At 67.4% G+C, this 55,850-nt stretch carries 54 protein-coding genes, 1 tRNA gene and 1 pseudogene; 24 read left to right on the top strand and 32 right to left on the bottom strand.

The window, feature by feature from the left end:
• Positions 1-75: 75 nt before the first annotated feature.
• A complete protein-coding gene (locus Aple_RS40645; RefSeq protein WP_155350102.1) occupies positions 76-2,634 on the bottom strand; it encodes a glycosyl hydrolase family 18 protein in 2,559 nt (852 codons plus the stop codon).
• 159 nt (positions 2,635-2,793) lie between these two features.
• Positions 2,794-3,324 carry a DinB family protein gene (locus Aple_RS40640; RefSeq protein WP_155350101.1) on the bottom strand — a complete coding sequence of 177 codons (531 nt, stop codon included), beginning with the start codon at positions 3,322-3,324 and terminating at the stop codon, positions 2,794-2,796.
• Between the two features lie 92 nt (positions 3,325-3,416).
• Between Aple_RS40640 and Aple_RS40635 the strand changes: the two genes are divergently transcribed.
• Positions 3,417-4,370, top strand: a complete 954-nt coding sequence (locus tag Aple_RS40635) for a helix-turn-helix transcriptional regulator (protein WP_155350100.1) — start codon at positions 3,417-3,419, stop codon at positions 4,368-4,370.
• A gap of 46 nt (positions 4,371-4,416) precedes the next feature.
• Here Aple_RS40635 and Aple_RS40630 read toward each other — a convergent pair whose 3' ends face one another.
• Positions 4,417-5,922 (bottom strand): helicase HerA-like domain-containing protein, encoded by a 1,506-nt coding sequence (locus tag Aple_RS40630; RefSeq protein ID WP_155350099.1) that lies wholly within the window; start codon positions 5,920-5,922, stop codon positions 4,417-4,419.
• Between the two features lie 197 nt (positions 5,923-6,119).
• On the opposite strand from Aple_RS40630, the gene Aple_RS56675 reads away from it, so the two are divergent.
• Positions 6,120-8,333: an FAD-dependent oxidoreductase gene (locus Aple_RS56675; RefSeq protein WP_155350098.1), complete on the top strand. Its 2,214-nt coding sequence runs from the start codon at positions 6,120-6,122 to the stop codon at positions 8,331-8,333.
• A 65-nt stretch (positions 8,334-8,398) separates the two neighbouring features.
• Here Aple_RS56675 and Aple_RS40620 read toward each other — a convergent pair whose 3' ends face one another.
• Positions 8,399-11,740: a 3-keto-alpha-glucoside-1,2-lyase-like domain-containing protein gene (locus Aple_RS40620; RefSeq protein WP_218038749.1), complete on the bottom strand. Its 3,342-nt coding sequence runs from the start codon at positions 11,738-11,740 to the stop codon at positions 8,399-8,401.
• 48 nt (positions 11,741-11,788) lie between these two features.
• Positions 11,789-11,944: a hypothetical protein gene (locus tag Aple_RS40615; protein ID WP_155350096.1), complete on the bottom strand. Its 156-nt coding sequence runs from the start codon at positions 11,942-11,944 to the stop codon at positions 11,789-11,791.
• A 9-nt stretch (positions 11,945-11,953) separates the two neighbouring features.
• Here Aple_RS40615 and Aple_RS40610 point away from each other — a divergent pair, with 9 nt between their 5' ends.
• The gene (locus tag Aple_RS40610) at positions 11,954-12,130 is read left to right on the top strand and encodes a hypothetical protein (RefSeq protein ID WP_155350095.1); all 177 of its coding nucleotides are present in this window, start codon (positions 11,954-11,956) and stop codon (positions 12,128-12,130) included.
• A gap of 66 nt (positions 12,131-12,196) precedes the next feature.
• On the opposite strand, the gene Aple_RS40605 is transcribed toward Aple_RS40610, so the two are convergent.
• The 10 genes and pseudogenes from Aple_RS40605 to Aple_RS56490 all read right to left on the bottom strand — a co-directional run.
• Positions 12,197-13,657 carry an NAD-dependent succinate-semialdehyde dehydrogenase gene (locus tag Aple_RS40605; RefSeq protein WP_155350094.1) on the bottom strand — a complete coding sequence of 487 codons (1,461 nt, stop codon included), beginning with the start codon at positions 13,655-13,657 and terminating at the stop codon, positions 12,197-12,199.
• Positions 13,658-13,666: 9 nt separating this feature from the next.
• Entirely contained in the window at positions 13,667-14,707 is a 1,041-nt protein-coding gene (locus Aple_RS40600; RefSeq protein WP_218038748.1) for a M24 family metallopeptidase, read from the bottom strand.
• A gap of 261 nt (positions 14,708-14,968) precedes the next feature.
• Positions 14,969-16,063, bottom strand: coding sequence for a zinc-dependent alcohol dehydrogenase (locus tag Aple_RS40595; RefSeq protein ID WP_155350092.1), 1,095 nt, complete (start codon positions 16,061-16,063; stop codon positions 14,969-14,971).
• Positions 16,064-16,127: 64 nt separating this feature from the next.
• Positions 16,128-16,646, bottom strand: a complete 519-nt coding sequence (locus Aple_RS40590) for a nuclear transport factor 2 family protein (protein ID WP_155350091.1) — start codon at positions 16,644-16,646, stop codon at positions 16,128-16,130.
• Positions 16,643-17,725 (bottom strand): ABC transporter ATP-binding protein, encoded by a 1,083-nt coding sequence (locus Aple_RS40585; protein ID WP_170321917.1) that lies wholly within the window; start codon positions 17,723-17,725, stop codon positions 16,643-16,645. Before Aple_RS40585 ends, Aple_RS40590 begins: the two co-directional genes overlap by 4 nt.
• A 35-nt stretch (positions 17,726-17,760) precedes the next feature.
• Positions 17,761-18,567, bottom strand: coding sequence for an ABC transporter permease (locus tag Aple_RS40580; protein WP_155350089.1), 807 nt, complete (start codon positions 18,565-18,567; stop codon positions 17,761-17,763).
• A 1-nt stretch (position 18,568) separates the two neighbouring features.
• Positions 18,569-19,438 (bottom strand): ABC transporter permease, encoded by an 870-nt coding sequence (locus Aple_RS40575; RefSeq protein ID WP_155350088.1) that lies wholly within the window; start codon positions 19,436-19,438, stop codon positions 18,569-18,571.
• The gene (locus Aple_RS40570; protein ID WP_155350087.1) at positions 19,438-20,547 is read right to left on the bottom strand and encodes an extracellular solute-binding protein; all 1,110 of its coding nucleotides are present in this window, start codon (positions 20,545-20,547) and stop codon (positions 19,438-19,440) included. The genes Aple_RS40575 and Aple_RS40570 overlap by 1 nt, the downstream gene beginning before the upstream one ends.
• Positions 20,548-20,670: 123 nt before the next feature.
• A complete protein-coding gene (locus Aple_RS40565) occupies positions 20,671-22,107 on the bottom strand; it encodes an amidohydrolase family protein (RefSeq protein ID WP_174889940.1) in 1,437 nt (478 codons plus the stop codon).
• A 148-nt stretch (positions 22,108-22,255) separates the two neighbouring features.
• Positions 22,256-22,387: pseudogene (locus Aple_RS56490) on the bottom strand (hypothetical protein); the annotation flags it as partial.
• Positions 22,388-22,652: 265 nt separating this feature from the next.
• On the opposite strand from Aple_RS56490, the gene Aple_RS40560 reads away from it, so the two are divergent.
• A complete protein-coding gene (locus Aple_RS40560) occupies positions 22,653-23,687 on the top strand; it encodes a LacI family DNA-binding transcriptional regulator (protein ID WP_170321916.1) in 1,035 nt (344 codons plus the stop codon).
• Positions 23,688-24,147: 460 nt separating this feature from the next.
• On the top strand, positions 24,148-24,726 hold the full coding sequence (locus Aple_RS40555; protein WP_155350085.1) for a dihydrofolate reductase family protein: 579 nt from the start codon (positions 24,148-24,150) through the stop codon (positions 24,724-24,726).
• Here Aple_RS40555 and Aple_RS40550 read toward each other — a convergent pair.
• The 3 genes from Aple_RS40550 to Aple_RS40540 form a co-directional block, all read right to left on the bottom strand.
• Positions 24,708-25,811, bottom strand: coding sequence for a sigma-70 family RNA polymerase sigma factor (locus tag Aple_RS40550; protein ID WP_281361671.1), 1,104 nt, complete (start codon positions 25,809-25,811; stop codon positions 24,708-24,710). The genes Aple_RS40555 and Aple_RS40550 overlap by 19 nt on opposite strands.
• Positions 25,812-26,388: 577 nt before the next feature.
• Positions 26,389-27,783, bottom strand: a complete 1,395-nt coding sequence (locus tag Aple_RS40545; protein ID WP_155350083.1) for an amidohydrolase family protein — start codon at positions 27,781-27,783, stop codon at positions 26,389-26,391.
• A gap of 53 nt (positions 27,784-27,836) precedes the next feature.
• Positions 27,837-28,088, bottom strand: coding sequence for an Atu4866 domain-containing protein (locus Aple_RS40540; RefSeq protein ID WP_155350082.1), 252 nt, complete (start codon positions 28,086-28,088; stop codon positions 27,837-27,839).
• Positions 28,089-28,228: 140 nt separating this feature from the next.
• On the opposite strand from Aple_RS40540, the gene Aple_RS40535 reads away from it, so the two are divergent.
• From Aple_RS40535 to Aple_RS40525, 3 genes are all read left to right on the top strand, one after another.
• On the top strand, positions 28,229-29,074 hold the full coding sequence (locus Aple_RS40535; RefSeq protein ID WP_155350081.1) for a helix-turn-helix transcriptional regulator: 846 nt from the start codon (positions 28,229-28,231) through the stop codon (positions 29,072-29,074).
• A gap of 559 nt (positions 29,075-29,633) precedes the next feature.
• The gene (locus Aple_RS40530; protein ID WP_155350080.1) at positions 29,634-30,695 is read left to right on the top strand and encodes a hypothetical protein; all 1,062 of its coding nucleotides are present in this window, start codon (positions 29,634-29,636) and stop codon (positions 30,693-30,695) included.
• 289 nt (positions 30,696-30,984) lie between these two features.
• A complete protein-coding gene (locus tag Aple_RS40525) occupies positions 30,985-31,737 on the top strand; it encodes an SDR family NAD(P)-dependent oxidoreductase (RefSeq protein WP_155350079.1) in 753 nt (250 codons plus the stop codon).
• Here the strand turns inward: Aple_RS40525 and Aple_RS40520 are convergent.
• Entirely contained in the window at positions 31,734-32,606 is an 873-nt protein-coding gene (locus tag Aple_RS40520; protein WP_155350078.1) for a LysR family transcriptional regulator, read from the bottom strand. The two genes, Aple_RS40525 and Aple_RS40520, sit on opposite strands and share 4 nt — an antisense overlap.
• 657 nt (positions 32,607-33,263) lie before the next feature.
• Here Aple_RS40520 and Aple_RS40515 point away from each other — a divergent pair.
• Together Aple_RS40515 and Aple_RS40510 are read left to right on the top strand one after the other, a co-directional pair.
• A complete protein-coding gene (locus tag Aple_RS40515) occupies positions 33,264-33,464 on the top strand; it encodes an Arc family DNA-binding protein (protein WP_155350077.1) in 201 nt (66 codons plus the stop codon).
• Positions 33,461-33,862: a type II toxin-antitoxin system death-on-curing family toxin gene (locus tag Aple_RS40510; protein WP_155350076.1), complete on the top strand. Its 402-nt coding sequence runs from the start codon at positions 33,461-33,463 to the stop codon at positions 33,860-33,862. Before Aple_RS40515 ends, Aple_RS40510 begins: the two co-directional genes overlap by 4 nt.
• A 243-nt stretch (positions 33,863-34,105) precedes the next feature.
• Here Aple_RS40510 and Aple_RS40505 read toward each other — a convergent pair whose 3' ends face one another.
• The gene (locus tag Aple_RS40505) at positions 34,106-34,834 is read right to left on the bottom strand and encodes a MerR family transcriptional regulator (RefSeq protein WP_155350075.1); all 729 of its coding nucleotides are present in this window, start codon (positions 34,832-34,834) and stop codon (positions 34,106-34,108) included.
• Between the two features lie 63 nt (positions 34,835-34,897).
• Here Aple_RS40505 and Aple_RS40500 point away from each other — a divergent pair, with 63 nt between their 5' ends.
• The gene (locus Aple_RS40500) at positions 34,898-35,560 is read left to right on the top strand and encodes a hypothetical protein (RefSeq protein ID WP_155350074.1); all 663 of its coding nucleotides are present in this window, start codon (positions 34,898-34,900) and stop codon (positions 35,558-35,560) included.
• Positions 35,557-35,685, top strand: a complete 129-nt coding sequence (locus Aple_RS55835; protein ID WP_281361669.1) for a hypothetical protein — start codon at positions 35,557-35,559, stop codon at positions 35,683-35,685. The genes Aple_RS40500 and Aple_RS55835 overlap by 4 nt, the downstream gene beginning before the upstream one ends.
• 52 nt (positions 35,686-35,737) lie before the next feature.
• Here the strand turns inward: Aple_RS55835 and Aple_RS40495 are convergent, their stop codons facing one another.
• Positions 35,738-36,604: an NmrA family NAD(P)-binding protein gene (locus tag Aple_RS40495; protein ID WP_155350073.1), complete on the bottom strand. Its 867-nt coding sequence runs from the start codon at positions 36,602-36,604 to the stop codon at positions 35,738-35,740.
• Between the two features lie 85 nt (positions 36,605-36,689).
• Between Aple_RS40495 and Aple_RS40490 the strand changes: the two genes are divergently transcribed.
• From Aple_RS40490 to Aple_RS40480, 3 genes are all read left to right on the top strand, one after another.
• A complete protein-coding gene (locus Aple_RS40490) occupies positions 36,690-37,385 on the top strand; it encodes a TetR/AcrR family transcriptional regulator (protein ID WP_155350072.1) in 696 nt (231 codons plus the stop codon).
• The gene (locus tag Aple_RS40485) at positions 37,382-37,912 is read left to right on the top strand and encodes an alpha/beta fold hydrolase (protein WP_155350071.1); all 531 of its coding nucleotides are present in this window, start codon (positions 37,382-37,384) and stop codon (positions 37,910-37,912) included. The genes Aple_RS40490 and Aple_RS40485 overlap by 4 nt, the downstream gene beginning before the upstream one ends.
• A gap of 206 nt (positions 37,913-38,118) precedes the next feature.
• The gene (locus tag Aple_RS40480) at positions 38,119-38,838 is read left to right on the top strand and encodes a hypothetical protein (RefSeq protein ID WP_155350070.1); all 720 of its coding nucleotides are present in this window, start codon (positions 38,119-38,121) and stop codon (positions 38,836-38,838) included.
• Between the two features lie 1,223 nt (positions 38,839-40,061).
• On the opposite strand, the gene Aple_RS40475 is transcribed toward Aple_RS40480, so the two are convergent.
• Positions 40,062-40,655, bottom strand: coding sequence for a helix-turn-helix domain-containing protein (locus Aple_RS40475; protein WP_155350069.1), 594 nt, complete (start codon positions 40,653-40,655; stop codon positions 40,062-40,064).
• Positions 40,656-40,928: 273 nt separating this feature from the next.
• Positions 40,929-41,576 (bottom strand): LysE family translocator, encoded by a 648-nt coding sequence (locus tag Aple_RS40470; protein ID WP_155350068.1) that lies wholly within the window; start codon positions 41,574-41,576, stop codon positions 40,929-40,931.
• 219 nt (positions 41,577-41,795) lie between these two features.
• Between Aple_RS40470 and Aple_RS40465 the strand changes: the two genes are divergently transcribed.
• Positions 41,796-42,035 (top strand): hypothetical protein, encoded by a 240-nt coding sequence (locus Aple_RS40465; protein WP_155350067.1) that lies wholly within the window; start codon positions 41,796-41,798, stop codon positions 42,033-42,035.
• A gap of 30 nt (positions 42,036-42,065) precedes the next feature.
• Here the strand turns inward: Aple_RS40465 and Aple_RS40460 are convergent.
• From Aple_RS40460 to galU, 7 genes are all read right to left on the bottom strand, one after another.
• A tRNA-Ala gene (locus Aple_RS40460) sits at positions 42,066-42,139 on the bottom strand.
• A 50-nt stretch (positions 42,140-42,189) separates the two neighbouring features.
• The gene (gene sepX, locus Aple_RS40455) at positions 42,190-42,888 is read right to left on the bottom strand and encodes a divisome protein SepX/GlpR (RefSeq protein WP_155350066.1); all 699 of its coding nucleotides are present in this window, start codon (positions 42,886-42,888) and stop codon (positions 42,190-42,192) included.
• A 179-nt stretch (positions 42,889-43,067) separates the two neighbouring features.
• Positions 43,068-43,706: a GNAT family N-acetyltransferase gene (locus Aple_RS40450; RefSeq protein WP_155350065.1), complete on the bottom strand. Its 639-nt coding sequence runs from the start codon at positions 43,704-43,706 to the stop codon at positions 43,068-43,070.
• A gap of 126 nt (positions 43,707-43,832) precedes the next feature.
• Complete coding sequence (locus Aple_RS40445; RefSeq protein ID WP_155350064.1) at positions 43,833-44,315, bottom strand: MogA/MoaB family molybdenum cofactor biosynthesis protein; 483 nt, start codon at positions 44,313-44,315, stop codon at positions 43,833-43,835.
• Positions 44,312-44,779, bottom strand: a complete 468-nt coding sequence (gene moaC / locus Aple_RS40440; protein ID WP_155350063.1) for a cyclic pyranopterin monophosphate synthase MoaC — start codon at positions 44,777-44,779, stop codon at positions 44,312-44,314. Before moaC ends, Aple_RS40445 begins: the two co-directional genes overlap by 4 nt.
• Positions 44,776-45,960: a molybdotransferase-like divisome protein Glp gene (gene glp / locus Aple_RS40435; RefSeq protein WP_155350112.1), complete on the bottom strand. Its 1,185-nt coding sequence runs from the start codon at positions 45,958-45,960 to the stop codon at positions 44,776-44,778. Before glp ends, moaC begins: the two co-directional genes overlap by 4 nt.
• A 4-nt stretch (positions 45,961-45,964) precedes the next feature.
• The gene (gene galU, locus Aple_RS40430; protein WP_155350062.1) at positions 45,965-46,873 is read right to left on the bottom strand and encodes a UTP--glucose-1-phosphate uridylyltransferase GalU; all 909 of its coding nucleotides are present in this window, start codon (positions 46,871-46,873) and stop codon (positions 45,965-45,967) included.
• A gap of 19 nt (positions 46,874-46,892) precedes the next feature.
• Between galU and Aple_RS40425 the strand changes: the two genes are divergently transcribed.
• From Aple_RS40425 to mscL, 6 genes are all read left to right on the top strand, one after another.
• On the top strand, positions 46,893-47,483 hold the full coding sequence (locus Aple_RS40425) for a 5-formyltetrahydrofolate cyclo-ligase (protein ID WP_308805542.1): 591 nt from the start codon (positions 46,893-46,895) through the stop codon (positions 47,481-47,483).
• Positions 47,484-47,501: 18 nt separating this feature from the next.
• A complete protein-coding gene (locus Aple_RS40420) occupies positions 47,502-49,007 on the top strand; it encodes a potassium/proton antiporter (RefSeq protein ID WP_308805541.1) in 1,506 nt (501 codons plus the stop codon).
• 86 nt (positions 49,008-49,093) lie between these two features.
• A complete protein-coding gene (locus tag Aple_RS40415; protein ID WP_155350060.1) occupies positions 49,094-49,396 on the top strand; it encodes an FmdB family zinc ribbon protein in 303 nt (100 codons plus the stop codon).
• Positions 49,397-49,489: 93 nt separating this feature from the next.
• Complete coding sequence (locus tag Aple_RS40410) at positions 49,490-50,296, top strand: S-methyl-5'-thioadenosine phosphorylase (protein ID WP_155350059.1); 807 nt, start codon at positions 49,490-49,492, stop codon at positions 50,294-50,296.
• A gap of 652 nt (positions 50,297-50,948) precedes the next feature.
• A complete protein-coding gene (locus Aple_RS55100) occupies positions 50,949-51,755 on the top strand; it encodes an SAF domain-containing protein (protein WP_155350110.1) in 807 nt (268 codons plus the stop codon).
• A gap of 35 nt (positions 51,756-51,790) precedes the next feature.
• A complete protein-coding gene (gene mscL / locus Aple_RS40400; RefSeq protein ID WP_170321915.1) occupies positions 51,791-52,189 on the top strand; it encodes a large conductance mechanosensitive channel protein MscL in 399 nt (132 codons plus the stop codon).
• 46 nt (positions 52,190-52,235) lie between these two features.
• Here mscL and Aple_RS40395 read toward each other — a convergent pair whose 3' ends face one another.
• A complete protein-coding gene (locus Aple_RS40395; protein WP_155350058.1) occupies positions 52,236-53,513 on the bottom strand; it encodes an RNA-guided endonuclease InsQ/TnpB family protein in 1,278 nt (425 codons plus the stop codon).
• A gap of 32 nt (positions 53,514-53,545) precedes the next feature.
• On the opposite strand from Aple_RS40395, the gene tnpA reads away from it, so the two are divergent.
• Entirely contained in the window at positions 53,546-53,980 is a 435-nt protein-coding gene (tnpA, locus tag Aple_RS40390) for an IS200/IS605 family transposase (RefSeq protein ID WP_155350057.1), read from the top strand.
• Positions 53,981-54,217: 237 nt separating this feature from the next.
• Here the strand turns inward: tnpA and Aple_RS40385 are convergent, their stop codons facing one another.
• A complete protein-coding gene (locus tag Aple_RS40385) occupies positions 54,218-55,321 on the bottom strand; it encodes a D-alanyl-D-alanine carboxypeptidase family protein (RefSeq protein ID WP_246265091.1) in 1,104 nt (367 codons plus the stop codon).
• Between the two features lie 159 nt (positions 55,322-55,480).
• Between Aple_RS40385 and Aple_RS40380 the strand changes: the two genes are divergently transcribed.
• A complete protein-coding gene (locus Aple_RS40380) occupies positions 55,481-55,633 on the top strand; it encodes a hypothetical protein (RefSeq protein ID WP_155350056.1) in 153 nt (50 codons plus the stop codon).
• The last annotated feature ends 217 nt before the right edge of the window (positions 55,634-55,850 follow it).

The following is a 55,850-nucleotide window of genomic DNA, read 5'->3' as shown; positions in this document are numbered from 1 at the left end:
GGGCCTTCTTCGCTAGCTCAACGCTCGGTGGCGAACGGTCCGCACGGGTTCGTCGCCGTACCAGAACGAGAAGGTCTACCGTAGGCCCGTGTCCACGGCGGTCAGCAATGTGCCGGTGTCGCCGGACATCTCCCAGATCATGGCGCCGAGCAGGTTCCTGCTTCGCAGCCAGGCGGTTTTCTTCCCGATGGACCAGGCGTCGTCGAAGCTCCACCACTGCCCGCCGTTGCCGGTGTGGCAGAAGGTGGCGACCGCCTGCTCGTCATGCCGGACGGTGCAGCCGGGGACTGCGGCGACCAGGTTGGAGTATCCGCGGGTGCCGGCCTCCTCGGCGAACTGGCCGGGGGCCGCCCCGGTCGCGGTCTGCCATTCGCCGAACTTTCCGCCGTCGGGGACGCCCTGCCAGCCCCGCCCGTAGAAGGCCAGGCCGATGGTGAGTTTCCGTGGGCTGACCCCGGCGTTGGTGTAGACGTTGATCGCGTTCTCCACGCTGAAGTGGAAGTTGTAGGGATCGTCGGTGTCGGCGTAGAGGTTGCCCTGGTGCCCGGTCCTGTTCGGCTCCCAGGAGTTGTCGCTGCCCGCGCCGTGGAAGTCGTAGCCCTGGACGTTGAAGATGTCCAGGGACTTGGCGACCTGCGGCAGGTCCCAGCCGGCGGCGATCTTCGCCGGGTCGGCCGGGGTGAAGGCGGTGAGCTGGTAGCGCTTGCCGGTCTGCGCGCCCAGCGCGTCCAGCTGGCGCCGGAACTCGGCGATCAGCAGGGTGTTGTTGGCCTTGTCGGCCGGGCTGACGTGGTTGCCGGCGTGGCCTTCCGCGCCCGGCCACTCCCAGTCCAGGTCGATGCCGTCGAAGATACCGGCCGCCGTGCCCGGCCCACCGGCTCCGCCCGCGACCGGCAGGTTGCCCTTGATGTAGATGTCGATGCAGGAGCTGACGAACTTCTTGCGCGCGGCGTCGGTGGCGGCCACGTCGGAGAAGTACTTGGAGTAGGTCCAGCCGCCCAGGGAGATCAGCACCTTCAGATTCGGGTGCTTGGCCTTGAGCTTCTTGAGCTGGTTGAAGTTGCCGCGAAGCGGCTCCCACCCGGTGTCGGCGACCCCGTCCACCGACTGGGCGGCGCTGAACGGACGCCCGTAGTCAGCGTCCGCGTCGCCCGCGCCGTCGCCCTGGTTGGGATCCTGCGGGTTGGCCGTGGTGCCCCTGGTCACCCCTTGCAGGCAGGTCAGGTTGACCGGGTCGATGTTGCCGAAGGCGTAGTTGAGGTGGGTGAGCTTGGCCGCCGCCCCGCTGGTGTCGAGGTTGCGGACGAAGTACTGCCGCCCGTAGATGCCCCACTGCACGAAGTATCCGACCCTGGCGTACCCGGTCTCCACGATGTCGGCGGTGGTCGCCTTCACCGCCGCGCTGGCCGCGGACAGGTTGTCGTAGCTGTCGCGCGCTCTGATCGTGAAGGTGTATTCGGTGGACGGCGAGAGCCCGGTGACCGTGGCCGTGGTGCCGATGACCGTGGTGGCCACCGTGCCGCCCACCAGGACGTCGTAGTTGGCGACGCCGGTGTTGTCGGTGGAGGCGGTCCAGGCCAGCGTGACGCTCCCGGAGGTCCTGGCCGTGCTCCGCGGGTTCCCCGGCGCGCTCGGCGGTTGCGTGTCATCGGCCGGATTGTTGGTACGGACGTTCAGCGCGGCGCTGGCGGCCGACAGCGTGCCCTTCCGGTCCTTCGCCTTGACGGTGAAGGTGTAGGCGGTGTTCGGGTTCAGCCCGGTGACGGTGGCCGAGGTGCCGGTGGCGGTCACCGTGGCGGGGCCGCCGTACACCTCGTAGCCGGTGATCGGCAGGCTGCCCGGCGTCGCCGCCGTCCAGGCCAGCGTGACCGTCCGGGTGGTCTTGACCGGCGAGGTCAGGTTGCCGGGCGCGCCGGGCGGCGTGTCGGCGGACCCGTCGCAGTTCACGTCGTTGATCCGGCAGTTGGTCGCCTGCGCGCCCGCCGTACTGAGCGTGAACGACGGGCTGTACGGCTCGGTGCTGCGACCGGGCTGGACTGTTCCGTTGTAGTGGGCGGGGGTGAGGGTGACCGTACGCCCGTTCTGGCTGATCGAGCCGTGCTGGGCGTTGCTCGCGGTGACCCCGGCGGGCAGGTCGAAGACGATCGACCAGCCGGTCAGCGCGGTCGCGGCGTTGTTGGTGATGACGAAGGTGGCAGAGGTGCCGGTCACGGTGTACTCGGCCACGACCGGAGGCGGCGGCGGAGGTGGGTCGCCGCTGCCGTCGCAGGCCGCGCCCGCGATCGTGCAGGAGGTTGGGCTGACCGGGGAGCTGAGGGTGAACGACGGGCTGTACGGCTCGGTGTTCCGCCCGGGTTGGAGGGTGGCGATGTAGTACGCCGGGGTGAGTTTGACCCGCGTCCCCGTCTGCGTGGTCGTGGCGTGCTGCGCGTTGCTGACGGTGACCCCTGCGGGCAGGTCGAAGATGATCGACCAGCCGCTGACCGCGGCCGTTCCCGGATTGGCGACCACGAACGTGCCGGTGTTGCCCGACAGGCTGAAGGTCGCGATGAGCCGGGAGGCCGCGTGCGCGGGTGTGCTGGCCAGGACGGCGGTGACAACCAGTCCCAGGAGGAGAGAAACGAGTCTGCGCACGTGGGGAACCTTTCTAAAAGGAAAGTTTCCTAACAGTTCGCAGCGTAAACCCAGGCAGAATGGGCGTAAAGACCCAACCGACCCGGCCGGATTTTCCCAGCCCTGAAAGCGGACTGATACCACCCGATCCGGGGCGACGCGCCCTGGCTGCGTCGCTGTTCAGCCCATGCTTTTGGCGCCGTCCAGGGACTCGCGGATGATGTCGGCATGGCCGGCGTGCTGGGCGGTCTCGGCGATGATGTGCATCAGCACCCGGCGGGCCGACCACCGCGTGTCGGCCTCGAACCATGGGGCCTTCGGCAGCGGCTGGGTGGCGTCCAGGTCGGTCAAGGTGGCAACCAGCTCGTCGGTCCGGCTGGCCACCTCGGCGTAGTCGGCCAGCACACCGGCCAGCGTCTCACCGGGCAGCAGCCGGAACTCGTCGGCCCGCCGGGCCCAGTCGGCCTCGGTCATGGCGGTGAAGTCGCCCATCGCCTGCGGGCCGTTCAGGATGAAGTCCACCCAGGTCCGCTCGACTGAGGCGACGTGCTTGATCAGGCCGCCCAGGCACAACTCACTGGCGGTGGTCCGCAGCCCGGCCTGCTCGTCGGTGAGGTCGCGGGTGGTGAAGCGCAGGAAGTGCCGGTGCTTGGCCAGCATCGCCAGCAGGTCTGCGCGCTCGCCGGTGGCAATCAGCTCGTTGACGGTCATGGTCTCTGCCTTCCGTTGACTCTGTCGGTCACGGACCATACTGGCGGGAATAACGGCCACTTTCTGACCTGAATTGCGGAAGAATCCAAGGCATGGCGAACACCAGCGCCCGGACGCTGCGGCTGCTGTCCCTGCTCCAGACTCACCGATACTGGCCGGGCACCGAACTGGCCGAGCGGCTGGAAGTCTCGGCCCGCACCCTGCGCCGGGACATCGACCGGCTGCGCGAGCTGGGCTATCCGGTCGAGGCGCAGCGTGGCGTGGACGGCGGCTACCAACTCGCCGCCGGCGCGGCACTGCCGCCATTGGTGATCGACGACGAGGAGGCGGTCGCCCTGGCCGTAGGACTGCAGGCCGCCGCGCAGGGCGCGGTGGAGGGCATCGCCGAGTCCTCGGTGCGGGTGCTGGCCAAGGTGGTGCAAGTGATGCCGGCCCGGCTGCGGCGCCGGATCGACGCGCTGCGCGCGATGACCGTGCCCGCCGGCTGGGACGGCCCCGCCAGGGCGGACGTCGACCCGGGCGTACTCACTGCGGTGGCGCTGGCCTGCCGGGACAGCGAGCAGCTCCGATTCTCCTACACCGCCGCCAACGGCCAGCAGACCGACCGGCACACCGAACCGCATCGGCTGGTCTGTCTCGGCCGCCGCTGGTACCTGGTCGCCTACGACCTCACCCGGCACGACTGGCGCAGCTTCCGGGCCGACCGGCTCACCGCGCCGCAGGGCACCGGTGCCCGGTTCCGGCCCCGCGACCTCCCCGCCGCAGACGCCGCTGCGTTCGTCCGCGCAGGCCTGGACAACCTGCCCCGCCCGTACCGGGTGGAGGTCCTGGTCGACGCCCCGGCCGAGACCGTACGCGAACGGATCGGCAAGTGGAGCACGGTCGAGCAGGTTGACGCCGAGCACTGCCGGGTGCACATGACCGCCGACTCCCTGAATTGGCCGACCATGGCACTGGGCGTGCTCGACGCCGATTTCCGCGTCCTCAACCCACCCGAATTGCTCGACCAGATCCACAACTGGGGAGCCCGCTTCAACCGGGCCTAGTTCAACCGTCGGCAGAACGCCGCCGGGCCGGCTCCGCGTGCTCTGCTCAGCGGCGGCCGCGGCGGGCGGTGCCGAAGATGGATCGGGTGATCTCCCGGCCGAGGGTGGACGCCGCCGAGCGCACCATGGAGCGGAACTCCTTGGACTCCAGTACGCCCTCTAGCACGGACTGCCTTGGCTGTTCCCTGGGTCGCTCCGCCTCGCGCGGGGCTTCGGGAGCCTCGGGCTGCTGCTGTGCGGCCAGCCTCGCCGAGAGGATCTCATAGGCCGACTGGCGGTCGACCGCCGTGCCGTACTTCTGCTCCAGCGGGGAGGCGGCAATGATGCCCAGGATCACGTCGGGGCTCGACGGCGCCATGAGCGTCTGGGGGGCGCGCAGGCGCGTCCAGGCCACGGGGGTTGGCGCGCCCGTCTCCGACAGGACCGTGACCACGGCCTCGCCGATGCCGAGTTCGGTGAGCAGTCGCTCCAGGTCATAGGAGGACTCGGGGAAGGTCGACACGGTGGCCTTGAGCGCCTTGGCGTCCTGGGGGGTGAAGGCGCGCAGGGCGTGCTGCACGCGCGCGCCGAGCTGGGACAGCACGTCGGCCGGCACATCCTTCGGCGTTTGGGTGACGAAGAACACGCCCACGCCCTTCGACCGGATCAGCCGTACGGTTTGGGTGATCGCCTTCAGGAACGCCTTGGACGCGCCGTCGAACAGCAGATGCGCCTCGTCGAAGAAGAACACCAGCTTCGGCTTGTCGACATCGCCCACCTCGGGCAGCACCTCGAAGAGATCAGCGAGCAGCCACATCAGGAAGGTGGAGAAGAGCTGCGGCCGGTCCTGCACGGCGGGCAGCTCAAGGATGGAGACCATCCCCTGGCCGTCCTGCGTCACCCGGAGCAGGTCGTGCACGTCGAACTCCGGCTCGCCGAAGAACGCCTCCGCGCCCTGCGCCTCGAAGTTGGTCAGGGCGCGGAGGATGACTCCCGCCGTCGCCGCCGACAGCCCGCCGATCCCGCTCAGCGCGTCCGGATTGGTGGTCAGATAGCGGATGACCGCGATCAGGTCCTTGAAGTCCAGCAGGGGCAGTCCGTTCTTGTCGGCGAAGTAGAAGATCAGCCCGAGCGACGACTCCTGCGTCTCGTTGAGCCCGAGGACCTTGGCGAGCAGGGTCGGCCCGAAGGCGGTCATGGTGGCGCGTATCGGCACACCGGGCCCCAGACCGCCCAGGGAGAGGAACTCCGCAGGACAGGCCACGGGATGCCATGCCTGCCCCACCTCGGCGGCACGCCCGGTGGCGCGCTCGGAGGGCGTGCCCGGAGAGGCGAGCCCCGACAGGTCGCCCTTGATGTCGGCGAGGAAGACCGGAACGCCCTGAGCTGCGAGCTGCTCCGCCATGAGCTGGAGGGTTTTGGTCTTCCCCGTTCCGGTGGCCCCGGCCACCAGTCCGTGCCGGTTCAGCATGCCCAGGGCGATCCTGATCTGCTCCGCGGGATCGGCGGTGCCGTCCTCGCCCACCAGCGCCCCGAGTTCCAGCGCCGGTCCCTCGACGTCGTACCCCTTCATCGCTTCCCCCCAGCTTGTTCCGCCTCGCCGGCGGCGCCACGGTTCGGCGCAGGTCCGGTGGTGGTTCCATTCCCGGTCGTACGCGGTTCAATGGTGCGAAGACGCGCAGGTCAGCGGCGCACGGGTCGGCGCGGGCGTGGCCCAGCAGGACGGCTGAAGAGGGCCGTACTCGCCGTAGAAAGGACCGGGAGCTGATCATGATCACATTGGACCGCCTGGTGAACGTGCTCGGCGGGTACGGCGTGCGGCTGTGCGGCCACGCCGTACCCCGCTCGGCGTGGCTGCACAGCGTGGCGATGCCGGAGCCCGCCGACCGTCACGTCGCGGGCGACGTGCTCCTGGCCGTCGGCACCTCCTCACTCGCCGAGGCGGTGCGGTGGGCGGCCGCCGCCAATGCCACAGCGGTCCTGATCCGCCCTGCTGACACAGGAGTCCGCGATAGCGTCGGCGCCGAAAGCGGGAACGGCGCGGACGTCGAACGGGACGCCGCGGCGATCGGGGACCGGCACGGGGTGGCGGTGCTGCTGGCAGACCCCGCCGCCTCGTGGAGCCAGCTTGCCGGTGTGGTGTACGGGCTGGTGCTGGAGAGTCGCGAGACCGCCTCCGGACGCGGCCCGACCGACCTGTTCGCGCTGGCCGACAGCCTCGCCGACGTCATCGGCGGGGCGGTGACCATCGAGGACCGGCACTCGCGGGTGCTGGCCTACTCCCGCTCCCAGGAGGCGGGCGATCCGGCCCGGCTGGAGACCATCCTCGGACGGCGGGTCCCCGACCGGCTGCGCGAGCTGTTCCAGCAACAGGGAGTGTTCGCTCGCCTGGCGGCGACGCACCAGCCGGTGTTCGTCCCCGCCGATGCCGGGAACGGACTGACCGGGCGGATGGCGGTGTCCGTACGGGCCGGCCGCGAGTTGCTCGGTTCGGTGTGGGTCAGCTGCGACGCCCCGCTGACCGGTGCCCGTCACCGTGCCCTGGCCGACGGCGCGCGCACCGTCGCACTGCACCTGCTGCGCTCCCGGGCCAGCGCCGACCTGGAGCGGCAGGTGGAATCCGACCTGGTCATCCGGCTGCTGGAGGGCAGCGCCGACGCCGCAACGGTGATCAGCCGGCTGGGCCTGGCACCACAGGCGATGCGGGTCATCGCGGTCCGCACGCACAGCACCGATGATCGCCACGCAACGCTGCTGCTGGCCTTCGAGCAGGCCACCACCGGCTTCGGCTGGTCCAGACCCGGGCGCAGCACGCTGCTCGGCGACACGCTCTACACCATCCTGCCGGCCGAGCACGCCGAGGCGGCCCGGCAGTGGATCACAGTCCTGCACGGCGAACTGCCCGCCCAGGTGTGCGTCGCGGCCGGGATCGGCGCGCCCGCCGAGGTCGCGGAACTGCCCGCCAGCCGCCAGGAGGCCGACGAATGCCTGGCGCTGCACGAGAGCTCCGGAACCGGCGCCGCCCCGCCCGCCTACGACGAGTCCTGGGACGACATCCTGCTGTGGCGGCTGCGCGCGGCCGCGCGTACCGGCCGGACTCCGGTCCGCGGGCCGATCTCCACGCTGCGGCGGCACGACACCCGCCACGGCACGCGCTTCGTCGCCACGCTGCTGGCCTGGCTGGAGACCCAGGGCGACCCCAACCTGGCAGCCGAGCGACTCGGCGTGCATCCCAACACCGTCCGCAACCGGCTGCGCAAAATGGGCGAGCTCGCCGAGCACGCCCCGCTCGTCGGCGAGGCACTGACGGCAGGGGTGCGCATCGACGGCCAGCGCTACGTCGACCCGGGCGCCTTCGTGCACGCCCTGGGCGAAGCCGTCATGCGACGCGGCGCGACCGTGTACGCCGTCGAGGTCGACGAGGTGCGCACCGATGACCGTAAGGTGATCGTTCGCTCCGCCAAGGGCACCGTGCTGTCCGCCGACGCGGTGGTTCTGGCCACCGGCGCGTGGCTGCCCCGCCTGGCCCGGCAGTGGGGCGTGCGCGTCCCGGTGCGGGCGGGTCGCGGCTACTCCTTCACCGTGCCTGTGGACCATCCCGTCCCTGGCCCCATCTACCTGCCCGACGTGCGGGTCGCGTGCACGCCCTACCGCGACGGACTGCGGGTGGCGGGCACCATGGAGTTCCGCGACCCGGATGCCCCGCAGGTGCCGGCCCGGCTGGAGACCATCGTCGCCTCCGCCCGTCCCCTCCTGCGGGGTGTGCACTGGGAGGACCGTACCGACGTCTGGGTGGGGCCCCGCCCCGTCACCCCGGACGGACGGCCGCTCATCGGCGCGACGGCGGCTCCCACCGTCTACGTGGCGGGCGGTCACGGCATGTGGGGTCTGGCCCACGGGCCGATCACCGGCCGGCTACTGGCTGAGCAGATCACTACCGGCAAGCAACCCGCCGCCCTGGCCGACTTCGACCCCCTCCGCTGACGGCGCTAATGGCCCGGCAGGCCGGCCGCGCTCAGAGGGCGGGACGGCCTGCCGGGCGGATGAGGTCAGGAGACGGGTTCGATCCACACGTTGCGGAAGCGGGGATTCTCGCCAGCATCGCCGTGGTCCTGAAGGCGGATCCCGGCCGACGCCGCGCTCTCCGGGATGTTGTCGCCTGTGCCGCCGTCGATGGCCACGTCGTTGTGCACCACCACGCCGTTCCAGACGACCGTGACCCGCGCGTTGTCGACCTTGACTCCCGCGCTGGTGTAGCGGGCCGCGCGGAAGGTGATCTCGTAGGTCTGCCACGTTCCTGAAGCGGTGGCCATATTGCGGTCGGGCGCGCGCTTGTTGTAGATCGCGCCCGCCTCGTTGGCGGCCGGTGTGGTGTCACCGAATGACTCGAGGACCTGAACCTCGTAGCGTTCCTGGAGGAAGACGCCGCTGTTGCCGCGCTGCTGCCCGGTCACGCCCGGCGGGTAGTCCGGCTCGTACCACTCGACGTGGAGCTTGAAGTCGCCGAACGTCTGCCGGGTACGGATGTCGCCGCCATAGGACTCCATGGAGCCGTTCGCGATCGGCCACGTCGCCGACCCGCCGGCCCGTTTCTCCCACGCCGCCAGACTGGACCCGTCGAACAGCGTGATCCGCTGCGCCTTCGACACGGTGATGTGGTCCAGGTTGACGTTGCCGGTGTCGCCGCTGTCGTACTTGTACGTGATCTCGTTCGTGCCCCGGTTCAGGTTGAGCGCCTCCGTCTGGACGGCCCAGGCGTCCCAGCCGCCGGTGGCGGCCAGCCGTACCTGCCTGACCTTGGCGCCGTTGACGTACACGCTCACCGACCTGCCGGTGTCGGCCGCGTAGCGGAGCCCGACGTTGTGCGTGCCGGTCGAGTCGGACCACACGCTGAACGACGTGCTCGCGCCCGCGTTCCAGTAGCCGTCGACGAAGCCCTTGTAGGTGTAGCCCTGATGGTCCTGGTTCACCTTCGCGCCACCGCCCAGCGTGGCGTTCTCCGCCTCGAACACCCGTTGCGCGGCCACGGTGATGGAGTCCAGGTTGACGTTGCCCACGTCGCCGCTGTCGAACTTGTAGGTGATGGTGTTGGCGCCTTCGTTCAACAGGAGCGGTTCGACCCGGGTGGCCCACAGGTCCCACGTTTCCGTAGTGGGCAGCGGCACCTGCCTGACCTTGGTCCCGTTGACGTACACGCTCAGAGATTTGGTGCCGGGTGCGGGGTGCGGACCGTTGGAGTAGCGCAGGCCCACGTGGTACGTGCCGGGCCTGGGTACGTGCACGGCGAACTGCGTGGCCGCTCCCACGCTCCAGTAGCCGTCGACGAAGCCGCTTCCCGAGTAGCTCAGATGGTCGGTGCCAAGCTTCGCGCCGCCGCTGTGCGAGGCGCTCTCCGCCTCGTAGACAGTGTCGGTCTCCGGGCCGTTGACCAAGGTGTTGAGCGTGTACCAGGCCTCGGTGCTCCACAGCGGCTGCCCTGAGGCCGAGCTGAACGGGCGCGGCGACCGCAGATGCACCACGCGCCCCGGCTTGAGACCCGCGACCTTCAGCGTGACCTTCTTCCCGTCGGAGCTCAGGTCCGCGGAGGTGACGGGCAGCGGCTCCTCGTCCACCTCGGGGCCACCGTAGGTGGAGGCCGCGGTGTACCGCCACTGGATGATCTGATACTTGGCCGCCAGCGACGCGGCGGTCTCGGCCGACAGCGGCTGGGTGTACTCCAGCTCGAAGCCGCCCTCGATCGCGCGCATCTTCAGGATGTCGAAAGCCTTGTCGCCGCTGGGGGTCAGCTTCTGCAGTCCGTAGGTGAGCTTGCCCGGCTGGCCCCAGTTTCCGCCGGCGCCGAGACCGCCGGCGTAGATGGCGCCGTCGGGCCCCAGGCTGATCCGGTTGACCCCTGCCTCAAGGCCCTGAGTGAGGCGGAAGACCGCGCCCTGGTACTCGCCGTTGACCTTCTCGAGGTAGGCGCGCTGGATCCCGCCGTAGGTGACGTCGCCGAACAACAGCTGCCCCGCGAACCTGCCCTGCTTCATGAGCAGCGGCGTGCTGGGGGAATTGGCGATCTCGTTGTGCGGCAGCCAGAGCACGGGCGCGCTCACCAGGTTGTTGTCGAACCGGCCGTCAGGGTTGGTGTAGTGGTTGAAGAACCGGTCCTTCTTGATGTGCACCAGTTTCGAGGCGGGCAGCCAGCCGCCCTGGTTGTCCAGGACGAACAGGTCATCGTTCGGACCCCAGCCGAGCCCGTTGGGCGTGCGCAGACCGCCGGCGATGTACTCGACCGCGCCGGTGGCCTTGTTGACCTTGATGGTCGTGCCCCGGTCCGGCGCCGGCTGCGGGTCGGTGGTGGCGCCGCCGTAGTTGATGGCGACGGAGAGGTTGAGGTAGAAGTGGCCGTCACGGTAGAGCAGCCCGAACGCGAACTCGTGGAAATTGCCGCCGAACGGCCAGGTCGCCACGGTCCTGAGGTTGTCTGCGACCTCGTCGCCGTTGGTGTCGTTCAGCTCCACCAGCCGGGACTTCTCCGACACGTAGAGCTTGCCGTCCACGTACTTGATGCCCATGGGCTCCTGAAGCCCGCTGGCGATCTTCTTGGTGGTCACCTGCGCGGGTGAGGTGTTGCCTGTGACGTTGTCGAGCAGGTAGACCTCGCCGAGCCTGGTTTCCGAGCCGCCCCACGTGGCGATCGCCAACCGGCCGTCGGGCAGCCAGTCCATCGCGGTCACCTGCGGCTGGAAACCGTTCGGTCGCAGGTCGGTGAGCGTGAAGTCAGGGTGTACGGACTGCAGCGGCGATCCGTCGCCCGGAGAGTCGGCGCCGCTCTCGCACTCCTTGCGCCCGGGGGCGGTGACCCGCACCACGCCCGCGTCCGTGCTCAGCACCGAGTTCGGCACGAGGGTGAACGCCGAGGATCCGGGTGGTTTCCACTCCAGCTTGAGCTGCTGGCCGTACAGGTGCTCGAAGTGGTCGACGCGCAGCGCGTGGTAGCCGGTGGTCAGGGTGATCGTGCCGTCCACGGCGATCGGCCCGTGCCGCCCGTCGTTGGTGATCACGACGGTGTCGTCGATGCGCAGCCGGGAGCCGTCGTCGCTGGTGAGCCGGAACTCGTACGTGCCCGCGGTGGCGATGGAGATGTTGCCGATGGCCTCGGTGACGAACATGTCGACCAGGCCGAAGTCGGCGTCGGAGGTCCAGTCGATCGTGGACATCAGCTTGTCCACGTTGGGTGTCTGACCGGGCTTGAGCGTGCAGAGCTTGGACAGTTCGACTTGGACGTCGTAGGTGCGCAGGGTGATGCCCGGCTCCTGCGGCGGCACCGCCGCGCGCGCTTGAGCGGGTACGACGAGCCATGAGAGTGCGGTGAGCAGTGAGACGGATAAGAGGGGTAATTTCCGCAAGGCCAATCCCATCTCGAGGAGGGTGCCGCGTTCAGCGCGGCGTGGAGGTTACGGCACCGCCCATATGGCGATCGAACGGCGGATGCCGGGACTCATTCGCCGTAACACCGAGGAAATAATGCTGCCCTGCGCCGTAATATAGAGGGTGATCTTCGACTTGCCCATACCCTTTCGCCAAAAATCGGCGAAAGTCTGAGTCTTCACGGCAGAAGGGTGCTTCGCGGGGCCGGCGCCATCGCGGCACTCTGCGGCCTGGCCGCGGTCGCGCTGCCGTGGACGACCGCGGCCGACGACCCGTCGGAGGCATCGGAACAGCTCGGGTACGCCCTCTACCTGCCGATCATGATCTGGTACGGCGTACTGGGCTGGCGTTATCTGCGGAGGCAGTGAGCGGCGCACCTGGCGAGTCCACGACCACCAGCACGAAGTACGAGCTGGCAGGCTGTCGCTGCGGCGTCACCATTCAACGGCGATGTACTTGCTTTCGGTGAACTCGAGCATCCCCTCGTGGCCACCCTCGCGGCCCAGCCCGGACTGCTTGGTGCCCCCGAACGGCGCCGCCGGGTCGGATACCAACGGCCGGTTGAGTCCGACCATGCCGCTGTCGATTCGTTCCGCGACGCGAAGGCCGATGCGCAGATCGCGGGTGTACACGTAGGACACCAGGCCGTACTCGGTGCGGTTGGCCAGTGCGATGGCCTCGTCGAGGTCGTCGTAGGCGACGATCGGCGCGACAGGACCGAAAATCTCCTGCGACAGGATGCTCGCGTCGCGCGGAACGTCCGTGAGCACCGTCGGCGTGTAGTAGTAGCCGATCCGGTCCGGGGCCGAGCCACCGACCGATGCCTTCGCTCCCGCGGCGAGGGCGTCGCCGACGAGCGTGCTGACCTTGTCACGGGTCTTGGCGTTGACCAATGGACCGACGTTGGACTCCTGATCCAGACCGGGGCCGATCCGTAGTGTCGCCATCTCCGCCGCCAACCGCTCCGCGAACTGGTCCGCGATCGAGGAGTGGACGATGAACCGGTTGGCCGCGGTGCAGGCAGAGCCGCCGTTGCGCAGCTTGGCGACCATCGCGCCCGCCACCGCCTCGTCCACGTCCGCGTCGGCGAGCACGAGGAAGGGCGCGTTCCCGCCGAGTTCCATCGAGGCACTCACGATCGAGCGGGCCGCGTGGCCGAGCAGAACCCGCCCGACCTCGGTGGAGCCGGTGAAGGAAACCTTGCGCACGAGGTCGTGGTCCAGAAGTGTCGAGGAGATGTCATTGGATCGAGTCGAGGGGACGATGTTGACGACCCCGTCCGGGACACCGGCCTCGGCGAGGATCGCGCCGATCGCCAAGGCGGTCAACGGCGTCTCCGAGGCTGGTTTGAGGATGACAGAACAGCCTGCGGCGAGCGCCGGTCCGATCTTGCGGGTAGCCATCGCCGCCGGGAAGTTCCACGGCGTGATGAGCAGCGAAACACCAATCGGTTGCCGCAGGACCATGATCTTGTTGGCGCCGGCAGGCGCCTGCTCAATGACCCCGGATAGGCGTACCGCCTCCTCCGAGTACCACCGGAAGAACTCAGCGGCGTACGCCACCTCGCCGCGGGCGTCCGGCAGTGACTTGCCGTTTTCGAGCGTGATGAGCCGGGCCAGTGCCTCAGACCTGTCGATCATCAGGTCGAATGCCTTGCGTAGGATGTCGCTGCGCCGGCGGGGACTCAGCGCCGCCCACGGTTGCATGGCCGCCTGCGCGACGTCGACGGCGTCGAGCGCGTCGGCGACAGTGCCGTTGGCGACCTCGGCGATCACGTCCTCGGTTGCCGGGTCGACCACCTCGATAACGCCGTCGCCATTGAGTGTCTTGCCTGCGACCACGGGTCCGAGTGGAAAGCGCCCGAGGGCCCGCACGATTTCGGCATAGCTGTTCATGGGATTCCTCTAATATCGGTTGGCGACGAACAGGTCCTGAGCCGGAAACAGAGTGAGCACCTGCCGGCCGTGCTCGGTGACCACTACCTCCTCTTCGATGCGCGCGGCGGAGAAGCCGTCGTCGGCCGGGCAGTATGTTTCGAGTGCGAAGACCATTCCGGTTTTGAGTTCCACCGGCTCGGTCATGCTGTTCAGGCGTGAGATGATGGGCCGCTCGTGCAGGCCGAGGCCAAGACCGTGGCCGAACTGCAGCCCGAAGGCGGCGAGCTCGCCGGCGAAACCGAAGTCCTCTGCTTTCGGCCACACCGCGGCGACTTGGTCGGTGCCGACGCCTGGCTTGATCATGCTGATCGCTGCGTCCATCCACTCGCGTGCCTTCGTGTAGGCGTCGCGTTGCGAGGATGTGGCGCTGCCGACGTTGAACGTCCGGTAGTAGCAGGTGCGGTACCCGTTGAAGCTGTGAATGATGTCGAAGAATGCTTGGTCGCCGGGACGGATGAGGCGGTCGGTGAAGTTGTGCGGGTGCGGGTTGCACCGCTCCCCGGAGATCGCGTTGATGGCCTCCACCTGGTCTGAACCCATTTCGTACAGACGCTTGTTGGCCAACGCCACGATCTCGTTTTCCCGGATACCGGGCTTGAGGACGTCGACGATGTCTTGGTATACGCCGTCCACCATCGCGGCAGCCTGCGACAGCAGCATGATCTCGTCGCGGGATTTGATCTCGCGGGCGTCCAACATGAACTGTTGCGCGTCGACGACGGTCAGGCCTTGCCGCTGCATCTCGAACAGGAACGGCGGCTCGACGATATCGACGCCGACCGGTTCGCCGCCGAGGCCGGCGGTTTCGAGCATTCCTTTGATCTCGCGGACGGCGGATTCGATGAGGCCCGCGGTCGGTGCCACGGCACCTCGCAGGCCGAGCATGCCGGGCCGGCAGTTTTCGTCGGGCAGCCAGTTGGAGTAGAGCTGATGGTGTCGCACGGCCGACCCGAAGTCCCACAGCCACGGTGTGTCGGCCTCGCGGGTGAGCAGCGCGTAGCGGGTCATCTTGTCGCCCAGCGCTCCGCCGATCCAAGTCTGGGTGGTGTAGCGGATGTTGTAGAAGTCGAATAGGAGGAAGGCCCCGCAGCCACTGGCCTCCAGTGAGGCCTTGGCACGGGCTAGTCGGTAGCGGCGCAGCCGGTCGAAGTCGACGCGTTCCTCGTAGTCGACACCCATATGTCCTGGGGCCGGCGGGGTAGGTAGATGCTGGGTCACGGCTTGCTCGTCCTCGTGCTTCTCTCGGTTGGATGTGGTTACCGGCTCGGGTTATGTGCTCACCATCCGGGTCGCACGGGTCTGCTCCGCCCGCGGGTCGACGAGCGTCTTGATCCGCGTGGTGCGACGCTCGGCGAGGGGCTGCAGACCGTCAGGGACCAGCCGATCCAGGCTCAGCGCGACTGGCGCGATATCACTCCACGGATCCCGTCGCGCGGCGAGCAGTTCGAGCGCGGTAGGCATGTCGAGCGCGCAGACGTGAGCGTTGGTGCCGATGATCTCGTGCTCGATCAGGCTCAGCGTGCGTACGTCCCACTCCACGGGAACGCCCTGCAACCCGACCAGAACCAGCCGACCGCCGCGCGGCAGGATCTCCACCGCGCTCTTTAGACCCCCTGTCGTGCCGGACACCTCATACACCACCGTCGGGTTCATGCCCCACGCCGTGATGCTGTCCCGGGCCTCGGTCGCGTCACCCGTGCGTAGGACATGCGTCGCGCCGAGCCCATCGGCGATCTTGAGCCTGGCGTCGTCGAGGTCGATGACCGCGAGCCGATCCGTCACGGACGCGACCGCATAGGTGAGAAATGCTCCTATGCCTCCCGTGCCGATGATGACGGCCTCATCGTCGGCGGACAGGCGACCGCGGCGCATCGCATGCACCGCGATCGACATGGGCTGGGCCAGAGCGGCGGCATCCGCGGTCAGCCCGTACGGTGCTACCGGCAGGCAGGTGGCCGCCGGTGCCACCACGTACTCAGCGAGCGCGCCATCGCGTTGCAGGCCAACCGTCGAGTAGTGCTCACATAGATTCGTACGCATGCGTTGACATTGCACACAGGTGCCGCACGAGATGCCGGCACCGCTGACGACGAGCTCGCCCTCGGCGAAGTCGCTGACCCCGGGCCCGAGTTGGGCCACCACTCCGGCGAATTCGTGACCGGGAATCATCGGCCCGAGGTGGCCGGAGACTGGATGGCGTGTCTGGACGGGAAACATGTGCGGTCCGCTGGCGTACTCATGGGAGTCGGTGCCGCAGATGCCCACCGATCGCACCTCGATCAGCAGGTCGCCCGGGCCGGGGCGGGGCGGGGTGACGTCCTCGATACGGACGTCGCCTCGATCGTGGTACACCGCTGCGCGCACGATGTGTTCTCCTTCTTGGCAGTGGTCGAACGGATATCAGGCATGATCGTTCTCCGGGCGCTCCTCAATCCGTGTTGTCGTGGCCCTTCAACACGAACCGGCCCGGCCACTGGTCCTCGATCTCCGAGACGCGGTGCGCGATGCGCCAGCGTCCGTCGGGCTCGCGGCGCATCTTGTCGAGGTAACGGCCCAGTCCCCACACGTACGAGCGCTCGCCGTCGCCGGCATCGAACCTGAACATGTAGCTCTGCACGTCCGCGGTGTCACCGTGCAACTCGATGCGACTGTTGAGCACGAGGTGCTTGTGGTAGATCTCGGGGGCGTGGGAGTGGCGACTCGCGAAGTCGAGGGTCCCCTCGCGACCCACCCAGCGGTGCACGGAGCCGTCCGGGCGCCGGTTCTCTCGCACGACGTCGTCGGTGAAGCAGTCTACGAGCCGATCGAAATCGCCGTAGTCCAGCGAGTGACCGTACTGTGTCAACGTGTCAAGGATCGCGTTTCGATCCTCCAGATCCTGCACACGGGCCTTCAAAGCCTCGAGTTCGTTCTCAGACATTCCTTTTCCTTCTCTCGTCTCGGTCATCGGGTCGCTCCAGCGTGGAACGCCCTGCTCGTCACCGGCTCGGCCGGCAGGAGGATGGCGTCCTCCCAGGGAATCGACACGTCGACCCGGTCGCCGGGCGCGAAGGTATTCGCCCGCGACGGGATGACCACGCGCAGGCCGCGCACGACATCCGCGTCGATGAACAGCCGCACCTCGTCGCCGAACAGCATTGAGCTCGTGATGGTGCCGCGCAGCACCGGCGCGCCCTCGACGATGCCCAGGCGCGCCGCGCGGGGCCGGATGCCGAAGGTGTACCGGCCGGGCGCGGTGCCCGCCGGCGCGGCCCAGGAGCCGTCGCCCCCTGCCTCGAACCGGAACCGCGTCCTGGCGTCGACCTCCGCCGCGACCGTGGTCGCGTCCGAGAAGAACTCCGCGGTGAAGACGTTCGGCGGGTTGCGGAACAGGTCGTCCGGTCGGCCGAGGGCGACGACCTGCGAGTTGTTCATGATGGCGATGCGGGTCGAAAGGTGCATTGCCTCCTGCTGGTCGTGGGTGACGTAGATGAACGTCGTGCCCAGCTGCCCATGGATGCGCTTGATCTCGGACTCCATCTCGAGCCGCAGGGTGCGGTCGAGCGCGCCGAGCGGCTCATCCATCAGCAGCACGTCCGGGTCGTACGCGAGCGCGCGCGCCACCGCGACGCGCTGCTGCTGACCACCCGACAGCTCGGCTGGCAGGGCGTTGGCCCGGTGCTCGAGCTTGACGATCGCCAGCATCTCGGCCACGCGCGCCCGGCGACGTTCAGCAGACCACTTGCGGCGCTTGAGCCCGTACTCGATGTTCTTCGCGACCGTCAGGTGCGGGAACAGCGAGTAGCTCTGGAACACCATGCCGAGCTGCCGCTGCGCCGGGCTGAGGCCCGAGATTTCGAGGGAGCGCAGCAGGATCGCGCCGCTGGTGGGCGTCTCGAAGCCCGCGATGAGCTTCAGCAACGTGCTCTTGCCAGAGCCGCTCGGTCCGAGCAGGGTGAGGAACTCGCCCTTCTCGATCGCGAAGCTCGTCGGCGCGAGCGCCGGCACTCCGGCGTAGCTCTTCGCGACGGCGTCGAGCACCAGCACATGATTGTCGTTCATCGTCGTTTCCCTGTCGTCCGTCATCCTCGTCGCCTTCTGCTCGCGATCCGTCCGACGATGGCGGCGATCGCCATCAGCAGCGCCGAGCCGATCATCAAGAGCGATGCGGCTGCCGTGATGACCGGATCGGTCTGGTTCTGCACCGAGTCGAGGATCGCCTTGGGGAGCGTGACCTGGCCCGGTCCTCCCACGAAGTTGACGATCACGACCTCGTCGAAGGCGTGGAGGAAGCCCATGATCGCGCTCGCGACGATCGCCGGCAGCAGAGCGCGGCCGGTGATCTCGAGGAGGGCGCGAGTCAGCGAGGCGCCCATCGTCATGGCGGCGAACTCGGGAGTGCGCGAGATCTTGCTCAAGCCCGCGGTGATGCCGATCAGCACGATCGGGAGGGCGAGCACCGCTTGCGCGACGATGAGTCCGAGGTTGGTCGAGGTGAGCCCGAGCCGCGAGTAGAGCGTGAACAGCCCGACGGCCAGGGCGGTCGTGGGGATGATGATGCTGGCGACCGCGGTGCCCTGCAGCAGGTTGCGTCCCGGCAGCTTGCTGCGCTGCGCGATCAGGCTGACCGGGAGCGCCACCGCCACGGCGAGAAGGGTGGCGGGCAGGGCCAGGGAGAGCGAGAGCCCGATCGACTTCATCCATACCGGGTCGCGGAACAGCTCCTGGTACTGGCGCCAGCCGAAGCCCTCCGGCGGGAAGGCGAACCGGACCTGGTCCGAGAACGAGATGAGCAGGACCACGACCACCGGGGCGAGGATGACGATGACGATCGCGGCGAGCGCGATCCGCCCGAGGGACCGGGCGACGATGTCTAGCAGTTTCGCCACGTCATGACCTCGTCATCGCTCGGCGGACGCTGCCGACGCCGACAAGTCCGATGGTGACGATCATCACCAGCAGCGCCACCACCAACAGGATCACCGAGAGGGCGGCGGCCGCGGGGAGGTCGAAGTACTGCAGGATGTTCGCCTGGATGAGGGTCGCCAGGAACGGGGACTGGGCACCGCCCAGCACGACCGGCGTGACGTAGAAGCCGACCGAGAGCGCGAAGACGATCGCGCCGGAGGCGATGAAACCGGGTCGGGCGAGCGGGACCATGACCCGGAAGATCGATCCGGACCGGGTCGAACCCAGGACTTCGGCGTTCCGGAGGAGGTTGAGGTCGATGGTCTGGAACACGGCGTTGATCGTCAGCACGCCGAAGGGGATGAGCGAGTACGAGATGCCGAGCACGACAGCCGGCGTGGAGTACAACATCTGCACGGGGTCGAGCCCGAGAGCCCGGAGGCCGGCATTGACGACGCCCTTGTTGGAGATCAGCAGCACGATCGCGTAGTTCTTGACCACGGCGCCCATCCAGAACGGCGCCAGGACACACACCCAGCACAGCGCGTGCACCCAGCGACGCTGCGTCGTGCGGATTGTCCAGCCGATGATGCTCGACACCAGGACGACGATGCCCGTCGCGACGAGGCTCCCCGTAAACGTCGTTGCGATCGCCCTCTGGCCAGAGCCGCTCGACAGGACGCGGCCGTACACCTCGAAGCCGTCTTGGCTCGACTCGATCACGAGCAACACGAGCGGGTAGATCACGAAAACGGCGAGAAGCGCGATCGCTGGCAAGACCGCCATCAGGGCGTAGCGCTTACGGATGTCGAGCGTCCATTCCCGCCGGCGCACGCGCGGAATGTCAGTCATTATCCACCGATCGAGTTGCCGGGTCCGGAGATGAACTCCTGGAACCGCTGGTTGATCTTGTCGAACTTCGCGTTGTAGTCGACGGCGTTCGGGACAGCGAGCTCGCCGTCGTGCTCAGGCGCGTTGGCGAATCGCTCGCGCTGGTCCGCAGGGACGAACTCGAGAGAGGCGGGGTCGATGGCCGTCTTCTGCGCCAGGACGGAGAACTGCGCCTGCTCCTTGGGGTGGGTGGCGTTCCACTCGACCAGATTCCACGCGGCCTTCATGTGCGGGGCGTGCTTCAAAACCACGGTCGTGCCCTGGGCCTGGGCGCCGTCGGCCCAGACAACCTCGTAGTTGCCGGTGGGGAGCAACTCGCCGTAGATGCGGGTCGCGTAGAGAATCCCCATGTCGGCCTCACCCTGCTCGAGCACCTGGGTGCCCTGGTCGACGGTGCTCCAGATCACCGACAAGGGGCGGATCTCCTCGAGCTTGGCGAATACCGCGTCCACGTCGATCGGCGTCGTCGAGGTCTTATCCCGCGGTACTCCGAGCGCAAGCTGCGCCGCGGTGATCGGGTAAATCGGGTTGAACCCGATGATGGCCCGCTTCTGGGGGAACTTCTCGACGTCGAAGAACTCCTCCATGCTTTGGGGGCAGACCTTGACGCGCTCGGTGTTGCAGATGATGAGCATCGCCGTCCCGCCACTGTGGTAGCCGTAGTCGGTGACGTTCTCCTCGCCCAGCTGGCCGATGAGGCGCGCCTTGAGGTCCGCCGGCAGAGGTTCGAGCAGGCCGGCGTCGGCGAGGAACGCCGCGTCCGAGTCGGTGATCGACTCGAGCACGTCCCACTCGGTCCGGTTGGCCGCGGCCTGCGCCTTGGTGCGCGCGACGAACAGACCCGGTGCGTCGACCTGCTGCACCTCGATGCCGGTGTCTTTGGTGTACGGGTCGAGGTAGGCGGTCTGGTACGACTTGCTCGCCAGACCGCCCCAGTTGGCGACGACGATGGGGCCTTGGGGCGCGGAGCCCGGGTCGTCCGAGCTCGAGCATCCTGCGAGCGCGAGCATCGCGGCGGTGACGAGCGCAGCCGACGTGGCGACCGCCCTCTTCTGACGTTGTGGCGTCATGTTCTATCTCCTCATCTTCGAAAACCGAGGGGCTGGCCGACTCTGGTGCGGTGCAACCACCCGAGGGAATGCGATCGATTGCATTCGAGATCAGGAACGATCGGGATACATGCGTCTCCCGACCTATTCCGTGATGTTGATGCGGAATCCCTGCGTCCAGCGCTCACGGATGGGCTGCTCGGGGATCAGCGAGAAGCGACGACGGATGTCGGCTCTCGAGCGCTCCAGGCGCGCACGGACCGCCGGCCAATCGATATCGACGAGGGTGCCGTGCCGTTTCACGATCCGCCCGTCGACCATCACGGTGTCGACGAGGGCTGGGTTGCCGTAGTTCACGACGGCCGCGTAGGGATCCCACATCGGCGCCAGCCCGAGCACGTCGGTCTTCAGCAGCAGCAGGTCCGCCTTCTTGCCGACGGTGAGGCTGCCGGTGACGTCGCCGAGCCCGATCGACTCCGCGCCCCCTACCGTCGCAATCTCGAGGACCTTTTTCTGATGGACCTTCCGCGTCATCGTGAGGGGATCCTTCAGCGAGCGCTCCAGACGCCAGACGTTCAGCAGCGCCCGCATCTGGCCGAACATGTCGGCGGCCAGGTCGATCGTCGCGTCGATCCCGATGCTCGACTGGCCGCCCAGCGCCGTGAACCGCTCGACCGCGGGGAACGCGCCGTAGGTCATCTCGATCTCGATAGCCGAGCTGAGCGAGGCGCCGCCATCGATGATCATCTGCAGCTCCTCGTCGGGCAGGTGATTGCCGTGCACGAAGAGCAGGTCGGGCCCGATCTCCCCGGCATCGTGCAGCTCCCGCACGACCTTCAGCGGCTCGCGCGCGCTCATCCCCATGTGGATGCTGATCCGCGCCGGGTTCAAGGTGCGGCTCCACCGCACCTCCTCGAGCATCGACCCCGCCTCGGGGAGGGTCTCGAACTCGCGCGAGGCGATGCCGAAGCGCACCCTGGCCGAGTCGTCGCTGAAGTACGTGTCGCGGATGCGGGTGGCGTTGCGCTTGTGCCACTCACTGAGCGGACTGTTCACCTCGCCCAGGAGGCGAGGGAGATTCCCGGGGTCGTCACCGGGCCGATAGGCGAGGTTCCGATAGGTTCCGTAGCAGTAGATGCCCCGGATGCCCGACTTGATGATGCCCTCGGCCAGCGCATCGGAGTGGGACTCGGACAGCTGCAGGTGAGAGTGGTCGACGAGCGTCGTTATCCCCGAGTCGAGTGCCTCGAGCGCGCCAACCCAGTTCGCGAGCCCCGCGTCCTCCGGCTCGTAGCAGACGCAGTACATGCCGCGGATGTACGTCATGTAGTCGAGCAGGTTCCAGTCCGTGCGCACCCCGTGCAGCGGCGTCTGCCAGGTATGACGGTGGGTGTCCACGAAACCGGGGCACAACACCATCCCCGACGCGTCGATGATCTCGGTGTCGTCGATCTCCAGGCTCGGCGCGATGGCGGCGATGTGATCGCCCTCGACGAGCAGGTCTCCCGATGGCAGGTGGTCGGATGAGCCATCCATCGGCAGGATCGTCGCGCCTTTGAAGAGCGTGCGTCTCGTACTCATCGCATGAACGGCTCGAGCCGGGGACCGGAACTCGACGCCGTGAGGAAGAGGGTCTTCCAGTCGGGGCCGCCCCAATGCATGACACGCTCCGGCGTGCGGAGGTTGCCGATCCGGCGCCCGTCCGGGGCGTAGACCCAGACCCCGCCGGGGCGGTGACCCAGACGTTGCCGCGCTCGTCGCACTTCATGCCGTCGGGCTGCCCCGGGTCGTCGTCGGCTCGGATGCCCGTGGCGAAGACGCTCTCGTTCTCCAGCTCTGGTCGCACGTCGAACGCGCGGATACGTCTCGCTCACGCCCCCGACGGCGAGCACAGGCGTTTGTCGCTCTTCCACTGTATCCATAACCGCCCATCGCCTTTGTGCCGGGAGCCGCCTTGTGCAATGCATTGCATCGCAGTGTTGGAGAACGTTACGTGCGCCGCACGGGCGTGTCAACGGCTTGTTTCGAACCACCACCGTGACGTCGAGCTTCGCCTCTCCACGCGGCCCACCAGAATGTCGTTGCACCAAGTTGCGCGTGCCTGCAAAGCATTGCATCATACGTTCGTGGATCGATCGCCGGCACGCGTCACGCTCAAGGACATCGCTCGCCTTGCGGGCGTCCATCCCGCCACGGCTTCCCGGGCATTGGACCCGGCCCGTGGCGACATGCTCACCCCGGAGACACGCGACCGGGTGCGGCGAGTGGCCCAGGAGGCCGGCTACCACGTCAACTCGTTCGCCCGCAGCCTGCGCAAGAACTCCAGCGGGATGGTGGGAGTCGTGGTTGCGGACGTCGCGAACCCGTTCCTGCCGCCCATCCTGCGCGGGATCGAGCAGATCATCCGCGCCGAACAAAAGCTGCTGTTGATCGCGGAGACGCACGACGACGGCGGCACCCTACTGGAGATCATCGACCATTTCGTCGCTCGGCGCGTTGACGCGGTAATCCTCAGCGCGGCTCACTTTGGCGACGAGCAAGCGGTGGCATCACTTGCTGAGAAAATCCCGGTCGTGCTCGCCGTCCGCAGCGTCGGGTCAGCCCGGTTCCCAACCATCACGCATGACGACGTACTCGGCGGGCAGCTCGCGGCCGAGCACCTCGTCAGTCTCGGCCACCGCGATCTAGCCCAGCTACGCGGACCGATGGATGTCAGTTCGTTCCGCGGTAGAGAACAAGGCTTCGCCGCCGTGATGTCCACGACGACGGCCCGCGAACGTTTCGTTGACCAGTCCGCGGCCGCGCCGACGGTCGAAGAGGGCCGACGGCTCGCAGAAGCCATCCTGGACGCCCCGGGCCGGCATCCAACAGCCTTCTTCGCGCACAACGACCTCATGGCCGTCGGGGCACTGGAAGCATTGCGCGACCGAGGATTGACCTGCCCGCGAGACATCTCCATCGTGGGATACAACGATGCGCCCTTATCGAATCACGTTAACCCACCACTGACGACCGTACGTCTCCCCAGCCTCGAACTCGGTCGGCGAGTCGCCACGCTCGCTCTCGCGGTGATCGCAGGCGCGACAACGGAGCCGACGATTGAGAAACTCCCACCAGAACTCGTCATCCGACAGTCGACGGGCGCCCCTTCTCACCCATGAGCCCGCAACACCTGCTCCTGGAGATAGTCCCGAGCGGCCACACGATCTCTTCACGGTTCTCCAGCGCCTCCAAGGTAGGAGTGCGAGGGCACTCGCCGGCAACCCGGCGAAGATGTCGCACACCGGTCCGTCGAAGTCCAGGAACAGCGCTTTCGCCTCGTCCAGGAGGTCGATCAGCCGCTCGTTCAGGTTCACAGTTCGACCTCGTGGCTGATGGTGTTCCAGACGCTGTCGAACCACATCCGCGCCTGGTCGACGTCACTCAGGCCAATGTCCGCACACTCCTGGCTTGACCTTCACTTTGCGCGACCACTCGGGCCGTCGTTTCCGTACAAGACGGCCGTAGTGGCGCTTCCTAGCATGGGCGTGGGTACTCCGCCGCGGCGCGTAGGCGTGGCACCACCGTCCGCTTGTCGATCTGCCTGGCGGCCTCGTCGCCCGGCAATGAGGAGAACAGCACATGCGTGATCTGATCTATACCGCGTTCGTTTCGCTTGACGGCGTTGTGGACTCCCCGGGCGGTGGTCCGGGCGAAGACCACCGCAGCGGTGGCTGGGTGGTCAACGACATCGAGTTCCTGCCCGAGGCGTTCTCACTCAAGGGCGAGGAGCTCGAGGACACAACGGCGCTGATGTTCGGCCGCCGCAGCTACGAGGTGTTCGCACCGGTCTGGCGCGACTCGGAGGACCACGCCGCCTACAAGGAGCTGCCCAAATACGTGGTCTCGACCACGCTGTCCGACGACGCCCTCGTCGAGGGTTGGGGTCCGACGAGGATCCTGCGCTCGACCGAAGACGTGGTCGAGCTCAAGAAGAGCGAGGGTGGCGCGATCTTCATCCATGGGAGTGCGGAGCTCGCTCGACGCCTGTCGGACGCGGGCCTGGTCGACCGGTACAACCTGCTCGTCTTCCCGGTGCTGCTCGGAGCCGGGAAGAGCCTGTTCAGCAGAGCGGACAAGGACAAGCAGGCACTGAGTCTTCGGGAGTCCGCGGCCTACCCGAACGGTGTCGTCAAGTTGATCTACGACGTCGCCGGCTGATCCAGAGCCAGGGCGATCGCACCGCCGGTGCCCTCGCGGAGTTGTCGCGCCGTACGCCCGACATACCGGCGCAGCGCACGGGCCAGGTGCGGCTCGTCGAAGTACTCGAGCCTGGAGACGACATCGGCGACCGGGATGCCGGCGGCCAGCAGCACCGAGGCCTTGCGGACGCGTTCGATCTGCCGTACGGCGCCCTGGGTGAGCCCGGTCGCCGCGCGGAACCGGCGTTCGACGGTGCGTTCCGAGACCACTGGACGGTGGCCTCGGCGAACCTCGGCGACGAGCGGGTCACGGACCACGGCTCCGGCGCGCACAAGGCGGTCGACCAGTGCCTCAGCGTCGTCAGGGCCAGGCGTCTCCCAACGGAGACCGTCCAGCCGGAAGGTCCTGTGCGTGGCGTCGGGGAGTTCGACGCCACGGTCGACCAGTGCCGACGTGGGCACAGCCCGGAGCCAGGTGCCCACCGCGAACTCGATGCCGACAAAGGTCGCGCCCTCCGGCACCGGCGCGGTGCCGGTCCTGGTCTCAGGGCCGGAGATGTTCGCGTACGCCGTGCCCTCGAACTCCCAGAACACCAGACCCCAGCACACCGCCGCCACCGAGGTCATCTCCGCGACCCGCTCGCTCGAACAGGTCCACACGGTGTCGACCCAGGGCGAGTCGGACGCGCGAGTCTCGAACCGCAGTACCACGAGAGAAGGATAGGCTGCTTCGGTGACCGTCAGCTGATCGAGGACGACCAGCTCCAGCACCGCGCGTTCCCCCTCGGGCAGCTCGGCCATGGCCTTGAAGGCTCGCCGGGCAAGCTGCTCCGCGTCGATGCGCTCCTCCAGCCGGGCGATGTCATCGCTGTCCAGCGGCCGCCGCCTGCTCACGCGGTCGGTCAGCTGGGACTCCCTCAACGACCTGCGCCGCTCAGCCGAGAGCGTGTTGCGTGCCACTCCGTACAGCCACGCGACCTCACTGCCCCGTCCCGGCCGGTATGTATGAGCGGACTCCATCACCGCCAGGAACACATCCGCCACCAGGTCCGCAACCATATGGGGGTCATCGACCCGGCGAGCGACACCATGGTCATTGCCCACGAGTTGATCGGGGAGATCGGGGCGCCTCCGAGGGCACTCCACTCAACGCCTACATCGTTCTGTCGCTGTTGATCGGCGCACACCGAAGGGCTTCGCGCGTTGACCTGGTCGCACGTCGATCTCCAGCGCGAGCCTCCTTCGATCATGGTGTGGCGGTCAGTACGGGCTGGCGGCCCCAATCCGCCCCCAAAATTCGGGCATTAGCGGACACAAAAGAAGCCGCCCTCACGTGAGGACGGCCTCTGACTTGCGGTGGAGTGTTCACGAGTGCTCCTGGCCTGGGGCACAGCAGACGCTTCCAAGATCGCTTCCCGGGCAGGCTGCCGGGGCCGGGTCCACGATCACTGATCTGCCGATGAGGGCGTTCGGCCTCCTCGGTTTGCGGTGATGACGGTGCCGCAGGTCAGCAGCAGCGGCCGCCCGCAAGAGTTGCGGATTTCCTGCAGGACGACCTCGTCACGGCGTGGCTCGCAGTGGTGGTGTCTCCCTCATTCGATATTCGATCGTGCACACCCCAGTGCAGGTACGGCATGCGTCGCCCTGCTTATGAGAGGCATGGGGTTTACGCGGAGAGGGTTCACCTGGTGGTGGCGCTCAGGAGGTGCGCGCGCGAGGCCTGCACCTCGTTGCGCAAAGCGGGCAGGTCGACGCCAAGGACGTGGCCGTTCCACTTGCGGGGTTCGCCGTTGATGAGGACGGCGCTGATGTTGCGGGCGTCGGAGCCCAGGACCACAGTGCCGATAGGGTCGTTCAGCGGCATGTTGTTGAGGGCTTCCGCCTGGATGATCTGAAGGTCGGCCTTCTTGCCGGGGGTGAGCGAACCGGTCATGCTCTCCAGTCCATTGGTGCGGGCGCCTTGACGGGTTGCAAAGTCCAGTACGTCGTGAGTGGTGATCCGGGAGGGCGGCCGGCCGGTGCCGTAGGAGGCGTTGACGGCGCGCATCCGCTGGATGGCGTGCAGGGCTCGCATCTGGGTGAACATGTCGCTGGCCAGGGCGACTTCGACGTCGATGCTCAGGCCGGGGCGGATGCCGGCCGACAGCGCCTCGTCTATTGCGGGAATTGCGGTCTCCAGCCCGATCTGCGCGTCGGAGGTGGGGGCCAGGGCCACAGTGGTGCCCGTTGCTGCCATGGTCTTCCACGCCTCGGTAGTCAGGCCGGTGGCATGGATGAGGGTGACGCCGGGGTTGAGGATGCCCTCCTTGGCCCAGCGCAGCACGGCCTCCGAGGAGGACGTGCCGAAGACGGCATCGACGCTTACGCCGATGTCCAAGTCCTGGGCCACGCGGGCGAGGTCGGGACCGTAGGTGAGAGCAGGCCCGGCGATCTCGTCCGTGGCGAGCGCCGCCACGCGCAGGGTGAGCAACTGGTCATTGCTGCTGAAGTACTGGTTCTTGAGCCGCCTCAAGTCGCCGGGCCACTGGCGGTCCCAGTCGCCGAAGTGCGGGCCCATTGAGGCGTGCACTCCGCGGATGCCGGTGTCGAGGAGGGCCTGGATGGCGGCGTCGGAGTGCTCGGCTGAGCGGGAGTTGTGGGAGAAGTCGAGCATGCAGGTGATGCCGCTGTCGATTGCGGTCAGCGCGGCCAGTTTGGTGCCGATGTACATGTCCTCAGGCCGGTACGCAGGGGCGTAGCCGGCCAAGGTGGCCATGACGTAACCGGCGAGGTCGTCGACGTCCGGCATGATCCGCCGCAGCTGGGCCTCCCAGGCGTGCCGGTGGGTGTCGACGAAGCCTGGCGCGAGAATCGTGCCGGTGGATTCCACCACGACGGCGTCGTCCGTGCTCAGCGCGGGTCCGACCGCAGCGATCGTATCGCCCTCGACGAGCAGATCGCCGCGGTCCAGGACGCCTAGAGCCGGGTCCATGGTCACGATCGTCGCACCGGTGAACAGGATGCGCCGCTGAGGGTCCGCAGAGCGGCGCTGGAGTTGCTCGAGTACAGCAGCACTGGCGGTGTCGTCGGCATTCATGAGGGATCCTTCTTCATCGTGAGGTAGGGGTTGCGCTGAGCTGCACGGCTTCTCTACTCCCGGTAGAGCACGAGGTGTTCGTGGTAGAGCACGCTGTCGCGGATGTCGCCGGTCGCGGTGAACCCGGTGTCGTCGACGTAGTCGATGTGGCTGCCGGTTACCGTGTAACGGCCCGTGTACGCGCTACGCCGGTTACCGCGGGCCTCGTCGTACCGGCCGTCCGAGCGCAACTCCTGGCGGATGTAACCGTCCGCGGTCACCCACATGCCCACCACATCGGCAGTGTCCTCGGTGGCCTTTGCCATGTCGGACTCCTTCCATGTGTAAGTGCGGATCTGTCCTGCACCATCGAGTCTGCGCAGGTCGCTGACCATCAACCAGGACGCGTGCTGCCTGGGTGAGGCACACCCAGGCAGCACGCCGCCCCGCGGCATAGCCTGAAGGCATGCCTGACAACCAGCTGGGAGAGTTCCTTCGCGCGCGCCGAGCGGGTCTGCTCCCGCAGGACGTCGGCATGGCCAGCTACGGCGTGCGCAGAGTCACCGGCCTGCGCCGTGAGGAGGTCGCCGTCCTGGCCGGTGTCAACGCCGACTACTACACCCGCCTCGAACAGGGCCGCGAACGCCATCCCTCACCCCAGGTGCTCGACGCGCTCAGCCGCGCCCTGCAACTCGACACCGACGCCCGCGCACACCTGCACCGGCTGGCCGGGACATCTCCGAGTGACCAGTTCACCCGCACCACCGACCGTGTCAGCCCCGCCCTGCGCCAGCTGATGGATGGCTACCCGGGCGGCCCGGCGTTCGTCATCAACCCGACCTTGGACATCCTGGCGGTCAACGCCCTCGCCGCCGCCCTGTACTCACCCTTCGAGCAGGCGGACAACCTGGCCCGCATGACCTTCTGCGACCCGGCAGGCCGGCACTTCTACACCCAGTGGAGCTGGACCGCCCAAGCCACCGTGGCCAACCTGCGCCAGGCGGCCGGCCTCGATCCTGACAACCCGCGGCTGCGCGAACTCTTCCGCACCCTCACCGAGCACAGCGCAGACTTCGCCCACCTGTGGAACACCCACACCGTCCGCGGCAAGACCCAGGACGCCAAGCACTTCCTCCACCCGGATGTCGGCCCCCTGACCCTCACGTACCAGGCCTTTGACATACGCGACAGCCCCGGCCAACAGCTCGTGATCTACCAGGCCGAACCCGGCAGCCCCAGCGCCCAGGCTCTCAACCTGCTCGGCTCCATCCACGCCACCTGGAACCAGGCCGAACCTCATCCCAGCCAATAGCGTCTGGACGACCCAGATGTCCGCGCCCCCACCGATGAACTGGCAGCGTTGATCGCGGCGCGCGAGCCCTACTTGCCGCAGCACAAGCAGAACGCCGGCGCACACGGCGCGCTCCGGCTGCAATGCCCAGGCACCTGCCCCACGGGCCCCGAACTAGGACGAACCCGATTCGGAAACCCCTGAAACGACAAGATCCCGCCCGATCACGATGATCAGACGGGATCCCGTCAACTTCAGTCCAGCCGTTTCAAGAACGGCCCCTGGTGGAGCTATGGGGATTTGAACCCCAGACCCCTTCGATGCGAATCCACTTAATCGAGGGGTTCGGCGAGGGGGTCACTAGGGGACTGAGCTGGTCTTTTGATCCCGTGCGGTTCGGTGGCCTCCCTCGGTGTACGCCCCCGTTGTCACTCAGTTAGTCACTCACTTTAGGCGGTGTCCGTGCCGCCCGGCGGCTGGTCGACGACCCGGAAGAACAGGGCAACAGGGCCGAGGCGTACGATCCGTCGGGATTGCACAGCGGCGGTGACCGCAGGCGGAAGCGGTACGATTCGCCGCTATGAGGACGCGGGTGACGGCGCTGGCCGCCTGCTTTATCGCGTTGGGCTGTGCCGCACAGCCCAAGCTCGCCGACCCGGCCCCCTCGCCGTCGAGCGCGCCCACCACGTCGGCCCCCTCCCTAGCGACCACGCCTGCCGCGACGTTCTCCAAGAGGTGGGTCCAAGTCCCCGGCCTGCCCGATGACGACGCGTGGGAGCGTGGCATGCGCGACGTAAGCGCTGCCGGTCCCGAAGTGGCGTGGGCGGTCGGGTACACCGGTTGGGAGGACAGTGTCCGGACGTCGCTGCGCACGTGGGACGGGTTACGGTGGCGCGCGGTGCCCGTCCAGAATGCTCTGGGCAGCTTGGGGAGCATCGACTCCGACGGGCCGCGCAACGCGTGGATGCTAGGCGGAGGTTTCGAGGAGTCCTTCGCCCAGCACTGGGACGGGCGCGCCTGGAGGCAGTACCGGCTCGATGCATTCGGGCGGGACGTGGCCGTGGACGGCCGCCGGGTGGTCGTGATCTCGGACACCGCGGTTCTGACCTGGAACGGCACCGCCTTCGTCACCGAAAGGGTGCTCGGCGGCAAGGAGACCAGGCTGGTCGCGGTGGACACCGGAGCCGGTCACACCTGGGTTGCCGGGATACGGGCAGAGCAGCCCGTGATCTGGCACGGGCACGACGGCAGGTATGAGGAGACCACGCTGCCCGGAGGCTCCATCGACGCGATCTTGCAGATCGGCCCCGACGACGTGTGGGCCGTGGGCAGCGCCGGTGTGCTGCACTGGGACGGCCGATCCTGGCAGCGGCCCGCCATCCCGCTGTGGAACGGCGAACTGGAGAGTGTGACCGCGTTCGGGCCCGACGACGTCTGGTTCGCGGGCAAGGACCGCGACGAGCCCGGTGGGGTCTCGGTTCTGCACTGGGACGGACGGAGTTGGACGAAAGAGGTGCCCCAGCCGGGCGGCGAGGGGCACCACGCACAGATCGAGCGGATCCCCGGCACCTCTCAACTGTGGCTGATGGTCAACGTGGAAAACGGCGATTCCGAGTCGATCGTCACCTTCCGCCGCGAATAGCGGCGCGGCGCAAACTCAGTGAGTCACCCACAACGCTCAAAAGGCCGCTCTCAATACTGAGGGCCCCTTTGACCTGGGTGGACCTAATGCTCGCTTACTGCACCCGATCGTCCAATAACCCAGATTGATTGCTGTAGGCCGGTTGGGCGCCGTCACAGCTCAACCGATACCCCTCAGGTATCAGTGCTTGCAGGATTGATCATTGTTTGCGCAGCTCCCATGGGGTGCAGTAGGAGGCGGGCGGTCAACGGACCGACCCTTCCCCAGCAGCAAGTCATAGGAGATTGAAATGGGTCAGCTCGACGGCAAGGTCGCAGTGGTGACGGGTGCCAGCAAGGGCATCGGGTTCGCCAGCGCACTGCGCTTCGCCGAGGAGGGTGCGTACGTCTACCTCACCGGACGACGCAAGCCGGAACTCGACGAGGCGGTGGCCCGCATCGGCGCGGCCCGCGCCAGCGGGGTGCAGGGTGACGTGACCGACCTGGCCGACCTCGACCAACTCTTCGCCACCATCGACGCCGACGGGCGCCGGATCGACGTACTCTTCGCCAACGCGGGCGGAACGTCCATGTCTCCGCTGGCCTTGGTGACCGAACAGGACTACGAGCAGATCACTCGGTTCAACCTGCACAGCGCGCTCTTCACCGTACAGAAGGCCCTGTCTCTGCTCAACGACAACGCGTCGGTCATCCTCTGCTCGTCCACCATGGCCAGCCGAGGGGCGGGCGGCGCCGGGCTCTACGCCGCGGCCAAGGCCGGGGTTCGGTCGTTGACCCGCACCTGGGCCAGCGAGCTGAAGGATCGGGGTATCCGGGTGAACGCGCTCGCGCCGGGCGTGACGGAGACGGAACTGGTAAGGGGCAACGTTCCGGCCGACATCAGCCCGGACGAGTTCATCGCCATGCTGGGCACGATGGCACCGCTGGGACGCGTCGCCCACCCGGCCGAGCAGGCCGCCGCGGCCCTCTTCCTCGCCTCCGACCAGAGCAGCTACATCACCGGCTTCGAACTGCTCGTGGACGGCGGCTACAACCAGATCTAGATCTGACCCACGGCTGCCTGCCGGGCCGCGGCACCGGGATGCCGGGAGACGCCGGTTCGGGCACTCGTCACCTCCGCCACCGCGACTGCGGTACGGACGAGCCGATCGCGCGCGACCGACCGGGCAACCCGCGGCCAGGCCAGAACGATCTGGTTACTCGGCACGCCGACCACCGGAACCGCGACGACGGACGAGCCGAGTCGGCTGGTCGCGCTCGCCCCGAGTACGACCAGGAGTTCGCCGAGCGCGATCCGGTCAAGGAGCTCGTCGAGGGCCACCGGCGGCGACTGCGCGCGGAAACGATCCTCGCCCTCCAGTTCGTCCATGGTCAGACTGTCGCGCGCGGCGAGCGGGTGCCCGGCCGGGAGGAGCGCGACCGGAGGCTCGTCGAGGAGGTCGACCGTGTCGAGCCCGTCGAGATTGTCGTTGCCGCACATGAACGCCGCGTCGGCGGTACCGGCGCGCAGGGCGGCGCCCAGGGCGGTGGTGAAAAGCACCTCCACCGGTACCGGGTCCGGGCCGAGCCGGTACGCGTCCAGCACTTCGGCAAGCAGGCCCACGCCGGCACCGGCCGGAGCGGCGAGCACCACCCGCTGCGGCCGGGCCGCCTGCTGAGTCCTGCCCACCGCGCCGTCGAGCGCGGAGAGGATCTTGCGGCTCTCCCGCAGGAACACCTCGCCAGCCGTGGTGAGGTCAACCCGCCGACTGGTGCGCTCGAAGAGCCGGACACCCATCCGGCGTTCCAGCCTGCTGATCGCGCGCGACAACGGCGGCTGCGCCATGCCCAACTGCTCGGCGGCACGGCCGAAATGCCGGTGCTCCGCCACCGCGACGAAGTAGACGAGGTCCCGGACCTCCGGTCGATCCATACCCGAAGGGTACCCATCACGGTCACGGCGGCGCCGGTCCCCGCAACCGTGATCTGGTCGTTCGCGGTCGGCCCGGTGGCGGGCGGGCACGGCCTCCAAGGTCGTCTCCCAGATTTCTCCCAAGAGAGGCAGAAAGGCCCTGACTGCCTGAGCGATCAAGGCCTGACCTTGCCCTTTGGAGTGGAGATATGGGGATTTGAACCCCAGACCCCTTCGATGCGAAGCCAATTGCTCAAGCGCTCAGCAAGAGGTCAGTAGGTGGCTGAGCTGGCCTTTTAGTCCCACATAGTCCGGCGGCGTCCCCGCGCGTACGTCCCTGTTGTCACTCAGTTGGTCACTCGCTTTGGGCGACCTCCTCGCCGAACCGGTTGGACTCCGGGCTCACGGCGTCTTCTGCTGCATGAACAGGTCGATGCCGTCCACCATGAGCTGCGCTCGCATCCTGTACAGGTTCGCGAACTCAGCGGGCGCCGCTTCGTTTTCGTTGGATCGGTCCCCGCGCGGCGGGCGCCCCCTGGTGCTCGACAGCGGCGGGTGGTCGAGTGCCCGGTCACGTACACGTGGCCGGGCGCAGAGGCCGGGTCCCGCCGAAGCTGAAGGCTCGCCGGTCGGCCATTGGCACCACTTCGTGGTACCGCCTGGAGATATCATCGCTGTATGGAACTTCGGCTCCGCCTGCCCGACGAGATCCACAGCCGGCTACGGACCGTGGCTGACGAGGACGGCAACAGCCTGAACACTGAGATCGTGATCGCGATCGAGGAGCACCTGGCCCGCCGCCAGACCAGTGCGGTGCGCGCCATCGCCCGCAAGGTCGCCCAGCGCGACGCGGAACTGCTGCACCGCCTCTCCCAGTGACCGTCTACCTGACCACAACCGATGTCCTGGCGATTGCCGAGGAGATCCTTCCCGCGGTCGGCCTGCGCGACGGCGGTCTGCTGCACGCGGCCGTCCTGCGTCCGCAGACCAGTGTGTATGGCCAGGACGCCTACCCCGACCTGTGGACCAAGGCCGCAGCCCTGATGCAGAGCCTGATCATCGGCCACCCCCTGGTCGACGGCAACAAACGACTGGGCTGGACTTGCGCCGTCGTCTTCCTGGAGTTGAACGGCGAGGGCCTTACCGGGACCAACACCGACGCCGCCGAAGAACTGGTCATCGCCGTCACCACCGGCGAACTCGACGATGTGACCGAGATCGCCAAGAGGCTCCGTGCTCTGGGCCCCGATGACGACCGAAGCCCCGCAGACTCCTGAAGCCTTAGGGGAACCTCCGATCGTCCGGGACTCAGCCGGGCCCGGCAACGGGAAGAAGTCGCGGGTGCGGCGCTATCCGTCATGGGGAGCGGGAGGAAACAAAGCTCGCTCGCGCCGATTGCCCACAGGTCGCCCCGCGACCGTCGTTGGTTGTCATGACCTACATGACGATCACTTCCGCTGGGCCAATCTCCGTCCCACGCTGAAGGTGACATCAGCACGGTCACCACCCGCCCAGTCATTTCAAGCCTGGCCGACAGGGTGGCTTCGGTCCACTGGCACCTCCAGAACGGTGGCCTGGGCACCGCCCGCGTCGATGAGGCGATCTTCCAGAGTGGGGCCGGCGACGGTCAGCCCGTGGCGGTGCAGCCAGCCGAACAGCTCCTCACCGGCGCGGACGACACCGATCGAGGAGGGGACGACGGCGCGCACGACGGCGCGGGCGGGCAGAATGAGTTGCTCGCCGCCCCGATCGGTGGTCACCGCTGCGGCGAAGCCGCCCGTCGGATGTCCGGCGAGCCAGGTCAGCAAGGTCGATGGCGACACCGCCGCGCAGATGACGGCCAGCTCGGATGCGTGCTCGATACGCAGGCGGCGTACGCGCAGGCGGCGCGGCCCCACCGTGGTCTGCTGGGGCAGTATCGACATGGGCGTCATGAAATGGTCCTCAGCCTGAGCAGCGGTCGCGGCCAACGCGGCAATGTCGCGGTGGAGACTCCTCACATTTTCGGCCAGGGCCTGTCGCAGCTGTGCCTCGGGCGCGTCGAGCAGATCGGTGATCCGGCGCAGCGGCAGGCCGAGGCGTTGTAATCCTCGGATGCGCTCCAGCCGGGACAACTCGGCCACGCCGTACCAGCGATAACCCGTAACTCGATCCACTGCGGCGGGCACGAGCAGCCCGATCTTGTCGTAGTGGCGCAGGGTGCGTTGGGATACCCCGGCCATACGCGCCAGTTGACCAATCCGCCACATGACGACTCCCTGTCCTCAGCGTGTTGACCTTCTCCCTGTGTCAGGGTTCTACCGTCACCGTCCATGACTGATCTGAACCCCGGGGCCCGGCTTACCGGTGTCCTGCTGCTGATCTCGCTGCTGGCCATGATTACCGGTGCGGCCATCGTGGTGCCATCGGGACTGACCCTGAATCCGGCCGACCCCGATGCCGCCCTCGCCGCGGTGGGCGAGCAGGTTGGGCTGCACCTGACCGAACTGGCCTTCGACGTGCTGGGCTGGCTGGCGTTGACCGCGGCCGGGCTGGTCATGGCCGCGCGCCCGAACGTCGCGCCCAGGCCGCATCTGGTGGTGTTCGCCGGTGGGCTGCTGGCCGCCGCCGGGCTGGCGGGACTGCTTCACGACGCCGGGAACCTGGCACTGACCCGGCTGAGCGCCGATCCGGTCACACCGACCACCGCCGCTGTGGCCACGGCGGTGCTGCTCTCCGCCAAGTGGACGGTCAACCTGGCAGGGTTGCTCTGGGTCGCCGCCACAACGACCACCGCGGTGGGCGTCCCCATGCCCAGCGGGCTTCGCAGGGCCGGCGCCATCGCGGCACTCTGCGGCCTGGCCGCGGTCGCGCTGCCGTGGACGACCGCGGCCGACGACCCGTCGGAGGCATCGGAACAGCTCGGGTACGCCCTCTACCTGCCGATCATGATCTGGTACGGCGTACTGGGCTGGCGTTATCTGCGGAGGCAGTGAGCGGCGCACGTGGCGGCATGGTGCGCGCCCTGATCAGGGCACACCGACCCTACCTGCCGCACAACAAGCAGGGCCCCGACGACGCCAGGCCCGAACTCGGCAGAACCAGGCTCAGAATCCCCTGAAACAACAAGATCCCGCCCGGGATCCCGTCAACGTCCGTCGGGATCATTGGTCTCATGTCCTGGGCAGTTGCTCGCGCAGGACCGTGTCCAGGGTGGTGGGCCGGCGGCCGAGCAGGGTGGTCAGGGTCGGGTCGACCGCGGCGAATTCGCCGGCGCGGCTGGCGGCGAAGATGCCCAGTAGCTGGTCTGCGGCCTCGGATGGAACACCACGGCCGATCAGCTGTCCCCGGAACTGGTCGTCGGGTGCGACGGTCCTGGTGATGGTGCGGCCGGTGGCCTGGGTGGCGAGCTTGGCGACGTCGTCCAAGGTGAACGCCTGGGTCGCGGTGAGCGGTGGGGTGGGCCCGTCGAAGCGACCTTCCTCGGCCAGGATCCTGGCGGCGGCGTCGGCGAGGTCGGCGTGCGCGGTCCAGCTCACCGGCCCGTCAGCGGGGAGCGCGATCTCTCCGCCGGTGGCCAGGACCGGGTTGAGGAACTGCACCGTGCTGGTGGCGTAGAAGCCGTTGCGCAGTGAGGTGAACGGCACGCCGCAGGCGCGCAGTGCGTCTTCGGTGGCGGCGTGGTCGCGGCAGGCCTGGAAGTGGGAGGACGCGCCGGCACCCATGTGGCTGGTGTAGAGGATGCGGCGGGCGCCCGCCGAGACGGCCCCATCGATGGCGGTTCGGTGCTGCTGTACGGCCTGTTCGCCCATCTTGTCGACGGAGACGATGAGCACCTGTGTGGCGCCCTCGAAGGCGTGGGCGAGCCCGTCGGGGTCGGTGAAGCTACCCTGCCGCACCCGTACCCCTTGGTCGGCGAGCTCCTGCGCTTTCTGCGGGTCGCGGACACTGACTCCGATCTGGTTCGCCGGGACACGTGTCAGCAGCCGCTCGACGATCTGGCGCCCGAGTTGTCCGGTCGCCCCGGTCACGATGATCATTGATCCTCCAAGGATTCCAGTGGAAACAATTTCATGTTAACACCGGAAATTATCGATGGAACCAGAAGAGTGGTAACGTTGATATATGCCATCTCGCGACCAGGAGCAGACCCGCCGGCGCGTCATCGAGTCCACGATCGAGCTGCTGACGCGCGAGGGCCGCGACGCGGTCACCACCCGCGCCGTCGCCTTGGCGGCCGGTCTTCAGCCGCCGGCCATCTACCGTCTGTTCGGCGACAAGGACGGTCTGCTCGACGCGGTTGCCGAGCACGGCTTCGCCACGTTCCTGGCAAGCAAGAGCCTCGACCCCGACCCGCGAGACCCCATCGAAGACCTGAAGGCGGGCTGGGACTTGGCGGTTGAATTCGGTTTGGCCAATCCCGCGCTGTACGTGCTGATGTACGCCGACCCCACCAGGCCCGCCTCGGCCGCGTTCACGGCGGGCATGGAGATCCTGATGGGCCGCATCCGGCGCCTGGCCGCCGCCGGCTGGCTCCGCGTGGATGAGGAACTCGCCGCCGCGATCATCCACGCCACCGCACGCGGCGCCGTGCTGACCTGGCTGTCCCTGCCCGAGGACCGGCGCGACCCCGCTTTGCTGACCACCCTTCGCGAGTCGATGCTCACCGCCGTCACCAACCACGAACCGGCAACTCAGGAGGCCGGCCCGATCGGCGCCGCTCGCGCTCTGCGCGCCGCCTTGCCCGAACAGACCGCCCTGAGCGACGGCGAGCAGCACCTGCTGGAGGAATGGCTCGACCGCCTCACCCTCGGCCGGTGACGACGTCACGCCGGTCGGCGTGCGAGGCCGAGATGGTCGAGGTGGTAGGAGATCGCGGTCGTCGCGTTCTCGGCGGTGCGTTGGCCAAGCAGGACGCCGGTGCCGAGTCCTGCGGAGAGGGCGAGCAGGATGGCGGCCTCGGTGCGGGGGTCTCGGTGCGGGGGCAGGATTCCGTCGCCGCGCTCCTGTCACCCCCCGAGCTGATGAAGCCGATCATGATGGGGTATCGCACGTTCGGACCCACCCGCCCGCCGGCCCGGCCGTTCACCGACGAGGAACTGCGCGCGGTGTCCGTACCCGCATTCGTGCTGCTGGCCGGGCGCAGCGCACTGCTGGACGTCTCCACCGCCCGGCGCAGGATCCAGAACCTCATCCCCGGCGCACAGGTCGACATCCTGCCCAAAGCCGGGCACGGACTCCCGCTAGAGGTCCCCGACCTGGTAAACCAGCACATTCTCCGCTTCATCGACGCCCAGACCCCGGACGCCCAGATCCCGGCAAGCGAGCAACACCAGGTTGATCTCTGAGAGCGGCCTCGTTCCTGAGACCTCCTGCAGCTGCGGTTGCCCACGCTGTACAGCCAGGTAGAGCGCGTTGTTGTGGCCGTCGGCGGGTGGGTCGGTCACGCCCCTCAACTCGGCCTGAATCGCGGCACGGCGGCGGTCCGAGCCTCGCGAGGGTCTCGCTCGAGCTCCGGATAAATCTCCGGATCTGATGGAGAATGCACCGTGTGATGCGGCGAATTGTGGTTGTGGCTCTCGTGGCGGCTGGGCTCGGCGTTCCGAGGCCCGCAGAGGCGGCGGCGGATCCCTTGGCGGCGGTGAAGGCGCAGTATGTGCCGGGGCGCGGGGTCATGGTGCGCGAGATGGGGCATTCGTTCGCCAGCGTGCCAGCGAAGCTTCGCTTCTCGCAGGATGGGTGGCTGGAGTTCGGGCGAAGCCGTGTGGTGGCGTACGAGATGCGGGTGAAGCTCGCTCCCGCGAAGGAGCGGGTCCGGTCGCTCGGCGTCGGGAAATACACCTACCGCACCAGCCCGGCGATCGTGCGTTCCCTACCCAAGGGGAAGATCTGGCGGGCCGAGCCCAAGGAGTACAACCCCCTCAGGAATCCGGTCTTCGTCGTCGAGCCGACGACGCTCAAGGCGCTGCTGAAGACCGTGACCCGCCACAACGGAGGCTTCTACGAGGGCGTCATCGCGTACGGCGACCTCTATGCGGCCTCGCCGTCGCTCCGGGCGGACGCCCCGAAGCCCGACGAACTCGAGTCTGCGGTGGACGTCAAGTGGCACATGTACACCGGCGCGCAGGACCTGCCGAACCGGTTCTGCGCGAAAGTGGACGATCAGCAGGACGCCCCCGGCCGCGACACCTGCGTCCAGTTCCTGTGGTGGGGCGCGAAGAAACACCTGCCGGCCCCACCCGCCAGCAGGGTCGGCTTCCCGGCCGCGCGCTGACGCGGCGTCGCCCAGCGGGCGAAGACACACAACGGGGTAGCTCGGCGGGCTGGAAGCGCGGGTCGACGACCCAGCCAGGTAGCGGGGCAAGCACCGGGTAGGTGGGCGCAGCCACTCCGGTGGTGTGCGGTAGGCGCGTGCTGTTTCCAGCGCCTCATATCTGCCCGGTGAGACGGTCGATTCGGCGACGGAACCTGACCGAACCTGTCCGGTTCGCAAGCATGCGTGCTTTCCGCATCTGCGCCGACCACACCGGCCGCACCCCCGGATAGACCCCCGCATCCTCGATCGAGCCCGCAGGTCGATCGATCTTCACGTGGTCGATCGATCCTGCGGCCAACCACGGGTTGGCGAGCGTAGCGGCGGACCCGCCACATGTAGCGGCAGCGCTACAGCCCTCATGCCGTTGGCCAGGTCCTTTGCCCAGATGTAGCGCGTAGCGTCCCGGCCGACGGCTGGCAAGCCTACTGCTGTACTTCTTGGCTGTACGGAGACCAGAAAGGCCAGTTCCGATGATCGGAACTGGCCTCTGACCTGGGTGGAGCTATGGGGATTTGAACCCCAGACCCCTTCGATGCGAAGCCACTTGCGCGCGGTGCGACTTACTCATTGTGAGGCCGTTGACCTGGCGCTACGGTACCTCGCGGTGCGGTGACGTCGCCAAGTGTTCGCGCCCGTTGTCACTCAGTTCGTCACTCACGTTGAACCACGTCTGCGCAGTGGCAAACTTAGAAGCCCGACGGCCGACGAAATGAAGTGCGCCACGCGATCGAGACATCAAAAGAGAGAGAGTTCGCCAATCAGTCTGTGAGCCGCGTCGATCAGCCGATCAGCGGTGGCAATCGCCGCCGCAGCTTCGTCATGCGTACGAAATCCCCCGGACGCATCGGGTATTCGATCTCATTACGGCGTCGCCGTAGCGCTCCAAACTCCCTGAAGACACCACCGAACTGAGCTCGCAGAACTTCCTCGACGACGTAGTGCCCGCCTGCGGTCGTGGGCCGGAGACCCTGGTGCGCCAATACTCCGGTGCAAGCGTGTCGAGCGGCGTCGTAGACGAGAACGAAAGCGCTGTCCGGATCGCCAGTGACCGCCCGAGCGGTCTCCAAGGTACGCTTCGCGCTCCAACCACTGGGTTCCATCGGCGGCCATACCGACGACCTTCTGAAGCCGCCCGTCTCCAAGCAGGCGTTCAACCTCATTCCTGCCCGGTGACCAACGCATCACTCGGCCTCCTCCGGCAGGTCCTTCACCCAGACGACCGGCGACGCCCGGATCTGCTCGACAAGCGGATCCGCAGCTTCATTCCAACGTTCGAATGCCATGAGGATCGGATTGACCGGGATTCCGAGCCGTGCTTCTACGCGCTCAGCCGCCTCATAGACCTCACTGCGAGAGAGATTTCCAATGACCAGGACATCGATATCGCTGGGCAGCGGACCGGACTCCCCCCGGTATCGACTCGCCCACGAACCGAAGATCGCCACGCCATCGACACCTGGCATCCCCGCAATCTCCTCCTGTACAAGGACATGAGGCCCAAACGCCAAGGTCAGCAACTCGGTGAGCGACCTCGCGTAACGCCCAGGCACCGCAGCCCGGATCAAGCGAGCCCTACCCACCCGCCGACCAGCGAGAATGCCTGCCTCCTCCAACCGTCCAGCCTCTCTCTGCAGGGTCGTCAGTGGCACCCCAACCCGCTCCGCCAACTCAGTCAACGTGAACTCGCGATCAGGCTGCAGGAACAGCAGAGTCAGCAGGTCCGCCTGGTGCCGCGACCGGAAGATCGGCAAAAGCGGCGGCCCCTTACTACGCATAGATGAAAGTTATCATCCATCTATGCGTAGCATCCTCACCCCTCTAAATAGATCGGGAATGATCTCCGGCGCTCTCCCGTAACGGTTCCGTACGCCGCCCCGCGAGCGCCACCCATTACCCCGCGTCCAGCAGCGCCCTGCTCACCACCCTGCCAATCCCGGAACCGGCCCCGGTCACCACCGCGACATCACCGGCCGCCATCGTCTCTCCCGCCCATCACGCGAACCTACGCGATCAACGCACCGTCACCAGTTCGGATAACGAACGCGAACTCATGGTGTGGCCACGGCTGCGCGGGAGCGGTCAGTCGCCAGTTTGAGTGCGAAGACGCCGAGCAGGGTGCCGGTCACGTAGCGCTGCGCGCGGAGCCAGGTTGGGCGGGTTTTGAGGAAGGTGGCGAGGGTGCCTGCCGTGAAGACGATCAGCAGGTTCACGGCCATGCTCACGGTGATCTGTACGGTGCCCAGGACGAAGCTCTGCATCATCACGTGGCCTGTCGACGGGTCGATGAACTGGGGCAGCAGGGACAGGTAAAGCACAGCCGCCTTCGGGTTGAGCAGGTTGGTGACCAAACCCATGGTGAAGAGCCGAGACGTCGAGTCGGGGCGCAGGTCGCCGGGTTCGAAAACCGAGAGGCCGCCCGGGCGCAGGGTCTTCCATGCGAGGTAGAGCAGGTAGCAGGCACCGGCCAGTTTGATCGCCGTGTACGCGGCCGGGACCAGGGCGAACACCGCGGTGAGACCCAGGCAGGTCGCCGTCAGGTACGCGAGGAAACCCACGACCACGCCGGTGAGTGAGACGAGACCGGCCCTGCGACCCTGGGCGATCGACCGTGACACCAGATAGACCATGTTGGGCCCAGGAGTGAGCACCATACCCAACGCCACCAGGGCGATCCCTGCCAAGGCCCCGTAACTCATCGCGCCCCCTTCGCATCGGCACCAGCGTAAAGGCAGGGTCTGACAAAACCCGGCGGAGGGTCTGCGGCCCGCAGGCGGGGTCAGGGGGCCAGGGCACGGCCACCCCGCGCGCCCACGCATAGGCGATTATGGCGTCGTCAAACACCTTAGGCCGTCCGCCGTGACGGCCGAGTTCGCGCGCGGAGGCCTGGAACCCTCCGCCGACTTCGCCGGGAGCGCATGGAGCACGAGGACCCGACCATGCAGGGCCGCTACGGCCACATCACCCAGGGGATGCGCGAGCAGCTGCTTGAGCTCCTCGACGGGCCGTGGGAGAACGCCATCGCCAGCCGCTTTGAGATGTGGCCGACCTCTCCTATCCCACTTCTGGATCGCGAGCTCGCGCGGTGGCGTGCCGGGACGGCGGCCAAAGTCGTCTCCCGAATTTCTGCCAGAAACACACAGGGCCTGACCGCTTAGCGATCAAGGCCCTGACCTTGCCCTTCTGGGTGGAGCTATGGGGATTTGAACCCCAGACCCCTTCGATGCGAACGAAGTGCGCTACCGGACTGCGCTATAGCCCCTGGAACTCGTTTAGGTTAGCAAACTTCCAGGGGTGTTCGCGCCATCTGGGTCAGTCGCCGACCGCGCGGCGGTGGTCGGCGTACTGATCGAAGACCTGGACTCGGCGGCGGGCCTCGATCTCGATGATCTCGGCTTCGCGGGCGGCTTCCTCCAGGCGGCGGCGGAGTTCGCGGGCGTGGCGGGCGCGGGAGGCCTGGGCTCTGGCGGCCAGTTCGCGCTGCTCCGCGTCGATGCTTACGGCGACACGAAGTACGGCGAGGTAGCCGATCAGGACCACGGCGGAGGGAGCGACGCCCCACCAGGGGACGATCTGCACCGCCGCTGTCACCACGGACGCCAGGAACAGCAGGACGCTCCAGAGCAGACGCCGGCGGCGGCGCGCGGTGATGCGGGCACGGCGCCGCCACTCGGCACGGCGGCTGTCAGCGGGCGCGACCGGCTCGGTCGCGGGGCCCGAACCAGCCTGATCCGGCGAACCGGGCAGGCCCGCGCGTCCCCTCGACCCGGGCAGACCCGGGGAACCTTCGTCCGAGCCCTTCGGCTCCATCGCGACCAATGGCTCCGAGACGGATAGCGCGTCAGGGTTCTGTGGCTCGTGTGCCGCCGGGAGCGGCTCGGTGAGGGTGTCGCCTTCGACCGTGAACTTCTCGTCGTCCACGTACACGTAACGGTCGCGGCGGAGCCACATCGGGACCAGGACGCCCAGCCACATCGCCACGATCGCAAGGTAAAGGAGGACGCTGCTCATGCGATCCTCCTTCTCTGGGCTGCCTGGAGACATCTGGGGACTGGTCGCCGCGCAGATGTGCTCACGTCACGCACCGTAAGACGGCGTGTCACTGATTGACGAGCATTCGGTGCGGTGTGTCGCGAGATCGTCAAAGCTGTTCATGTAAATCGGCGCAACAAGCGGTAGCTAGGACGCGTTCACTGGGCTTCGGTCCGGCGCGTGGCCGAGGCGTCCCGGGTGCGGCGCCACTGCACGAGCAGGCCGCGGGGAGCGTCTTCCACCGTCAAGGCGTAACAGATATGGTCCCGCCAGGCGCCGTCGATATGGAGCTGGCGGCGGCGGATGCCTTCCTCGCGGAAGCCTAGCTTTTCGACCACTCGGCGGCTGGCGTGGTTCTCGGGGCGGATGTTCGCCTCCAGGCGGTGCAGGCCGGTGGTGAAGAAGCAGTGGTCGACGGCCAGGGCGAGCGCGGTGGGGATGATGCCGCGGCCCGCGACGGCCCCGTCCACCCAGTACCCGACCTGTGCGGAGCGAGCGGACCCCCAGACGATCGCGCCGACCGTCAGCTGCCCGACGAACGCGCCGTTGTACGTAACCACCCAGGGCAGCGCGAGCCCCTGGCGCGCTTCGCGCTTGAGGGTCCCGACCATCGAGACGTACGGCCCGAGACCGGTGCGGAACAGCGGCGTTTCCGGGTTGCTCGGTTCCCATGGACGCAGCCAGTCGGCGTTGCGCAGCCGCGTATCCCGCCACGCGCGCACGTCGCGCAGCCGGAGCGGACGGAGCCCCACGGGCCCCTCCGCCAGGGTCGCGGGCCAGCCGCGCAATCGATCCACGAGTCAATCATCCCCGGAAGAGGGCGTGTCCGCCACGACGGGTGTGCGGAAGAGCACACGGTCAGGCGGTGTCCATGGCGGGAGGGCGTTGGATTTGGCCGCTTTCATCGCTTGTGCCCGGTCAGATCAGCCACGGTGATCACCGCCGCGGATCTGGTCGACGGCGTGGGCGAGGATGGGGGCGAGTACGGCCATACCGTCACGCACCCCTCCGGTCGAGCCCGGCAGATTGACGACCAGCGTGCTGCCCGCCTGCCCGGCAAGCCCTCGCGACAAGATCGACGTGGGAACCTTTTCCCGATTTATCTGGCGTACGGCTTCCGCAATGCCAGGGATCTCCCGATCGATGACGCGGCGGGTCATCTCGGGGGTGAGGTCGGTGGGGGTGAGACCGGTGCCGCCGGTGGTCACGATGACGTCGAAGCCGTCGGCGATGCCCGCGCGCAAAGCGGCCTCGACGGGCTCACCGTCGGGGACTACGCGGGGTCCGTCCACCTCACATCCCGCCGATATGAGCAATTCGGCCAGGAGCACACCGGATTTATCCGGGTAAATCCCCGCAGCCGCGCGGTTGGAGGCTGTGATCACCAGGGCGCGCACCGGGCTCATGGCCGGGTCCAGACGCCGGTCTTGCCGCCGGTCTTCTCCTCAACGCGTACGTCGGTGATGACGGCGGCCGGATCCACGGCCTTGATCATGTCGATGAGACCGAGGGCGGCCACGGACACCGCTGTCAAAGCCTCCATTTCAACGCCCGTCTTGTCCACCGTCTTCACCTTTGCGGTGATCTCGACCCCGCTGTCGACGACCGTGAGCTCCACCTTCACTCCGTGCAGCGCGATGGGATGGCAGAGCGGCACCAGATCAGGAGTCCGCTTCGCGCCCATGATCCCGGCGATTCGCGCCACGCCGAGCGCGTCCCCTTTGGGCACATCGCCGGATCGCAGTACGGCTACCGCCTCCGCGGAAAGCAGGACACGCCCGGACGCGGTAGCCGTACGGGCGGAAACCGCCTTTTCCGACACATCGACCATGCGGGCCGCGCCGGAATCGTCGAGATGGCTGAGATTCATAGCGGGATCACTTCCACGGTGGCGCCCTCGGCGAGAACGGTCACGTCCTCGGGCACGATCACGAGCGCGTTCGCCGACGCCAGGGCGGCGAGTTGATGGGAACCCTGGCCGTGCACCGGAGCCACGGTGCCACCGGTCAGGACCGCCCGCAGGAATGACCGCCGCCCGGGCGGCGAATGCAGCGGCGCCGTGGTCGTCGCCTTGACTGTCTCAGGCAACGTCGCGGGCAAACCCTGCATTTGCCGCAATGCCGGCCGGACGAACAGGACGAACGACACGAACGCTGAGACCGGATTGCCGGGCAGGGTGAAGATCGGCACGTTGTCGTCGCCGACCAGGCCGAATCCCTGCGGCATCCCGGGCTGCATGGCGACCTTCTCGAACACGACCCGGCCCAGCGGAGCGAGCGCTTCCTTGACCGGTTCGTATGCCCCCATCGAGACCCCGCCGCTCGTGATCACGGCATCCGCGCGCAGGAGCTGCGCGTCAAGGATGTCGAGGAACCTGTTGGGATCATCGGTGACGGCTCCGGCCCGGAAGCCCTCGGCGCCCGCCTCTCGGACCGCGGCGGCCAGCATGAAACTGTTGGACTCCCAGATCTGGCCAGGGCCGAGCGGCGTGCCCGGTTCGGCCAGTTCCGCGCCGGTGGAGAGCACGACCACGCGCGGCTGCGGCCGGACCCGGACGCGACGGCGGCCCACCCCCGCCAGGATGCCCAGCTGAGCCGCGCCGATCCGGGTGCCCTCGCGCAGCACCACGTCTCCTGCCCGGACATCCTCCCCGATCAAGCGGATCGCGTTGCCGGGCTGAACCTGCTTGTGGATGGTGACCTGGGTGCGACCGGCGTCGGTCCACTCGACCGGAACGACGGCGTCCGCCCCCGCCGGCACCGGCGCCCCCGTCATGATCCGCGCGACCATTCCGGACCCGATCGCCCGGAGCGCGCCGTCTCCGGCCGCCACATCTTCGGTCACCGACAGACTGACAGGGACGTTCACGACATCCCCGGCACGCACCGCATAGCCATCCATGGCCGAGTTGTCGAACGGTGGCAGCGATACCGGAGCCGTCACATCCTCGGCCAGAACGGTGCCCAGCGCCCGCTCGAGATCGACCTCAAGCGGGGCCAGGGGCCGCACCGTACCCAGGATGTCGGCGAGATGCCGCTCGACCGGCTTCATGTCGCTAGGACTGGACCTCATCTAGGAATTGTCGCAGCCACGGCAGGAACTCGGGCGCGAGATCCTCACGGTGAGCAGCGAATTGAACGACAGTCTGGAGGTATTCGAGCTTGTTGCCCGTGTCGTACCGCCGGCCGCGGAAGAGCACGCCGTGGACGGGGCCGCCCTCGTGGGTGCCGCGCTCGGCGAGCGTGCGCAACGCGTCGGTGAGCTGGATCTCGCCGCCACGCCCCGGCGGGGTCTTCTCCAGCACCTCGAAAACCGCTGGGTCGATCACATAACGCCCGACGATGGCCCAGTTGGACGGCGCCTCCTCAGGTGCGGGCTTCTCGACCAGATCCGTGACGCGGACGACGTCGTCCTCATCCGTCTCGACGATCGCCGCGCAGCCGTACAACGAGACCTGCTCGCGCGGAACCTCCATCAGCCCGATCACGCTTCCGCCATACGTCTGGCGGACCTCGATCATGCGATGGAGCAGCGGATCGGCCGGGTCGATCAGGTCGTCGCCGAGCAGGCAGGCGAACGGCTCGTTGCCGACATGCTGCTTGGCGCACAGAACGGCGTGGCCGAGGCCCTTAGGCTGGCCTTGACGCATGTAGTGCATAGTGGCGAGATCGACCGGCTCCTGGATCTGGGACAGACGTGCCTCGTCGCCCTTGGCCCGGAGCGCGCCCTCCAGCTCGTAGGCGACATCGAAATGGTCCTCGATCGACCGTTTGTTGCGCGCGGTGATCATCAGCACGTCGAGCAGTCCGGCTGAGACCGCCTCCTCGACGACATACTGAATGGCCGGCTTGTCGACGATCGGCAGCATCTCCTTCGGCGTTGCCTTGGTGGCGGGGAGGAACCGCGTGCCAAGACCGGCGACGGGGATTACGGCTTTCGTCACGGAATCGAAGTCAGCACCCATGATTGGAACCCTAGTGGAGGTGTCTTTGAACAAGCTGAAGCTCCGGCGTGAAATTCTGCGTGAACGTTCCCGCATTGATGAGAACTCACGCCGTGATCGCGCACAGGCCATCAGGGAGACTCTGCTCGACCAGCCGTGGGTCCAGATGGCCGGACTGGTCGCCGCATACTGGTCGATCGGTGCCGAGCCCGCGACGCATGGCCTCATCTTCGCCCTGTGGAAGCATGGGACGACCGTCATCCTGCCTGTCCTGCGCCCCGACGGCGATTTGGACTGGGCGGTGTACGACGGGCCTGATTCACTCGCTCCGGGCCCGTTCGGAATCATGGAGCCGGTGGACACCCGGCGTGGAGTGGACACGATCCGCACCGCCGCGCTGGTGATCGTTCCAGCGCTGGCCGTCGACCGATCGACGGGCACCCGGCTGGGCCGGGGCGGCGGATCGTACGACCGGGCGCTGGCGCGGGTGGGCCCGAACGTGCCGACGGTGGCGCTGCTGCACGAGGGAGAGCTGATCGACGGCGTTCCGGCCGAACCGCACGATCGCCCCGTTCGGTACGCGGCACTACCATCGGGACTCTTTGTGACAGGTGTGACAGAATTGTCATAAAACGAGAAAGGGGACCGGGTGCGGCTGGAGCTTGACGGCTGGCTTCTCGTGTCCGCGGTGATCGTGATAGCCGCGATCGCATCCGTCCGAGTCGCCCATCGCACCGGGCTGCCCTCTCTGCTCATATACCTCGGCCTGGGCCTGCTGCTCGGCGAATCCGGGCTCGGGGAGATCCACTTCGAGAACGCCGTGCTCGCCAAGCAGCTGGGATTGATCGCGCTGGCGGTCATCCTGGCCGAAGGTGGCCTGACGACGAACTGGGAACACGTTCGCAAGGCCGTGCCACCCGCGCTGGTGCTCGCCACGGTCGGGGTGGGGATCAGCATCGTGGTGCTGGCCGCCGCCGTGCACGGGCTCCTCGACATGGACTGGCGTTCCGCGCTGCTTCTCGGCGCGATCCTGGCGTCGACCGACGCGGCGGCGGTCTTCTCGGTCCTGCGCAGGCTGCCGCTACCACCCCGGCTCGCGGGCATCCTGGAAGCGGAATCGGGCTTCAACGATGCCCCAACCGTGATCATCGTGATCCTGCTGAGCCAGGTCAACGTGCCGGATCCATCCGTCTGGAACGTTCTCGTCACGTCGGCCGTCGAACTCGCCATCGGCGCCGCGGTCGGCCTGGCCGTCGGCCCCGCCGCGGCATACCTGCTGCGCCGCGTCGCCCTACCGGCGTCCGGCCTGTATCCCATCGCGGTGATGGCGATCGCGTTCCTCGCATACAGCGGGGCCGCGGTCGCGCACGGCAGCGGCTTCCTCGCCGTATACGTCGCCACGCTGATCATCGGCAACAGCCGCCTGCCCCACCGCTCGGCCACCCGCGGCTTCGCCGAAGGCGCCGCCTGGCTCGCCCAGATCGGCCTCTTCGTCATGCTCGGCATGCTCGCCAGCCCCTCCGAACTTCCCTCTGCCGTGATTCCCGGCCTGGTGGCCGGCCTTGCTCTGGTCCTGCTCGCCCGCCCGCTCTCCGTGATCGGCTCCACCGCCCTGGTACGGCTTGCGCGGATCGGCCGGGTGACCTGGCGGGAGCAGATCTTCCTGTCCTGGGCGGGATTGCGCGGCGCGGTCCCGATCGTCCTCGCGACCATCCCCTGGGCGGCCAGCGGCCAAGCGGGCATGTTCAACGTGGTCTTCGTCATCGTGATCGTCTTCACGCTGGCGCAAGGCCCGACCCTTCCCTTCCTGGCCCGCCTGCTCGGCCTGTCCGCTGAGGGCGAGGCCCGCGACCTGGACGTGGAGTCGGCCCCCCTGGAGGAACTCAACGCCGACCTCCTGCAGGTCAGGATCCCGCCCGGCTCGAAAATGCATGGCGTCGAAATCTTCGAACTCCGCCTGCCGTCAGACACCGCGGTGACCATGGTCGTCCGCGACGGCCGCTCCTTCGTCCCCGCCGAGACCACCCGCCTGCGCTCGGAGGACCAGCTCCTGGTCGTGACCACCGCGGCCCAGCGCGACCTCGTAGAGAGGCGCCTGCGCGCGGTCAGCCGAAGAGGCAAACTTGCAGGCTGGTACGGCGAAAGCGGGGACTAAACACCCGTCAAGTTCTGTTTCAAGGTCTCAGTGGCTATCATTTAGCAGTCGCACCGGTCGAGTGCCAATTCACGAGGAGGAGCGCGGTGCCCACCTACCAGTACGCCTGCACCAGTTGTGGTGAGCAGCTCGAGGTCGTCCAGAAGTTCACGGACGACGCCCTCACCGAATGCCCGGCGTGCCAGGGCTCGCTCCGCAAGGTCTTCAACGCTGTGGGGATCGTGTTCAAGGGATCGGGCTTCTACCGCACAGACAACCGGTCTTCGAGCTCCTCCGCCGCTACATCGGCGCCAGCCAAGAGCGACTCTACCCCGGCCAAGACGGAGGCCAAACCAGCCTCCAGCACATCGTCCACGACCACCACCTCGTCCTCAACGTCGGCCGCCTGAGCCTCCACGCGGGGTTGTCCACAGGGTGGCGGTTATCCACAGGACGATGCCTGGCCTGGGACGAGGACGGCTGGATTCGCTAGGGTCGGCGACATGGTCAATCGCGTGGACATCGGGGTCATTGGCGGTTCGGGGTTCTACTCCCTTCTCGACGATGCCGAGGAGGTTGACGTTGCGACGCCCTACGGGCCGCCCAGTGACAAAGTGACGCTGGGGAAGATCGGGGGGCGCGGGGTCGCGTTCGTTCCTCGACACGGGCGTGACCATGCGTATCCGCCACACCGGATTCCCTATCGGGCGAACCTGTGGGCCTTACGGTCGCTCGGGGTCCGGCAGGTGATCGCCCCCAGCGCGGTCGGGTCGTTGAAGGCCGAACTCGGACCGGGCACGTTGGTGGTTCCCGACCAGCTGGTTGATCGCACGACGGGGCGGGTGCAGACCTTTTACGACGCCGGTGGCGCTGTGCATGTGTCCTTCGCGGATCCGTACTGTCCTGATGGGCGGGCGGCAGCGGTGGGGACGGCGCGCTCTGCCGGTTGGGAGACGGTGGACGGCGGCACGCTGGTGGTGATCGAAGGGCCTCGATTCTCCACGCGGGCCGAGTCCCGGTGGTTCTCCAGCGCGGGATGGTCGATCATCGGGATGACTGGGCATCCGGAGGCCGTTCTCGCTCGGGAGCTGGCTCTCTGTTACACGACCATGGCATTGGTGACTGATCACGACGCCGGGGTGGAGGCGGGCGAAGGCGTCACCCATGACGAGGTGCTCGCGTTCTTCGCTTCCAATATCGAGCGAATGCGGTCACTGGTCGCGGACGTGGTGCAGGCCCTGCCAGAAGAACGCGAATGCACCTGCGGCAACGCCCTAGACGGCATCAAGCTGCCTTTCGAACTTCCGTAACCGTTTCAGCCTTCCTGTAGCTCGTCCTTCTCAGCCATTCGTCGCTTGACGGGTTCCGTGCTGCCTCGTGTCAAGGTTGCGCCCTGCCTTTGAAACGAGACGTGGTCCACCTGAGGCGTCGATCGCGCAGTGGCAATTGCTTGTTGTGCCATGCCTTGCACTGAGACGTGGTCCTCGCGCTAACCGTGCAGGCGGCGGTGAGCTAGTAGTGCCACGCCCATGGAATGAGGCCTGGTAGCGCCGCTCTGGGCAGGTTGTAACGTTCGCCTTTCGGCGTGGGCTCGATTCGTGGTTCCAGCGAAACGGCGTTGGCGGGGGCGGGCGGAGCCCGAGGTTAAACAAAGGGCTGGGTGGGTGGGATCCCTCCCGTTACAAGCACCACCGGCAGCCAGGTCGCCACGATGGTCGGGCGATGTGGGCAGCGCCTCCACAGTGGTCAGGTCCGCCCAAGTCAGGTCGGCATTGTGGTCGGGCATGGACCGTGTCACGCGCGCATGGTGGTCGTGAGAATCCTGCAGAGAGCGCTCCCATTATCCGTTCTGGGCCTCATCCGTCTGGCTCGATCCGTCTGGGCTCCATCCATCGGAGCTTCACGTTCTCGTGCTGAGGCCGCCCTCGTTGGTGGCTCATTTCCCAAACTCGGAGTTCAACCATGCGTGCTGTGACCAGGTTTCTGGGGCGACGGCGCCGTCTGCTGGCCGCGGTTCTCGCCGGGTGTTCGGTCGCGTGTGCCCTCCTGGCTGTGGGCGGGTCGAAGGGAGTCGATGTGCTTGTCGCCGCGCGGGACCTGCCCGGCGGTCGGCTCTCCCCGGCCGATATCGCGGTGCTGCGTTTCCCCTCCTCAATGGTGCCGGATGGGGTGCTGCGGCCTGGTGCCTCATTCGCTGGGCGAGTTCTCACCGGACCGATACGCCGGGGAGAGCCGCTGACCGACGTGCGGTTACTGGGACAGGGCCTTCTAGCCGGCCAGAGTGATGGATTGGTGGCGACTCCCGTCCGGATCGCCGACGCCGACGCCGCGCAACTGGTGTCGCCGGGTGACGTCATCGACGTCCTGGCCGCTTCCACTGGACCCTTATTCCCATCACCGGGTGGCACCGAAGCCGAGGAGGTAATCCCCGATGGCCCGGCGAACAACAACGGTGGGATCGAGACCAGCGGGAATGGACAGCCAAGCGGCGGCCACGCCGACAGTGCGGCGGTTGAGAATGCGGTACTCGCAGTCGAGGTTGACCGCGTGAGACCCGCAGGTATGAAGGTCGGCACCGCTGGAACCGAAAATGGCGTGACAGTAGGAAGCGGCCCAGTAGTCAGCCGGGTCACAGTTCTGGCCGGGACCGCCGCCAGCGATCGATCCGAAGGCGCGCTCCTGGTTCTGGCAACGACTTCGTGGCAGGCCGCCCTACTGGCTTACGCGCAATCTCAAGGTCAGCTCTCCATAGCCATCCACCCTCGATAACCTGTGGGGCGTCAACACGGACACGAGAGGCGATCATGAGCGGATTCAAAAAGTTCCTCCTGCGCGGCAACGTCATCGAACTTGCCGTCGCGGTGGTCATCGGCGCCGCGTTCACCTCCATCGTCAACTCGTTCGTGAAGGACCTCCTGACGCCCGCCATAGCCGCCATAGCCGGGAAACCCGATTTCGGAAGTCTTGCGCTGCAGATCGGGGACGCAACGATCAGCTACGGGAACTTCCTCAACGCTCTGGTGTCGTTCCTCATCGTGGCCACAGTCGTCTACTTCTTCCTCGTCAAGCCGTACGAGCTGCTTATGGCACGGTTCGGACCAACCAGCAAGGAGACCCGGGACTGCCCCGAATGCCTGACTGAGGTTCCGAAGGCGGCCAGCCGTTGCAGCGCCTGCACAGCCCAGCTCACACCCGTGTCTTGACCTCCTCCTCGGCCTGAAGGCCGGGGATTCTCCCGTCGTGTCGCGGTTAAGCGGCGCGCGAGGGTTGACGCTTCACAGACCGGGTGACCCCGAGGTCTCCACGTCCTGACACCGCTGATCCGTCGGCGTTGTTGATGTTGATCGCGGCGTTGGTGTCGGCGTGGCCGACCCACCCACACGCGGGGTTGACGCAGGCAAACACGGTTCCGTTGCGGCTGGCCGGGTCGCGGTGGTCGCATCGGTGGCAGGTCTGTGAGGTGCCCGGGGCGGGGACCTTGATGACCTGTCCGCCCCGGTCGGTGGTCTTGTATTCGAGCAGGGTGACGGTCCGGCCCCACGCCTGGCCGCTGATCGACCGGTTCAGGCCCGCCTTTTGGGCGACGTTCCTGCCAGGGGCCTCGATCGTGCCCTTGGCGGATTTGACCATGTTGAGGATGGAGAGTTCCTCCACCTTGATCACAGCGAACGTGCCGGCGAGTTCGGTGGTGGTCTGGTGCTGCCAGTCCACGGCCCTGCGCTTGGCTTTCGCGCGGAGCCGGGCGATCTGGTCGTAGGTACGCCGCTCCCGCCCCGAGGGGCGGGTCTTCTTCGGTCGGGACGTGCGCTGACGAGCCGACTTCTTCTCCAACCGGCGCAGGTGCTCGCGCTCGCCGTCGCTCAGCCAGGAGCCGTGCTCGCGCATCGTCCCATCGGACAGGGCCAACGCGACCGTGATGCCCCGGTCGATCCCGACCCGCGGGCCCTGATGCGCGGAGGCGGGCGCGACCAGGGTTTCGGTGCGGAACACGATGCTCCACCCGAACGCGTCCTTGACCATGCGGGCTCCGGTCACCTTCCCCGCGGGGGAGTTCTTTCCGACGCCGGGGAGGTCTTTGGTCCACCGGAACCGGACCCGGCCCACCATCGGGAGGGTGACCTGTCCCCACTTGGCCGACAGGCGGAGGATCCGCATGTTGCGGACCTGCGGCACGTCGACCGCCAGGCGGGGCCGGTTCTTCTTGGACTTGAAGGTGGGCCGTTTGGCGGGGTGGTCGGGGTTGAAGAAGTTCTCCCACGCCTGCCGATACGTTTTCAGGACGGCTTGGGCGGCCTGGGCGGGCAGGGCCGCCAGGAACGGGACATCCGTGCGGGCTTGGCGGATCGCCTGGTCGGCCTGGGCCAGGGTCGGCCTTCTGCCGGGGAAATGTGTCCAGTAGGCGTGCAGGCAGTTCCATATGGTGATCGCGGCGGACGCCTGCTCGTCCAGGAGCGCGGACTGGTCGCGGGTCAGCTCCAAGCGGGCCTTATGCCCGCGCTGCCGCTTGACCGTCCCCTGCCCGCTCATGACCATGATCCTACCCGATCTAGTATTGGGTTATGGCCGAATACAGCGACATAAGGACTGGTAGGCACTGTGTTTTCCTGCTGCACGCTCACTTGGTTTTCGTGACCAAGTTCCGGCATCGGGTGTTCACCGACCCCCACCTGACCCGCATGGAAGAGATCATGAGGGACGTGTGCGCCGACTTCGAGACCGAGCTGGCCGAGTTCAACGGCGAGAACAACCACGTCCACCTGCTGGTCAACTTCCCACCCAAGGTCGCCCTGTCCAAGCTCGTCAACTCGCTGAAGGGCGTGGCGTCCCGGCGGATGCGACAAGAGTTCCCTGAGTTGGCCGCCCACTACTACCGGGCGAACAAGCTGTGGTCGGGCTCCTACTTCGCCGGGAGCGTCGGCGGCGCACCGTTGTCGATCGTGCGCCAGTACATCGAGCGGCAAAACCGCCCGGTCCAGAGCACGCTCGCGCCCTAGCGGGCACTCACGCGCGGGCCTTCACCCCCGGGCTGAAGCCCGGAGCACTAGCCCGCATTCCGGTAGCACGCGACGTAAGCCACGTCTCGGGGGCGGAATGTCTCGGGCGGAACGCAGGGCGATAGCCATACAAATCCGTCGTTGAGAGTCCAGTGGCCGGTACCCCGACCGGCTGGTCGGGGTGTCGGTGGGCGTGGACGGGCGGCAGGCTAAGAACGTCTCAGGGATCGAAGCCGGTTAGAGGAGAGAGCCGACCTTCGGGTCGTACTCCCAGTGCCAGGGTTCGAAGGGGCTGACGTAAGCCCAATCCGGATGGATCCACCCAAAGCGCTTGCCGTTCTGCTCCAGCCAGACGAACTCGGTGGACTTGTACACCCTGATCGCACCGCAGAAGTCGACAGCGAGCCCCAGCCCGTGATTGCTCCGCCCCGGGATGGCGGCCAGCCCAGGCCGCTGGTAGTAGACGATCTGCTGATCGCGCAGGCTCCGATAGCTGTCGACCACACAGAGCGGCTGGCCGAAGCGCTTCTTGTACGCGATATTCAAGTCCGCGAAGGCGATCGCCGCGTCAGCCCGCAGCTCCTCGCCCTTGAACGGCAACGGACAGAGCATGTTCCGCGGCAGCAGCCCATTGGCATACTGATCAGCCTGAACCACCCGAGTAGGGTCACACGCTCCCCCGCCCCGCTTCACACCCAGCTTCGCCAACGCCGTCGTCAGCGACTTCACCGTCTGCTGTGACTGCTTCCGCAACGTGTCGATCTCGAAGGCGAGCTGCGCCTCCTGAAGCAGCTTGGTGGCTCGTAATTCCTGCGACTCCGCCGCGAGCTGCTCCCGCTCCGCGAACAACTTACCCGCATCGTCCACCACCTGGTTGCGGCCCGTGGCGAGCTGGTTGAAATCACTCATCGTCCGCAGCGCGTTCTGCCCATTGCTACTCACGAGCAGCGGGCCCATCCCCCCGGAAGACGGATCCTGGTAGATGTATTCGACCAGATCAGAAAGCGGACGCCGGACCAGCGCAAGCTCCGCGTCGGCGGTCCGCAGCTCGGTCAGCTTGCGTTCCAACTGGCGCACCGAGGTGTCGAACTCCTTCTGACGTGCGACCAGAGCCTTGGTCGCCTGCTCGATCCCCTTGGTCGCCTTCTCCGCATCACGCCGAAGCTCCGTCAGCGTGGCAGGATCCGCCGCTACGGTCTCCACACTCGACGACATGACCAAGCCTGCGATCGGCACCTTCGGAGGCTCAGCACGAGCCTCGGCCGCCACAAGCGAAGTCAGCACCATGACGACCACGATCAGACCCGCTGATCGAGGAGCTGGCACGATCGACTCCTCCATTTGCGAACTCGTGACCCCGGTCAGGCACGCACGTTACTACAGCCCGGTGAGTGTTCGGGCCCGAGTCTCCAGAGCCGTTACATACCAATCTCTGCTCTTTTTCCCGATATCCCCTAGGCGGGCCGCTGAGCATCTTCCAGACAAAGCTCCCACAACCACGTGTCCGACCACTCCGCCGGGCACGTCGGGGCCACCTCCGGCGAAGCCGTACGAGCGGGCCTGGCCTCTCTCCGCTGCATCGGCGCGGCCTGCAACGGCATCGGCCGCGCCTCCGCGGTCGCCCCCCGCGGCCCAGGCACCTCCCCCTCATAAACCCGCTCCGGCCGCGCCGGAGCCGGCACCCTGACCGGCCCCATCACCTGAGGCTCGTCCACCCGCTCCACCGACACCGAGAATGCCCCGCGACCCGTCTTAACCCCATAGTCCGTGAGCTCAGCCACCAACAACCCCACAGCCAACACCGCAGGCGCCAACACCGCCGCCACCAGCGCAGCAGGCCGCAACCCACCACGCCCACCCACCCGCATCC

This window comes from Acrocarpospora pleiomorpha (assembly GCF_009687885.1).
Taxonomy (GTDB): domain Bacteria; phylum Actinomycetota; class Actinomycetes; order Streptosporangiales; family Streptosporangiaceae; genus Acrocarpospora; species Acrocarpospora pleiomorpha.
Note: the sequence above shows the minus strand (reverse complement) of the source record. Positions and strands in the feature narration are given on the sequence as shown.

What these genes read in the sequence shown, in the direction of transcription:
- Aple_RS40500 (WP_155350074.1), top strand. Translation starts at nt 34,898, where the DNA reads ATGACTGATCTGAACCCCGGGGCCCGGCTTACCGGTGTCCTGCTGCTG.
- Aple_RS56675 (WP_155350098.1), top strand. Translation starts at nt 6,120, where the DNA reads ATGATCACATTGGACCGCCTGGTGAACGTGCTCGGCGGGTACGGCGTG.
- Aple_RS40495 (WP_155350073.1), bottom strand. Translation starts at nt 36,604, where the DNA reads ATGATCATCGTGACCGGGGCGACCGGACAACTCGGGCGCCAGATCGTC.
- Aple_RS40525 (WP_155350079.1), top strand. Translation starts at nt 30,985, where the DNA reads ATGGGTCAGCTCGACGGCAAGGTCGCAGTGGTGACGGGTGCCAGCAAG.
- Aple_RS40385 (WP_246265091.1), bottom strand. Translation starts at nt 55,321, where the DNA reads ATGGAGGAGTCGATCGTGCCAGCTCCTCGATCAGCGGGTCTGATCGTG.
- Aple_RS40465 (WP_155350067.1), top strand. Translation starts at nt 41,796, where the DNA reads ATGGAGCACGAGGACCCGACCATGCAGGGCCGCTACGGCCACATCACC.
- sepX (WP_155350066.1), bottom strand. Translation starts at nt 42,888, where the DNA reads ATGAGCAGCGTCCTCCTTTACCTTGCGATCGTGGCGATGTGGCTGGGC.
- glp (WP_155350112.1), bottom strand. Translation starts at nt 45,960, where the DNA reads ATGAAGCCGGTCGAGCGGCATCTCGCCGACATCCTGGGTACGGTGCGG.
- Aple_RS40445 (WP_155350064.1), bottom strand. Translation starts at nt 44,315, where the DNA reads ATGAGCCCGGTGCGCGCCCTGGTGATCACAGCCTCCAACCGCGCGGCT.
- Aple_RS40640 (WP_155350101.1), bottom strand. Translation starts at nt 3,324, where the DNA reads ATGACCGTCAACGAGCTGATTGCCACCGGCGAGCGCGCAGACCTGCTG.
- Aple_RS40630 (WP_155350099.1), bottom strand. Translation starts at nt 5,922, where the DNA reads ATGAAGGGGTACGACGTCGAGGGACCGGCGCTGGAACTCGGGGCGCTG.
- galU (WP_155350062.1), bottom strand. Translation starts at nt 46,873, where the DNA reads ATGGGTGCTGACTTCGATTCCGTGACGAAAGCCGTAATCCCCGTCGCC.
- Aple_RS40635 (WP_155350100.1), top strand. Translation starts at nt 3,417, where the DNA reads ATGGCGAACACCAGCGCCCGGACGCTGCGGCTGCTGTCCCTGCTCCAG.
- Aple_RS40410 (WP_155350059.1), top strand. Translation starts at nt 49,490, where the DNA reads ATGGTCAATCGCGTGGACATCGGGGTCATTGGCGGTTCGGGGTTCTAC.
- Aple_RS40540 (WP_155350082.1), bottom strand. Translation starts at nt 28,088, where the DNA reads ATGGCAAAGGCCACCGAGGACACTGCCGATGTGGTGGGCATGTGGGTG.
- Aple_RS40470 (WP_155350068.1), bottom strand. Translation starts at nt 41,576, where the DNA reads ATGAGTTACGGGGCCTTGGCAGGGATCGCCCTGGTGGCGTTGGGTATG.
- Aple_RS40480 (WP_155350070.1), top strand. Translation starts at nt 38,119, where the DNA reads ATGCGGCGAATTGTGGTTGTGGCTCTCGTGGCGGCTGGGCTCGGCGTT.
- Aple_RS40535 (WP_155350081.1), top strand. Translation starts at nt 28,229, where the DNA reads ATGCCTGACAACCAGCTGGGAGAGTTCCTTCGCGCGCGCCGAGCGGGT.
- Aple_RS40605 (WP_155350094.1), bottom strand. Translation starts at nt 13,657, where the DNA reads ATGAACAGCTATGCCGAAATCGTGCGGGCCCTCGGGCGCTTTCCACTC.
- Aple_RS40475 (WP_155350069.1), bottom strand. Translation starts at nt 40,655, where the DNA reads ATGCGTAGTAAGGGGCCGCCGCTTTTGCCGATCTTCCGGTCGCGGCAC.
- Aple_RS40565 (WP_174889940.1), bottom strand. Translation starts at nt 22,107, where the DNA reads ATGAGTACGAGACGCACGCTCTTCAAAGGCGCGACGATCCTGCCGATG.
- Aple_RS40575 (WP_155350088.1), bottom strand. Translation starts at nt 19,438, where the DNA reads ATGACTGACATTCCGCGCGTGCGCCGGCGGGAATGGACGCTCGACATC.
- Aple_RS40600 (WP_218038748.1), bottom strand. Translation starts at nt 14,707, where the DNA reads ATGACCCGCTACGCGCTGCTCACCCGCGAGGCCGACACACCGTGGCTG.
- Aple_RS40555 (WP_155350085.1), top strand. Translation starts at nt 24,148, where the DNA reads ATGCGTGATCTGATCTATACCGCGTTCGTTTCGCTTGACGGCGTTGTG.
- Aple_RS40570 (WP_155350087.1), bottom strand. Translation starts at nt 20,547, where the DNA reads ATGACGCCACAACGTCAGAAGAGGGCGGTCGCCACGTCGGCTGCGCTC.
- mscL (WP_170321915.1), top strand. Translation starts at nt 51,791, where the DNA reads ATGAGCGGATTCAAAAAGTTCCTCCTGCGCGGCAACGTCATCGAACTT.
- tnpA (WP_155350057.1), top strand. Translation starts at nt 53,546, where the DNA reads ATGGCCGAATACAGCGACATAAGGACTGGTAGGCACTGTGTTTTCCTG.
- Aple_RS40515 (WP_155350077.1), top strand. Translation starts at nt 33,264, where the DNA reads ATGGAACTTCGGCTCCGCCTGCCCGACGAGATCCACAGCCGGCTACGG.
- Aple_RS40490 (WP_155350072.1), top strand. Translation starts at nt 36,690, where the DNA reads ATGCCATCTCGCGACCAGGAGCAGACCCGCCGGCGCGTCATCGAGTCC.
- Aple_RS40520 (WP_155350078.1), bottom strand. Translation starts at nt 32,606, where the DNA reads ATGGATCGACCGGAGGTCCGGGACCTCGTCTACTTCGTCGCGGTGGCG.
- Aple_RS40590 (WP_155350091.1), bottom strand. Translation starts at nt 16,646, where the DNA reads ATGACCGAGACGAGAGAAGGAAAAGGAATGTCTGAGAACGAACTCGAG.
- Aple_RS40530 (WP_155350080.1), top strand. Translation starts at nt 29,634, where the DNA reads ATGAGGACGCGGGTGACGGCGCTGGCCGCCTGCTTTATCGCGTTGGGC.
- Aple_RS40505 (WP_155350075.1), bottom strand. Translation starts at nt 34,834, where the DNA reads ATGTGGCGGATTGGTCAACTGGCGCGTATGGCCGGGGTATCCCAACGC.
- Aple_RS55100 (WP_155350110.1), top strand. Translation starts at nt 50,949, where the DNA reads ATGCGTGCTGTGACCAGGTTTCTGGGGCGACGGCGCCGTCTGCTGGCC.
- Aple_RS40545 (WP_155350083.1), bottom strand. Translation starts at nt 27,783, where the DNA reads ATGAATGCCGACGACACCGCCAGTGCTGCTGTACTCGAGCAACTCCAG.
- moaC (WP_155350063.1), bottom strand. Translation starts at nt 44,779, where the DNA reads ATGAATCTCAGCCATCTCGACGATTCCGGCGCGGCCCGCATGGTCGAT.
- Aple_RS40395 (WP_155350058.1), bottom strand. Translation starts at nt 53,513, where the DNA reads ATGAGCGGGCAGGGGACGGTCAAGCGGCAGCGCGGGCATAAGGCCCGC.